Here is a 57,671-nt window from a genome sequence, read left to right on the forward strand (position 1 = left end):
TCGCTTTTCTCTGCTGGCGTTCATCTCTGAACCCCGCTAACCCGGCGGCCTGTAAGCCGTTGTTCCGTGTCAGTGGAGGCGCATTATAGGGAGTTCTCAGACGTTGACAACCCCTCTTTTAAAAAAAACTTTCAACCGTCTCTTTTTTGCTCAAAACCGTGCTACAGCGCCAGTTTTTCGAGCGTTTCAAAGCCATAACGGCGTAAAACGGGTAAAAGTTGCTCAGTCTCTTTCGTGATGGCCATACAAAACGCGATATTCGCATCGGTAGATTTCGCATCGGGTGCTTCATGCTCCAGCAGCCAGGCCGTACGACGGGCGATAGCCGCACCGGAATCCACCAGGCGCGTCCCCTCCGGCAGCACCTCTAATAGCTCTTCCTGTAATAGAGGGAAATGGGTGCAGCCCAGCACAACGGTATCCGGGGGTTCGGGCATCCGCAGCCACGGGCGAAGAATACGACGCAGCTCGTCGAGTGATACCGCCTTTCCATGCAGCTTCGCTTCAGCCATCTCCACCAGCTCAGCCGAACCCAGCATCGCAATCTGGCATTCGTTGGCAAAACGGTCGATCAGCTCGCGGGTATAAGGACGCTTTACCGTACCTCGCGTTGCCAGCAAACCCACAATGCCGTTCGCCGTCAGACGCGCGGCAGGCTTTATTGCAGGAACGACGCCCACAACCGGGAACGGGAATTTTTCACGCAGGGCGGGAAGAGAAACGGTGCTCGCCGTATTACAGGCGATAACGGCCAGCGCAAGGGGATAGCGCTTTTGTACCGCGGTGACGATTTCAACCACACGCTCAACAATAAAATCTTCGCTCTTTTCCCCATACGGGAAAGCGACGTTATCGAAGGCGTAGATGTAATGGAGATCCGGCAGAAGATGCCGAATCTCATCATAGACCGAAAGCCCACCGACGCCGGAATCAAACACCAGCACGGTGGGACGCGGGTTAGAAGGTGTAGCTGCCAGACAAGGTGTATTCCCGTCCTGCAGTTTGGTAGCCATAAACTGTCTCGTAATCTTTATCGAACAGGTTGGCTATTTTACCACGAACTGTGAGATGTGAGGTGACAGGATACGAAACTGCGACATCCCACAGGCTGACACCGCCCATTTTCACGCGTTCTGACGAATAGGTGTCGGGATCAATCGCGACATCATAGCGTGTGCCCAGATAACGGTAGGCAAGGTTCCAGTCGAGATCCCATACCTGCCAGTCAAGCTGGTACTTAACCTGCTGCTTAGAGCGGCGGGCCAGTACTTCATTAGTTTTTGCATTACGCGGGTCGACATAATCATAGGAAATCTGATGTCCGACCGGGCCAGTATCGAACTGTGCCGTCGCTTCCACGCCTTTAATACGTGCTTCGTCAACGTTGTAGTAACGATACGTATGCGGATCGCTGCTAATAAGGTTATCGATGTCATTGCGATAACCGGTGATACGCCAGTTGACCGGTCCCGTCAGGCCTTCAAAGCCCCCTTCCCACTGCTTACTCTCTTCCGGTTTAAGATCCGGATTGCCGTAAGAAACGCTGTGGATCTGGCTCATGGTCGGTGCTTTAAAAGCGGTACCGTAGGAGGCAATCACGCGATAGCCATCCACAAACTCCCACGCGGCGCTAGTTTGCCATGTTCCATGGTTACCAAAGTTGGAGTTATCGTCATTTCGCGCCGCCGCCTCCAGCGTCACGCTGCTGAACTGCTGCATCGCCGAAACAAACACGCCGGTATTGCGTTGCTCGTAGCCTTTATCCAGGTAGCCCGTTCCGGCCTGCGTCTTCTGCTTTTGCCAGTCCAGGCCTGCACCGATGTTGCCGTGACCGACTTCCACAGTGTTGAGCCATTGGGTGGTGTACTGCTTCACATCATCCATGGTGGCGGAATCAGCGTAACGCCCTTTCTTCGGATCATAGTTCTGATCTTTACTGCGCCCGTAACCCGCCACCAGCTGTGACTGGAAAATTCCCTGGTTGTAACGCAGACCGGTATCCCAGTTCTGGCTGTAGAGCTGGCGAGTATCAGGTCGCCCATCCACCATAAAGTTGGCGTCGTAGTGATCGTAACCGTCATACGCGGTGCGGTTGTCATAACCAAAGCCACGGAAGAAGCCGCTCACGCTGTCGGTAATCTGCTGTTCCACGGAGCCGTACAGCGATTTACTCATAAAGCCATCGCGGTCAGGCTGGCGCGGCGCATCTTTTGCGGCGATGTCAAAACCACGGGTATAGGTGTAGTTGCCCGCCATGGTGATTTTGGTTTTATCCAGCACCTGCTGGAAAGCGCCGTCATAGGTCTGATAACCTTTAGAGCCAACGCCCGCTGAGATCTCTGCACCCGGCTTATCACGTCCGGTGATGATGTTAATCACGCCACCAATCGCGTCGGAGCCATACAGGGCCGAACGCGGACCACGGATATACTCAATACGCTGAATCAGCGAGGTCGGGATTTGGCTCAGATCGGGAACGTTGCTGATCCCGGCGTTATTCAAAGGAATACCGTCAATCAGCACCAGCACATGGCGAGATTCCGTTCCGCGAATAAACGTTGAAGAGTTCGAGCCCATTCCACCGCTTTGCGCGATATCCACGCCAGGCAGACGCGACATGATTTCCACCACGCTCTTTGCCTGCCAGCGTTCAATATCTTCACGCGTTACGACGGACGTCGGCGCCAGAACAGTTTTTGCCGGTTGTTCAAAACGATTTGCCGTCACCACCAACGAGTCGGCGCTATCCTGCGCCCAGCCCGAAAATGCCGTAACGGACAACGCCGTCAACAGCGATACTTTTTTAATCATTGTTAAAGCATCCACAATATAAGAAGGATGCCGCAGGCCTCATCGATAGCACGCGATGATGAAACCAAATGCGACGTGATCCCGGCAGGTCTTCGGGCTAGGTGGCTATATAAGGATGAAGACTTCCCATTTTCACAGTGTCTACAACGCTCATCCCGCCAGACTTTACCGCTGCGCGTCAGCTCCAGATTTACACTGGATTCCCTTTTCACTCTCAGGAGACCGGAAACAGAATGCTACAATTAGACACGTATAGATGTCCAGACAGCTATTGGCCATTAAATCTGGACATCCCCTGAACAATGCCTACAATCCCCGCGTAATTCTTTATCACTCAGGACGCATCATGACCCCAGAACACCTCCCGACAGAACAGTACGACGCGCAGCTGGCAGAGAAAGTCGTCCGCCTGCAAAGTATGATGACGCCTTTCAACGCGCCCGTTCCCGAGGTGTTCCGCTCTCCTGCCAGCCACTACCGCATGCGCGCCGAGTTCCGCATCTGGCACGACGGTGACGACCTGTACCACATCATTTTCGATCAGCAGACGAAGTCCCGTATCCGCGTGGACAGCTTTCCGGCAGCGAGCGAGCTCATTAACCAATTAATGACGCTGATAATGGACGGCGTGCGTAACAATCCGGTACTGCGTAACAAGCTGTTCCAGATTGACTACCTGACCACGCAAAGCAATCAGGCGATTGTCTCTCTGCTGTATCACAAAGCGCTTAACGACGAGTGGCGCGAGCAGGCGGAAGCGCTGCGCGATGCGCTGCGTGCGCAGAACATCAACGTTCACCTGATTGGCCGGGCGACCAAAACCAAAATCATGCTGGATCAGGACTACATCGACGAGCGCCTGCCGGTAGCGGGTAAAGAGATGGTGTATCGTCAGGTGGAAAACAGCTTCACCCAGCCGAACGCCGCGATGAACGTGCAGATGCTGGAGTGGGCGCTGAAGGCGACGGAAGGTTCAACGGGCGATCTGCTTGAGCTCTACTGCGGTAACGGCAACTTCTCGCTGGCGCTGGCGCGTAACTTCGATCGCGTGCTGGCAACGGAAATCGCCAAGCCGTCGGTGGCCGCCGCGCAGTACAACATTGCCGCCAACCATATCGACAACGTGCAGATCGTTCGTATGGCCGCAGAAGAGTTCACGCAGGCCATGAACGGCGTACGCCAGTTTAACCGCCTGGAAGGGATCGATCTGAAGAGCTACCAGTGTGAGACGATTTTTGTCGACCCGCCGCGCAGCGGCCTGGACAGCGAAACAGAGAAGATGGTGCAGGCGTACCCGCGCATTTTGTACATCTCCTGTAACCCGGAGACGCTGTGCAAGAACCTCGAAACATTAGGCCAGACGCACAAGGTAGAACGTCTGGCGCTGTTCGATCAGTTCCCGTATACGCACCATATGGAGTGCGGCGTACTGCTCACGGCGAAGTAATGTGGGCCTTGTAGGGCAGGTAAGCGAAGCGCCACCTGCCAAAAAAGCCGGATGGCGCTTCGCTTATCCGGCCTACAATGACGAAACCCTTTACTCTGGTAACTGGCTCTTACGGCTACGCATGCGCGAGCCAATCCAGAACACCAGCGCCACAGACAGTACCGCAGGGAAGAAGTTAGAGCCGATATCCGGATATTCCGCGCGAACCACGGTGCTGTACAGCAATACGCCCAGAATAAAGCAGGCAGCGGCCAGCCCCGGTAACCCCACCGGCATGGTGCGGTTCAGGTAACGTTGATGCAGGCAGTAAACCGTCAGCACCAGCGCAATAAGCGGGAAAATCGAAAACGGCACGATTGAGCTAAAAATAGCGGCAAACGTACCATTAATGGATAAGCCAGCGATCAATGCCAGCAACAGCGTCCCTTTATCCTGACCTGACTGTTTCATTACTCACCTTCACTCTTCGGTTTGATGTGCCAGTTTCTCTTGTTCACGGCGATACCAGTAATACGCGCCTTTGGAGATCATCCTGAGCTGCAATACCAGTCGCTCTTCGAGCTGCTTGCGTTGTTCAATGCTGACATCCAGCGCTTCGGCACCCGCGCTGAAAACAATCGTCACCATCGCCTCAGCCTGTGCTTCAGTAAACGCACGCGGCATATGGTTTTCGAGTTCAAGATAGTCGGCAAGTTCCGCGATGAAGTGCTGAATTTCACGCGCGACGGCGGCACGAAACGCCGCCGACGTGCCCGAACGCTCGCGCAGAAGAAGACGAAACGCGTTGGGGTTATTGCCGATAAATTCCATAAAGGTCGATACGGAGGTGCGGATCACGCTGCCCCCTTTAGCGATACGCTGACGCGCCTGGCGCATCAGCTGGCGCAGCATCAGGCCGCTCTCGTCGACCATGGTCAGGCCCAGTTCATCCACATCACGGAAATGACGATAGAAGGACGTTGGCGCAATCCCGGCCTCGCGTGCGACTTCGCGCAGGCTCAAACTGGCAAAACTCCGCTCAGCACTCAGTTGACTAAATGCGGCTTCCACCAGCGAACGCCGGGTTTTCTCTTTTTGTTGTGCTCTTACGCCCATCACGATAGTTGAATCCTTCCAAAGGCCTGATGGCACTATACCAGAGAATAAAATTAATCTGTTTGCCTGGCTTTGTGAATGATTGTTTACGTGCGGTTTGTGCTCCACTGCCGGAAAAAAGCACAACGATAATTGGGTTACTCTGGCAATGATGTTATGATTCTGTTGCTTTTATGTATAAGAACAGGTAAGCCTTACCATGCCACATTCCTACGATTACGACGCAATAGTTATTGGTTCCGGCCCCGGCGGCGAAGGTGCTGCTATGGGTCTGGTGAAACAGGGAGCCAGAGTAGCGGTCATCGAGCGCTACCATAATGTCGGCGGCGGCTGCACCCACTGGGGCACCATCCCTTCGAAAGCCCTCCGCCACGCCGTTAGCCGCATTATCGAATTTAACCAGAACCCTCTTTACAGCGACCACTCCCGACTTCTTCGTTCCTCTTTTGCTGACATCCTGAATCACGCGGATACCGTCATTAACCAGCAGACACGTATGCGTCAGGGATTTTATGAGCGTAACCACTGTGAAATTTTGCAGGGCAACGCGCATTTTGTGGATGAACACACCCTGGCACTCGAATGCCACGACGGTTCGGTTGAAACCATCACGGCTGAAAAATTTGTGATTGCCTGCGGTTCACGCCCTTACCATCCGGCCGACGTGGACTTCTCGCACCCGCGCGTCTACGACAGCGACTCGATTCTGAGCCTGCATCATGAACCCCGCCACGTCATTATCTATGGTGCAGGGGTCATTGGCTGCGAATATGCGTCGATCTTCCGGGGAATGGAGGTCAAAGTTGACCTGATCAACACCCGCGACCGCCTGCTGGCGTTCCTCGATCAGGAGATGTCGGACTCTCTCTCCTACCACTTCTGGAACAGCGGCGTGGTGATTCGCCACAACGAAGAGTACGAGAAAATCGAAGGCTGTGACGACGGGGTGATCATGCACCTGAAGTCCGGTAAGAAGCTGAAAGCAGACTGCCTGCTGTACGCCAACGGCCGTACCGGCAACACCGACTCACTGCAGTTGGAAAATATCGGGCTTGAAACCGACAGCCGCGGCCAGCTGAAGGTCAACAGCATGTATCAGACCGCCCTGCCGCACGTTTACGCGGTTGGCGACGTGATTGGTTACCCGAGCCTGGCATCAGCCGCCTACGATCAGGGACGCATTGCCGCACAGGCGCTGGTAAAAGGCGAAGCGACGGCGCACCTGATCGAAGATATTCCGACGGGTATCTATACCATCCCGGAAATCAGTTCAGTCGGCAAAACCGAGCAGCAGCTGACGTCAATGAAGGTGCCTTACGAGGTGGGTCGCGCGCAGTTTAAACATCTGGCGCGGGCGCAAATCGTGGGGATGAGCGTGGGTACGCTGAAGATCCTGTTCCATCGCGAGACGAAAGAGATCCTCGGGATTCACTGCTTTGGTGAACGCGCCGCGGAAATCATTCATATCGGCCAGGCGATAATGGAGCAGAAAGGTGGTGGTAACACCATTGAGTACTTCGTTAACACCACCTTTAACTACCCGACCATGGCGGAAGCCTACCGGGTAGCGGCACTAAACGGCCTGAACCGCCTGTTTTAACGCGCTGTCGAAATGGCCATCCATGGAACTACGGATGGCCTCTGCCAGCTGCTCATAGCGGCTGCGCAGCGGTGAACCCGGGCGATACACCAGGCCAATCGTACGACGCGGCTCCGGCTTAATGCACGGCAGATAGACCACGCCATCACGTTTACGCTCGCGCGGCACGGCCAGCGCAGGCAGCAGCGTGATGCCGCTTCCCGCCGCGACCATATTACGCAGCGTTTCCAGGCTGGTTGCGCGGAAATGGGTATCCTCATCCGCACCCGCTTCAAAGCAGAAGCCCATCGCCTGATCGCGCAGGCAGTGTCCGTCTTCCAGCATCAGCAGCTTTTCGCCGGCCAGATCGGCCATCGGCACGCGATCGCGGTTCGCCCACGGGTGATCTTCATAGATCGCCAGCATCATCGGCTCGTCGAACAGCGGCACTTCAATAAAGGCTTCACTCTCTTTCACCAGCGCCAGAATGGCGCAGTCGAGCTTGCCGCTGTCCAGCTGTGCCAGCAGCTGATGGGTTTGCGCTTCATGCAGGTACATTTCGAGTTTCGGGAACGTCTGGTGCAGCATCGGAATGATGTGCGGCAACAGGTACGGGCCAACGGTTGGGATCAGGCCAATATGCAGCGGGCCGGACATCGCTTCCCCCTGCTGGCTTGCCATTTCCTTGAGCACTTTGACCTCGCGCAGCACGGTACGCGCCTGATCCACCAGCAGAAGACCTGCCTGTGTGAACAGAACCTTACGACTGGTGCGCTCCAGCAGCATCACGCCCAGCTCGTCTTCCAGCTTGCGGATCTGACCGCTCAGCGTGGGCTGGCTAACGTGGCAGGAATCTGCCGCGCGGCGAAAGTGACGATGCTCGGCTAACGCTACCAGGTATTCAAGATCACGAATATTCATTATTCATCCTCCGTCGCCACGATAGTTCATGGCGATAGATAGCATAGCAACGAACGATTATCCCTATCAAGCATTCTGTTGAATAATACACCACATAGACGAGGCGGCACGTGTTTGACCCAAGACGACCCCGCACCGTCAGCGAGTTTCTCTCAAAACTCGAACAACTAAAGCCAACGTGAACTTTTGCGGACCCCGTGGTCCGCATTTTTTTTGCGTAAAAAAGCCCAGCGCTAAGCCAGGCTCCGTTTTGCTCCCTCTCCCCGTGGGAGAGGGCCGGGGTGAGGGCACCAGCCCGCACGGTTCAAACCAACCGGTTTTTCGCATCCGCAATCGCCTGCGCCACCTGCTTCGGCGACACGCCGCCTTTTGCAGCACGCTTATCCAGACAGGACTGCAGCGCCAGAATCGGATACACATCATCCCCGATAACCGCGCTGAACTTCTGCAGGTCGGCCAGCGCCAGATCTTCCAGCGGTTTACCCTGACGAATGGCTTCCACTACCGCTTCACCCACAATATGGTGCGCTTCACGGAACGGTACGCCTTTCGCCACCAGATAATCCGCCAGTTCGGTAGAGTTCGCATAGCCCTGCTGCGCCGCTTCCTGACAGCGCGGACGTTTCACCTGAATGCCGTCCAGCACCAGCGCGCCCATATGCAGACAGTCCAGCCAGGTGTCGAGCGCGTCGAACAGCCCTTCTTTGTCTTCCTGCATGTCTTTGTTGTACGCCAGCGGCAGCCCTTTCAGGGTCATCATCATGCCGGTCAGCGCACCCTGCACGCGGCCACATTTGCCGCGGATCAGCTCGAGCGCGTCCGGGTTTTTCTTCTGCGGCATCAGGGATGAGCCTGAGGTCACGCGGTCGGACAGCTCGACGAAGCCCGCTTCGCCAGAGTTAAAGAAGATCAGGTCTTCAGCAAAGCGCGACAGGTGCACCATCCCGATAGAGGCATTCGAGAGCAGCTCCAGCACGTGGTCGCGGTCAGAGACGCTGTCCAGGCTGTTACGGGTGGCGGAGGCAAAGCCCAGCCAGCCTGCCAGCTGTTCGCGGTCGATTTCATACGCCGTACCGGCCAGCGCGCCGCTGCCCAGCGGGCTGACGTCCAGACGTTTAAGGGTATCCTGCAGACGGCTTTCATCACGCGCCAGCATCTCAACGTAGGCCAGACACCAGTGCGCAAAGGTCACCGGCTGCGCGCGCTGCAGGTGGGTATAACCCGGCATCACCGCGTCCTGGTTGTTCTGCGCGGTTTCCACCAGCGCGCTCTGCAGCTGACGGTTGGCTGCCAGCAGTTCGCCGACGGTATCTTTACACCACAGCTTCAGGTCGGTGGCGACCTGGTCGTTACGGCTACGGCCGGTATGCAGCTTTTTACCCAGCTGACCGACCTTGTCGATAAGTTTGCCTTCCACCCAGCTGTGAATATCTTCAGCATCGCTTTCGAGGATCTGCTGCGGGTTAAGACGCACCTCTTCCAGCAGATTGTTCAGCGCTTCTTCCAGCTGTAATTGTTCGTCTGCGGTTAGTACGCCCACCGTCACCAGCGCTTTGGACCAGGCCACAGAGCCGACAATATCCTGTTCGGCCAGGCGGTAGTCGAAGCGCAAAGAGTCGTTGAACTGTTTGAACCGCTGATCCGCTGCCTGTGTAAAACGCCCACCCCAAAGTGCCATAACATGCTTCCTTAATATCTTTGAATTTCATTGCCCGGTGGCGCTGCGCTTACCGGGCCTACAAAACATTAAATCGATTACGCTAAAATACGCGTGCCAATCGGCGTGCCGTTAAACAGCGCCGGGAGCTGCTCCGCGTGACGCCAGGAGGCGATATCCACCGGACGGCCCAGCGTGCGTGCGGCATCCAGCGCGGCGTTCACTTTGACGATCATGCCGTCGGTAATAATGCCCTGAGCAATCAGCTGCTCGGCTTTCTCAGCCGTCATTTCCGCAATGCGCTGGCCTTTACCGTCCAGAATGCCGCTCACGTCGGAGAGCAGGATCAGATCCGCACCCAGCGTTGCCGCCAGTGCCGTCGCCGCCTGGTCAGCGTTGACGTTCATCAGCTCGCCCTCTTCGGTCACGCCGATAGAGCTCACTACCGGCAGGAAACCCCCTTCCAGCAGCGTGTTAATCAGCTTAGGCGAACCTGGCTGCGCCAGTCCAACGTGGCCGAGCTCTTCGTCGAGCTGGGTCACTTTTACGCTGTCGCCATCGCCCAGATAGAGGCCAACGGACGCGATATGGTGTTTCTTCGCCCACGCCAGCAGCGTTTTGTTCGCCGTACCCGCCAGCGCGCCGGTAATGATGTCAATCTGGTCAGCAGGCGTCACGCGCAGGCCGTTCTTCTTTTTCACCGGCAGGTTGAGCCCTTTCATCAGCTCATCCACCACGCAGCCGCCGCCGTGCACGATCACCAGCGGACGCTGGTGTGATTCGCGATAGTTCACCAGCGCGGTAAACAGACGCTCCAGCGCTTCTTCGCTGTCCAGCAGTACACCACCGAGTTTGATAATTAATGGGTTCATCATCACACCTTAAATAAGAGCCTGCGTTTCCGGGAAACCGAAACGAATATTTGCACACTGCATTGCCTGTGCGGCAGCGCCTTTGAGTAAGTTATCTTCCGCGGCGACAACGATGAGATGCTCGCCCTGTACGGCAAAGCCGATGTCGCAGAACGGCAGGCCGACTACGTTTTTCAGCGCCGGCACGCCTTTGTCATACAGGCGCACCAGCGGTTTATCCGCATACGCCTGGGTGAAGACCTCGTTCACCTGCTGTTTGGTCACGCCAGGCTTCAGGCGACAGGTAATAGTTTCGAGGATCCCACGCGGGAAGCTGCCCAGATGCGGGGTGAAAATCACCTCGGCGCCCAGATGCGTCGTGATTTCAGGGTGATGACGGTGGTTAAACACGCCATACGGCTGAAGGCTCACTTCGCAGAAGCTGTTAGAGATAGCGGCCTTCCGACCTGCTCCGCTCACGCCGCTGGTGGCGTTGATCACCGGCCACTGGCTCAGATCCAGCAGACCCGCGTCGATCAGCGGCTTCAGGGAAAGCTGCGCTGCCGTCGGGTAGCAGCCCGGCACGGCAATCAGGTCCGCTTCTTTCAGCTTGTCCGCGCTCCACTCCGCCAGGCCGTACACCGCTTTTTCAAGCAGATCCGGGTGCTGATGAGTGAAGCCATAATATTTTTCGTAAAACGCGCCGTCGTTAACGCGGAACGCGCCGGAGAGGTCGAAGACCACGCAGCCGGCAGCCAGGAACTGCGGCGCCAGGTCGTGGCTGACCTCGTGCGCGGTGGCTAAAAACACCACGTCGACGCCGTCGGTAAACTCGCTGATATCAGACATTGGCTGCAGCGGCAGATCGACAATGCCCTTAAGCCACGGATGCAAATCGGAAATTAACTTTCCTGCATCATTGCTTTGCGCTGACACGGTCAAAGCGGTTATGGTCATATGTGGATGGCGATTCACGTAGCTTACAAGCTCTGCGCCCGCATAACCGCTAGCGCCTACAATCAGCGTATTCAACATCGGGTTCCTTTATGCTCAACGTTAATGTATTTTTATTCACATTTATTGCATGAATATTGATACTATCACGACCTAAGGTGTGTCAACAATGAAAATGAACTTACCGCCATTTATCGAGATCTACCGCGCCCTGATTGCCACACCGTCCATCAGCGCAACGGAAGAAGCGCTGGATCAGAGCAATGAGTCTTTAATCAATCTGCTGGCTGGTTGGTTTAGCGATCTTGGGTTTAACGTTGAGGTTCAGCCCGTCCCCGGAACACGCCACAAATTTAACCTGCTCGCCAGCACCGGAACCGGTGCGGGCGGCCTGCTGCTGGCCGGTCATACCGACACCGTACCGTTTGACGATGGCCGCTGGACGCGCGATCCATTCACCCTGACCGAGCACGACAACAAGCTCTACGGGCTAGGCACCGCCGACATGAAAGGTTTCTTTGCCTTTATCCTCGACGCGCTGCGTGACGTGGACGTGACGAAGCTGAAAAAACCGCTCTACATTCTGGCAACCGCCGATGAAGAGACCAGCATGGCGGGGGCGCGCTACTTCTCTGAAAACACGTCCATTCGCCCGGACTGCGCGATCATCGGTGAGCCGACTTCTCTGCAGCCTATCCGCGCGCACAAAGGCCATATTTCTACCGCCGTGCGCGTGCTGGGCCAGTCCGGCCACTCCAGCGATCCGGCGCGCGGCGTGAACGCCATCGAGCTGATGCATGACGCCATCGGCCGCATCATGACCCTGCGCGACGATCTGAAAGAACGCTATCACTACGAGGCGTTCACCGTGCCGTATCCGACGCTGAACCTCGGCAGCCTGCACGGCGGCGATGCCTCGAACCGCATCTGCGCCTGCTGCGAACTGCATATGGACATCCGCCCGCTGCCGGGCATGACCCTGAGCGATCTCGACGGCCTGCTGAATGAGGCGCTGGCCCCGGTGAGCGAGCGCTGGCCGGGCCGCCTGACGGTCTCCGAACTGCATCCGCCGATCCCGGGTTATGAATGCCCGCCGGATCACCAGCTGGTCCAGGTGGTGGAAAAACTGCTCGGTGAGAAAACCGACGTGGTGAACTACTGCACCGAAGCGCCGTTTATTCAGACGCTTTGCCCAACGCTGGTCCTTGGCCCTGGCTCCATCAACCAGGCGCACCAGCCGGATGAATATCTGGAAACCCGCTTCATCAAGCCCACCCGCGAGCTGATTACCCAGGTTGTGCATCACTTCTGTTGGCATTAAAACCGCACCGAAGAGTCCCCTCTCCCACTGGGAGAGGGTTAGGGTGAGGGCAACAAATCGCATGATCTCCGTCACATTCCCATAAGCATCTCTTATCTGACGCAATGCGAATTAAATTTCGTAAATTGCCCGCATTTATTCGTTTGCTGAACCGTTTTCGCAGCAATTGACGACGGGGGTTTTACGTGGCTTTATAAAGGGAGATGACAAAATAATGTCCAGAAGATTTTCGCCTGGGCATAAACAAAAATGATGGGGTGACTGGGTTTTTATGAACGAACAATATTCCGCGTTGCGTAGTAATGTCAGTATGCTCGGCAAAGTGCTTGGAGATACCATCAAAGATGCGTTGGGGGAGAACATCCTCGACCGCGTTGAAACCATCCGCAAGCTGTCTAAATCTTCCCGTGCCGGTAACGAGGCCAGTCGTCAGGAGCTGCTCACCACCTTGCAGAACCTCTCTAACGATGAGCTGCTGCCCGTTGCACGCGCATTCAGCCAGTTCCTGAACCTGGCAAATACCGCTGAGCAATACCACAGCATTTCGCCAAACGGCGAAGCGGCCAGCAACCCGGAAGTCATTGCCCGCACCCTTCGTAAACTGAAAGACCAGCCAGACCTCAACGAAGCCACCATCAAAAAAGCGGTGGAGTCGCTTTCGCTGGAGCTGGTGCTGACCGCACACCCAACCGAAATTACCCGTCGCACCCTGATCCACAAAATGGTGGAAGTGAACAACTGTCTGAAGCAGTTGGATAACAAAGACATTGCCGACTACGAACGCAACCAGCTGATGCGCCGTCTGCGCCAGCTGATTGCCCAGTCCTGGCACACCGATGAAATTCGTAAGCATCGCCCAAGCCCGGTCGACGAAGCCAAATGGGGCTTTGCGGTGGTGGAAAACAGCCTGTGGGAAGGGGTACCTAACTACCTGCGCGAGCTGAACGAACAGCTGGAAGAGAACCTTGGCTACCGCCTGCCGGTCGACTTTGTTCCGGTGCGCTTCACCTCCTGGATGGGCGGCGACCGCGACGGTAACCCGAACGTGACCGCGGAAATCACCCGTCACGTCCTGCTGCTGAGCCGCTGGAAAGCGACCGACCTGTTCCTGAAAGACATTCAGGTGCTGATCTCCGAGCTGTCGATGGTTGAGGCAACGCCTGAACTGCGCGCGCTGGCCGGGGAAGAAGGTGCCAGCGAGCCGTACCGTTTCCTGATGAAAAAACTGCGTGGTCAGCTGATGGCCACTCAGGCCTGGCTGGAAGCGCGTCTGAAAGGTCAGCGCCTGCCGAAGCCTGAAGGGCTGCTCAGCCAGAACGAACAGCTCTGGGAACCGCTCTACGCCTGCTATAAATCACTGCAGGCCTGCGGGATGGGCATCATCGCTAACGGCGAACTGCTCGACACCCTGCGCCGCGTGAAGTGTTTCGGCGTGCCGCTGGTGCGTATCGACGTCCGTCAGGAAAGTACCCGTCATACCGAAGCGCTGGGCGAGCTGACCCGCTATCTCGGCATCGGCGATTATGAAAGCTGGTCTGAAGCCGACAAACAGGCCTTCCTGATCCGCGAGCTTAACTCGAAGCGCCCTCTGCTGCCGCGCAACTGGGAGCCAAGCAACGAAACCCGCGAAGTGCTCAACACCTGTAAAGCGATCGTTGATGCGCCGAAAGGATCGGTGGCCGCCTATGTGATCTCCATGGCGAAGACCCCGTCCGACGTGCTGGGCGTTCACCTGCTGCTGAAAGAGGCGGGAATCGACTACGCTCTGCCGGTCGCCCCGCTGTTTGAGACCCTCGACGACCTGAACAATGCCAACGACGTCATGAGCCAGCTGTTGAATATCGACTGGTACCGCGGCTTTATTCAGGGCAAACAGATGGTGATGATTGGCTATTCCGACTCCGCTAAAGACGCGGGCGTGATGGCGGCATCCTGGGCGCAGTATCAGGCGCAGGACGCACTGATCAAAACCTGCGAGAAAGCCGGTATTGAACTGACCCTGTTCCACGGACGCGGCGGTTCAATTGGCCGTGGCGGCGCACCGGCGCACGCAGCGCTGCTGTCGCAGCCGCCGGGAAGCCTGAAAGGCGGCCTGCGCGTCACCGAGCAGGGCGAGATGATCCGCTTCAAATACGGCCTGCCGGAAGTGACCATCAGCAGCCTGTCGCTCTATACCAGCGCGATCCTGGAAGCAAACCTGCTGCCGCCGCCGGAGCCAAAAGCATCCTGGTGCCATATCATGGACGAACTGTCCGATATCTCCTGCGATCTTTACCGCGGCTACGTGCGTGAAAACAAAGATTTCGTCCCTTACTTCCGTTCGGCCACCCCTGAGCAGGAGCTGGGTAAACTGCCGCTGGGCTCACGTCCTGCGAAGCGTCGCCCAACCGGTGGCGTAGAGTCTCTGCGCGCGATCCCGTGGATCTTTGCCTGGACGCAGAACCGCCTGATGCTGCCCGCCTGGCTGGGTGCCGGCGCCGCGCTGCAAAAGGTGGTAGAAGACGGCAAACAGAACGAACTGGAATCCATGTGCCGCGACTGGCCGTTCTTCTCTACCCGCCTGGGGATGCTGGAGATGGTCTTCTCGAAAGCTGACCTGTGGCTGGCGGAATACTACGACCAGCGTCTGGTGAAACCTGAGCTGTGGGCGCTGGGTAAAGAGCTGCGCGAACTGCTGGAAGGCGACATCAAGGTGGTGCTGGACATCGCCAACGACTCACATCTGATGGCGGACCTGCCGTGGATCGCCGAGTCTATCCAGCTGCGTAACATTTACACCGACCCGCTGAACGTCCTGCAGGCAGAGCTGCTGCACCGTTCGCGTCTGGCGGAAGAGGAAGGTAAAGAGCCGGATCCGCGCGTTGAACAGGCGCTGATGGTGACGATTGCGGGCGTTGCGGCGGGTATGCGTAACACCGGCTAATGCTTTACGCCCGGCGGCGCTGCGCTTGCACGGGCCTACGTTAAGTAGGCCGGGTAAGCGTTAGCGCCACCCGGCAATACCCTGGTATCCACCATGCACCACGACATTGCCCACATCCTGACTGACCTGATCAACGGCACAACGCCGCTGCGTCAGGTGCATTTTGCAAACCCTGCGACCTCCGCCCCCGAACTTGCCTTGCAGGTCGATTTTCCGCGTCTGGAGATGGTGATCGAAGGTTCGATGAAAGACCTGACTGACTGCGTTTTACAGCGGGGTGATGTTTTATACGTCCCGGCTGGCGGCTGGAATAATCCACAATGGCAAGCCCCCGCAACCACGCTGAGCATCCTGTTTGGCAAACAGCAGCTTGGGTTTAGCCTTTTGCACTGGGATGGTGTAGACGTTCGTAACCTGGCGAAGCAGCACGTCGCCCGCCGCGGTCCGCGCATTGGATCGCTACTCTTACAGACGCTCCATGAAATGCAGATGCAACCGCACGAGCAGCAAACCGCGCGGCTGATTATCGCCAGCCTGCTTAGCCACTGCGTTGACCTGCTGGGGAGTCAGATCCAAACCGCCTCCCGCAGTCAGGCTTTGTTTGAAGCGATTCGGGTCTATATTGACGAACACTACGCCACTCCGCTTACCCGGGAATCCGTCGCGCAGGCGTTTTATATCTCCCCAAACTACCTGTCACATCTGTTCCAGAAAACGGGCGCAGTGGGTTTCAATGAATACCTGACGCATACCCGGCTGGAACACGCGCGCCAGCTATTGAAGGGGTATGATTTAAAAGTGAAAGAGGTGGCGCATGCCTGCGGATTTGTCGACAGCAACTATTTCTGCCGGTTATTTCGCAAGAACACGGAGCGTTCGCCGTCAGAATACCGTCGCCAGTATCACAGCCAGCTCACCGGGAAGGCCGCTAGTCCAGAATGACCTGAGTATGCTGCGGAGCGGATAGCATTTTTCGCACCGCGCCCATCACCTTTTGTGGGTCACGTAAAAAGGCGTTAATACCGCACTTCACGTAGCGCGTATGCTCGAAACGTTCACTGCCCGCCAGTTCGATATCAGTAATGAGCAATACGACATCGGCACGCTGAATGTCCTCTTCCGTAAGCTCGCTCTCAACGCCCAGCGCTCCCTGCGTCTCGATGTTAACGCTCCACTTCTCCTGCTGGCAGAGCTTTTCCAGCCGTTCGGCAGCCATATAGGTATGTGCAACGCCACTGACGCACGCGGTCACCGCCACCAGATGACGTCCCGTTATCACTGTCATGTTCAGCCTCCCAGGGTAACATTGAAACCTTCGCGCTCGGCCAGTAGACGCATCGCTGACACCTCATCTTCTGTCGGCGGGCTCGCTTGCCGCATTCCCCACTCCTGTCCCAGCAGACGGTATTTTGGCTCCCCATACTGATGGAAGGGCAATAAATGCAGCTGCCGCATTCCTGAAGGTAGCAGGAAAGCCAGCACGCGCGCCATGTTCGTTTCGTTAAGCGTATAGCCAGGAATAAGCGGGACGCGGGGAATCACGTTTATCCCGTCAGCCACCAGCTGGCGGAAATTATCCAGCACTCTGGGAAGATTCATCGCCACAATTGATTGAGCCAGATCCGCGTCCATGATCTTCAAATCAAACAGCACTTCATCACACTGACGCGCCAAAGGCAGTAAGCGAGACAAAGGCGAATCCCCTGCCGTTTCGATGGCCGTATGCACGCCGAAACGACGCAGCCTCTGTAGAAGCTGTGTCGCGAAAGGCGCCTGTAGCAACACTTCCCCGCCCGAAAGCGTCACCCCGCCTCCCGAGGAACGAAAGAAGACATCGTCTTTCATTACCTCGTTTTCCAGCTCATCCAGGGTTACATCGCGCCCGATGTGCTCGAACGCGCCGGAGGGACACTCCTCAGCGTCCCGCAGGCAGGGAGCACAGTGCAGGCATTTGCTCTCCCGGCGCACCGTCTCGATTTTCGGGGAGATCGACTCCGGATTCGCGCACCACGGACAGCGGTGAGGGCAGCCTTTAAAAAAAACCACCGTACGGATGCCGCGTCCGTCGTTCAATGAGTAGCGCTGGATGTTGAAAATACGCGCCACGTCGGCCCGCGTTTCAACCAGGTCACAGCTGATGCGCTGTGCGGCGGATAATGTCATCCTGGATCTCCTTCGATAACTCAACAAAGAAGGCGCTGTATCCGGCAACGCGTACCACCAGCCCGGCAAAATCCTGCGGACGCTGTTGCGCTTCACGCAATGTGTCCGCATTCACCACGTTGAACTGGATATGCTGCAATTTAAGCTGGGTGAACGCACGAAGGAAATCCGCCAGCTTTTGCAGCCCGGCATCGCCTTCCAGCGTCGCTGGTGTGAATTTGACGTTTAGCAGCGTACCGTTAGATAACAGATAGTTATCCAGCTTACTTACCGATTTCAGTACCGCCGTCGGGCCCTGCATATCTTGCCCCAGCATCGGCGAGAGCCCACCGTCTGCCAGTTGCTCCCCGGCAAAACGGCCATCGGGCGTTGCCCCCACCACCGCCCCCAGCGGTACGTGTGCCGATACGGTATAAGAACCCGGCGTGAACTGCCCGCCGCGCGGGTTCCGGTATTTTTCGACCTCTTTACAGTAGTGGCGCAGCAGTTCAGCGCTGATGTTGTCGACATCATCAATATCATTGCCGTATTTTTCGAAGCGATTGATCAACCGGGCGCGGATTTTTTTGCCCTCAGGCGTGGCAAAGTTAGCGTTTAACACGGCTAACAGCTCGTCAAAACTTAAGCGCTGCTGTTCAAAGACCAGCCCTTTCAGTGCGTGCAGCGAGTCGCTCAAATTCGCTATCCCGATCCCCTGCACGCCGGAAAAGTTATAGCGTGCGCCACCGTCGGTAATGTCTTTTCCCGCAGCCAGACAATCGCTGATAAAAGAAGAGAGCAACGGCACCGGAGCCCAGTCACGATGACCGATATCGCAGATATTGCTCCCCTCGACCATCAGCGCAATGTAGTGATTAATTTTGGCGCGAATATGCTCCAGCAACCCTTCATAACTCAGCCCTGCGTTGCCTTCGTTCTCCTGCATCGCGATTTCCATCACCTTCAGCAGGTTAAACATCGCGATATCGTGCAGACCGTAGGTTTTACCCGGAATCGACAGTTCTACACAGCCAACCACCGCGTAGTCGCGCGCATCTTCCAGCGACACACCCCGATTGAGGAAGGCAGGTACCACCACTTCATCGTTAAAGATCTGCGGGATGCCGGTGCCCAGACGGATCGTCTCCGCTGTTTTCAGCAGGAAAGGCCGGTCGATAAGTTCGTTAACCCGCACGCCGAGGTTCGGTTGAGGAAGCTGAACGCTCTGGTAAGCATCCAGACACAGGAAGGAAAGCACGTTCACCGCGCTACGCCCGCTCTCCGTCAGGCCGCCCAATAGTGCGGTATACCCGGTCGGGAACCCGGCAAAATAGCGGGCGCTGCTGGTCGAGCGTAAAAGCACCACGTCATTGCACTTCACCCACAGCGATTCCAGAATCTCTTTCAGGAACGCGGGGTCTTCGCCCTGTGAGAGCGAGGCCTGATAAAAGGGCAGCATGTACTGGTCAAAGCGCCCAATGGAGAGCGAACTGGCGTTAGATTCATACTGCAAAATGACGTTCATGTACCAGAAGAGCTGACACGCCTGCCAGAACGTTTGCGGCTTATGCTGCGCGTTGTGGCGCGAGATTTCTGCCATCTTCCGTAATTCTTCACGCCGTGCTGCGTCGCTGCTTGCAGCCAACTCTTCAGCCAGTGATGCATAGCGCAGGATATGACGCTGGGACGCTTCAAGCAGAATCAGCGCGGCGGCATAGAACGTGTTCTGCGCATCGCGGGCGCAGCGTTCGCGCAATTCCTCCACCAGCACACCCAGGCCGTTATTGAGCAGGCGCGGATAATCAATAATGATATGCCCCTGCCCTTTGTCCGTTTGGTTGACGCTGAAAATTTGCGTCCCCACAGCGGCTTTCACCTCATCCGTCATCTGGCTGTTGATGAAATCCTTCATTGACCGTTTTTCCCAGTAGGGGTACAGCACGTCACGGTAGATCTGCTTATCCTCTTCGCCGATCTCGAAGCGGTCCTGCGGACGTGTGGAAAACTGGTCCAGCTCCTTAAGCAGCCAGTACGGATCCATCTCAGGCGACATAATGCCCGCACGCGGTTTAACGGTCCGGTTTCCGGCAATCAGTTCCTCATCACGAATCGCGAAGTTCACATGGTCAAGAATGTACGCCGTGGCTTTTGCACGCCTGAGGATAACCGGCTCACCTTCCGTCTGCTGATGGCTGGCGGTATAGAGCAAAGCACGCTCAAGCGAGATTTCACGTGGGCTGGCAAAAAGTGCGTCTTTCAAACGCTGGGTACGATTCGTCATGAGGGAACTCCTGTAACGGAAAACAAGCCCGCCCCGAAGGGCGGGAGAACGTCAGGCGGTTTGCGCCAGGTGGGCATCAATTTTGTTCATGATGGCGTCGGCGCGTTTAACCGCGTCGCTGATGTTGACGCGCACGATGGTTTTCCCGGCAAAACGCTCTTCGAACTTAATGCCGATATCTTTGGTCAGGATCACCATATCCGCTGCGGCGATATCCTCAGCATTCAGCTCGTTCTCAAGACCAATCGACCCCTGCGTTTCAACCTTCACTTCCCAGCCTTTGGCTTTAGCGGCGCTTTCCAGCGCTTCGGCCGCCATGTAGGTATGGGCAACGCCTGACGGGCATGCTGTTACTGCGATAATTCGGGCCATGTTCTCTTCCTCACTCAGTTAATTTCGAAATCCAGATCCAGGTCGTCCTCTTTTTCATCGACCTGTTTTGCATTTTTGCGGGCAATACTCTTCAGCACGTTGACGCTAAGGGCCGTCACCACAGCCCCTACGGCGACCGCCGCGATGTAGCCCAGTTTGCCTTCCACCACAGGGAGAACGATAAGCCCGCCCCATCCGGCATAACATTGCGCGCCCATCACGGCAGCCGTCACTGCGCCACACGCGGATCCCAGCATGATGGAGGGAATTACGCGCAGAGGGTCAGCAGCGGCGAACGGAATGGCCCCTTCGGTGACCCCTACGCAGCCCATCACTAATGCAGCCTTTCCCGCTTCACGCTCTTCACCGGTAAAATTCTTGCGATTAATCAGCGTCGCCAGGCCTAATCCCAGCGGTGGAACGCAGATGCCTACCGCCGCAATCGCCACCACGGTGTAGACGCCCTGAGCAACGCAGATCAGCATGAAGGCATAGGCGACTTTATTAATCGGGCCGCCCATGTCGAAGGCCAGCATCAAACCCATGATGATGGCCAACACGACGATGCTGCCCTGCTGCATCCCTTGCAGCCACTGGGTTAAGCCCGTCGTCAACGCACCAACAGGTTCACCCAGACCCCACATCATGATGCCCGCGGTAACAAAGGTGCCGATGATAGGGATGATGAAGATAGGCATGACGGAGCGCAGGACTTTCGGGACCGGCAGTTTTTTCAGATACCAGACCACAATCCCGCCGAGGATCCCGGCAATAATGGCGCCGAAGAAACCCGCACCGAAGCTGTTACCGACCCACGCGGCAATAGCGCAGGGAGCAAGCGCGGCGCGCTCGGCAATGGAGTAGCCAATATAAGCGGCCAGGAAAGGCACCATCAGCGTTAACCCCGCCACGCCGATATCGAATAGCTTTTTGAGGTTGGGATCGGTTGCGGCATCCGGTACCGCGCCCTTGCCGTACAGCATGACCGAAACCGCCAGCAAAATACCGCCCGCGACCACGAACGGGATCATGTGCGACACCCCGGTCATCAGATGCTGCCGCGTGTTCTTGAGAATATGCACCAACTCTTTCATATGTCGCTCCTGGCCTAAAACCATAAAGATGTTGTGGCAAACAATAGGCAATCAGGAAGACGGCGGACAGGAGACAAAAAGGCCATTTACTGGATTTTTGTAATGTCGAAATAAAAATGCGATCCGCCTCGACATTTCGGATAGACGGTACGCATAAGACAAACAACCACAACCTGTGAGTCAAATCTCACTTTTCACGTGATATTACATTTGTCCAGCTTTTGGCAGATTTGTCACATGGCGTGCGCCATCAACACACTCGTATGCTGTTCCCCAATGAATGATGATTGGTTTCAGGAGTGTGTATGGCTCTGGTAGTGGAATTTACCTGTGAATTGCCCAACGGGGTTCACGCGCGTCCGGCAAGTCATGTGGAGACGCTGTGCAATACCTTTATCTCGCAGATCGAGTGGCATAACCTGCGCACTGACCGCAAAGGGAATGCCAAGAGCGCGCTGGCACTTATTGGCACCGACACGCTGGCAGGCGACGCCTGTCGTCTGGTGATCCACGGTGAAGATGAGCAGAACGCCCATCAACAGCTAGAACAATGGCTCCGGGAAGAATTTCCACACTGTGATGCGCCGCTCGCAGAAGCCATCCATATTGAACGCGATCCGCTGCCAGAATCCCTCGCGCGCCTTAATCCAACGCTTTTCCGGGCCCTGCCCGTTTGCAGCGGTAGCGCCCGGGGCGTGTTAACCTTGCTGACCTCGCTGGATCTCAATGCACTGACGGATTTGCCCGATGCAAAAAGCCCAGAAGAGGAGCAGTCCGCGCTGGATAACGGCCTCATCCTGCTGGTGAAAAACATTGAGCTTCGCGCGCTGGACAGCGACAGCACCGCCGGCGCCATTCTTGAGGCACATCGATCGCTGGCGACGGATACCTCTTTACGCCAGCATCTGCTTGCGGGCGTGAGCCAGGGGCTAAGCTGCGCGCAAGCGACAATCGCCACAGCCAACCATTTCTGCGATACGTTCTCTCGTTCCAGCAGCAGCTATCTGCAGGAACGCGTGCTGGATGTGCGCGATGTTTGCTATCAACTTTTACAACAGATTTATGGTGAACAACGCTTCCCCGCGCCGGGCCAACTGACGCAGCCGACCGTTTGTCTTGCAGATGATCTTACGCCCGGCCAGTTCCTGGAACTCGATAAAACCTTGCTTAAGGGGCTGCTGTTAAAAAGCGGCGGAACAACCTCGCACACCGTCATTCTTGCACGTTCCTTTAATATTCCGACGCTGGTGGGCGTCGACAGTGAAAGCCTGCTGCCGTGGCGCAATAAACCCGTATTTATTGATGGCAATGCCGGTGCGGTCGTGGTCAACGCCAGCGATGCGGTGGCACGCTACTACCGCCAGGAAGCACGAGTACAACAGGCACTACGCGAGCAGCAGCGCATCTGGCTCGCTCGGGAAGCCAGAACCGCCGATGGCCTGCGCATTGAGATTGCTGCGAACATCGCCCACGCGGTGGAAGCGCAGGCAGCATTCGGGAACGGCGCCGAGGGCGTTGGCCTGTTTCGCACCGAAATGCTGTATATGGACCGTACCAGCGCGCCCGGTGAAAACGAGCTGTACAACATTTTCTGTCAGGTGCTGGAAAGTGCAAACGGGCGCAGCATCATCGTGCGCACCATGGATATCGGCGGCGATAAACCGGTGGCGTACCTGAATATCCCGGCGGAAAACAACCCGTTCCTCGGCTACCGCGCCGTACGTATTTATGAAGAGTATGCAGCGCTTTTCACCACCCAGCTTCGGGCTATCCTGCGCGCCTCTGCTCACGGCAGCCTGAAGATCATGATCCCGATGATCTCCTCTATGGAAGAGATCCTGTGGGTGAAAGAGAAACTTGCCGAAGCGAAACAGCAGCTTCGCGCTGAACATATTCCGTTCGATGAAAAAATCCCGCTCGGCATCATGCTGGAAGTGCCATCGGTGATGTTCATCATCGATCAGTGCTGTGAAGAGATTGATTTCTTTAGCATCGGCAGCAATGACCTGACGCAGTATCTGCTGGCCGTCGACCGCGACAACGCCAAAGTCACACGCCACTACAACAGCCTGAACCCGGCCTTCCTGAGGGCGCTGGATTATGCGGTACAGGCCGTCCATCGTCAGGGAAAATGGATTGGCCTGTGCGGAGAGCTGGGCGCAAAAGGTTCAGTGCTGCCGCTGCTGGTGGGTCTGGGACTGGACGAGCTAAGCATGGGGTCGCCCGCCATTCCGGCAACCAAAGCGCGCCTGGCACAGCTTGATAGCCGCGCCTGCCGCCAGCTGCTGAACCAGGCCATGGCGTGTCGCACCTCGCTTGAAGTGGAACATCTGCTGGCACAGTTCCGCATGAACCAGCAGGACACGCCGCTGGTGACGCCACGCTGTATTTCGCTGGACAATGACTGGAACAGCAAAGAAGAGGTCATGAAAGGGATGACCGATAACCTGCTGCTCACCGGACGTTGCCGCTACCCCCGCAAGCTGGAGGCCGATCTGTGGGCGCGCGAAGCCGTCTTCTCTACCGGTCTGGGCTTCAGCTTCGCCATTCCGCACAGCAAGTCTGAGCATATTGAGCAATCCACCATCAGCGTTGCGCGCCTGAAAGCTCCCGTCATGTGGGGAGATGAAGAAGCACAATTCATCATCATGCTGACGCTGAACAAACACGCCGCGGGCGATCAGCATATGCGTATTTTCTCCCGTCTGGCCCGCCGCATCATGCATGACGATTTCCGCAGCGCGCTGGTCAACGCCAGCTCAGAAGAGGCCATCGCCTCCCTGCTGCAACACGAATTAGAACTCTGAAACGAGGAAGAGTAATGGAACTGTATCTGGATACCGCCAACGTGGCGGAAGTTGAACGTCTGGCCCGCATCTTCCCTATTGCGGGTGTTACCACCAACCCAAGCATTGTCGCTGCTAGCCGCGAATCCATCTGGGACGTGCTCCCGCGCCTGCAAAAAGCCATTGGACCAGAAGGCACGCTGTTTGCTCAAACCATGAGCCGCGACGCAGAAGGCATGGTGGCGGAGGCAAAACGCCTGAGTAACGCCATCCCGGACATCGTGGTGAAAATCCCTGTTACGGCTGAGGGGCTTACCGCGATCAAGGCGCTGAAAAAAGAGGGGATAACCACGCTGGGGACCGCCGTTTATAGCGCGGCACAGGGTTTGCTTGCCGCGCTGGCCGGGGCGAAATATGTCGCCCCCTATGTAAACCGCGTTGACGCTCAGGGCGGTGATGGCATTCGCACGGTCCAGGAACTGCAATCCCTGCTGGAACTGCACGCGCCGGAAAGCAAAGTGCTGGCCGCCAGTTTCAAAACGCCGCGTCAGGCGCTGGACTGCCTGCTCGCCGGATGTGAAGCAATCACGCTTCCTTTAGACGTAGCGCAACAAATGCTCGGTACGCCAGCGGTAGAGTCAGCCATAGAGAAGTTCGAGCAGGACTGGAAAAACGCGTTTGGTAACCTCAACCTCTAAGGGAGAACTGTTATGGACCGTATCATTCAATCGCCGGGGAAATATATCCAGGGCGCTGATGTGCTTACCCGTCTCGGCGACTATCTGAAACCCCTGGCCAATCGGTGGCTGGTTGTCGGCGATAAATTTGTGCTGGGTTTTGCAGAAGAGACCCTACGTCAGAGTTTTAAAAAAGCCGAACTGCATGCCGAAATCGCGCCGTTTGGTGGCGAATGTTCACAAAATGAAATCGACAGACTGAAAAAGCTGGCCGACAGCGCCGACTGCATGGCGGTGCTGGGCATTGGCGGTGGTAAAACGCTGGATACCGCCAAAGCGCTGGCCCATTTTATGGACGTACCCGTGGCTATAGCCCCAACCATTGCTTCCACCGATGCGCCGTGCAGCGCCCTTTCCGTGATTTATACCGACAGCGGTGAGTTCGATCGCTACCTGATGCTGCCGCACAACCCGAACATGGTCATTGTCGACACCAAAGTGGTGGCGGGTGCGCCAGCACGTCTGCTTGCCGCCGGGATTGGCGATGCGCTGGCGACGTGGTTTGAAGCGCGCGCCTGCTCGCGCAGCGGCGCGACCACCATGGCGGGCGGCAAATGTACGCAGGCAGCACTCGCGCTGGCCGAGCTGTGCTACAACACGCTGGTTGAAGAGGGTGAAAAAGCCATGCTGGCCGCGGAACAGCATGTGGTTACACCGGCGCTGGAACGCATTATCGAAGCCAACACCTATCTCAGTGGCGTAGGTTTTGAAAGCGGTGGTCTGGCGGCGGCACACGCTATTCATAACGGTATGACAGCGGTACCGGACGCGCATCACTTCTATCACGGCGAAAAAGTAGCGTTTGGTACGCTGACGCAGCTGGTACTGGAAAACGCGCCGGTAGAAGAAATAGAGACCGTCGCCGCGCTTTGTCACAGCGTTGGGCTGCCGATCACCCTGGCACAGCTGAACATCAAAGAGGATATTCCGGCCAAAATGCGTCTGATCGCGGAAGCCTCCTGTGCCGAAGGGGAAACGATCCACAACATGCCCGGCGGCGTAACGCCGGATCAGGTATATGCGGCACTGCTGGTGGCCGACCAGTATGGGCAGCGGTTCCTGCAGGAGTGTGAGTAAATAGCGTAAATAAAAATCCCCGCATCAGCGGGGATTTTTTTGCCCGTAGGCCGGGTAAGCGTTAGCGCCACCCGGCACAAGGGTTACTGCAGGTCAAACCGGTCCAGATCCATCACCTTCGCCCATGCGGCAACGAAGTCACGGACAAACTTCTCATGCGCATCATCACTGGCATAAACCTCTGCCAGCGCGCGCAGGACGGCGTTCGAACCAAAGACCAGATCGGCGCGGGTGGCGGTGTATTTCACTTCACCGCTGGCGCGATCGCTTCCGGCAAACAGTTCGTTAGATTCGTCGGTCGCCTTCCACTGGGTGTTCATGTCCAGCAGGTTCACGAAGAAATCGTTGCTCAGCACGCCCTCGCGGTCGGTGAACACGCCGTTCTTACCGCCATCAAAGTTTGCACCCAGCACGCGCAGGCCACCGATCAGCACCGTCAGCTCAGGCGCGGTCAGCGTCAGCTGCTGGGCTTTGTCGATCAGCAGTGACTCAGTGGTGGACACATCCACCTGCGCACGGTAGTTGCGGAAGCCGTCGGCAATCGGTTCGAGCAGGTTAAACATCTCGATATCCGTCTGATCCTGACGCGCATCCACGCGTCCTGGGGTGAACGGCACGTTGACGTAAACGCCTGCGGCTTTTGCAGCCTGCTCAACGCCCACGACGCCCGCCAGCACGATGATATCGGCCAGTGAGGCTTTGTTGGTGGTGCGCTGGATAGCTTCCAGAGCCGGCAACGCACGAACCGCCGCGGCGTTAACATCCCAGTCGCGCTGAGGAGCCAGCGCCAGACGCGCGCCGTTGGCGCCGCCGCGCTTATCGCCACCGCGGAAGGTTGAAGCTGACGCCCAGGCAACCGAAACCAGTTCGCTCACGGACAGACCGGATGCCACAATCTCCGCCTTCAGGCTTTCAATGTCTTCTTTCGACGGATTGAACACCGCCTGCGGCAGCGGGTCCTGCCAAATCAGATCTTCTTTCGGCACTTCAGGGCCGATGTAACGCGCTTTTGGCCCCATATCACGGTGGGTCAGCTTGAACCAGGCACGGGCGAAGGCTTCGTTGAAAGCCTGCGGATCGTTCAGGAAGCGGCGGGAAATTTTCTCGAATTCCGGGTCAAAACGCAGCGTCAGGTCGGTGACCAGCATGGTAGGTTTGCGTTTTTTCGACGGGTCGAACGGATCGGGCATGATTTCCGGTGCATCCACGGCTTCAAACTGAATCGCACCCGCCGGGCTGCGGGTCTGCACCCATTCGTATTTGAACAGGTTCTCGAAGAAGTAGTTGCTCCACTGGGTCGGGGTTTGCGACCAGATAACTTCCAGACCGGAGGTAATGGCATCTGCGCCAACGCCCGTGCCGTGCGTGCTGGCCCAGCCCAGGCCCTGCGCTTCAATCGGCGAGGCTTCCGGGTCGGTGCCCACGTGCGTGGCTTCACCCGCGCCGTGGGTTTTGCCGAGAGTGTGGCCGCCCGCGATCAGCGCAACGGTCTCTTCGTCGTTCATCCCCATGTTGCCGAAGGTCGCGCGAATGGCCGCCGCAGCAGACAGGGGTTCACCGCTGGCGTTTGGCCCTTCCGGGTTAACGTAGATCAGGCCCATTTCGGTGGCGGCCAGAGGGCGCTTCGCCAGCGCTTCCGGGTCGCGGTGGGTCAGCCAGGCTTTTTCATCACCCCAGTTCACGTCCAGATCCGGTTCCCAGACGTCTTCACGCCCGGCACCAAAACCAAAGGTGCGGAAGCCGGAGTTCTCCAGCGCCACGTTACCCGCGAGGATAAACAGGTCAGCCCAGGAAATTTTTTGTCCGTATTTTTGCTTGATGGGCCACAGCAGACGGCGCGCCTTATCCAGGCTCACGTTATCCGGCCAGGAGTTCAGCGGCGCAAAGCGCTGTTGACCGCGTCCTGCGCCACCGCGCCCGTCAACGGAGCGATAGGTACCCGCGCCGTGCCAGGCCATACGGATAAACAGGCCCGCATAGCTGCCCCAGTCGGCAGGCCACCACGGTTGGGAGTCGGTTAAAAGTGCTTTGAGGTCGCCTTTAAGGGCGGAGTAATCCAGCTTGCTAAATTCTTTGCGGTAGTCAAAGTCTTCACCCAGTGGGTTCGAACGATTGGAATGTTGGTTAAGAAGATCGATGCGGAGTTGTTTTGGCCACCAGTCGCGGCTGCCTGTACCTGCGCCCGCGCTGTGATCGACGCCGCCCTGATGGAACGGGCATTTGCCGACTGATGCCGCTTTATTGGTCTCGTCTGACGTGCTCATCGCTATGCTCCCTTTTACAGTGTTACCGTTACGATATACGCCCTTGTTGATAAGGTATAGTTGAGATAACCCACAGATTCGATAGTTAAATCCGTTTAATTTCCCATGGAAAATACATGAGTTTTGTACGTCAAAGGCAGCATTGCTGATATGGCAGGAAAATAAAACCCTTATAAATCAAAAAACCCTCCGAAGAGGGCTCTTTTTTTGTTACACGCCTGGTCTAACGCCGAGCGTATGGCATATGGCGTAACTCATCTCTGCACGGTTCAGCGTGTAGAAGTGGAAATCCTTCACCCCTTCACGACTTAAGATCTTCACCATGTCCATCGCGATATTTGCGCCCACCAGCTTGCGTGTTTCCGGGTCATCGTCCAGCCCCTCGTACATTTTAGACATCCACAGCGGAATGCGCACATTGGTCATATCAGCAAATTTCTTCGCCTGTTTGAAGTTAGAGACCGGCAGAATACCCGGGATAATTTCAACGTCGATGCCCGCGGAGACGCAGCGGTCGCGAAAGCGCAGGTAGCTTTCCACATCAAAGAAGAACTGTGTAATAGCGCGGTTCGCACCGGCGTCCACTTTACGCTTGAGGTTAAGCAGATCGGCCTGGGCGCTTTTCGCTTCCGGATGCACTTCAGGATAAGCGGCAACGGAGATATCAAAGTCAGCCACGTCTTTCAGCAGCGCGACCAGATCGGCGGCATACATGTCCGGCTTACCACTACCCGGCGGCAGGTCACCGCGCAGCGCGACAATATGACGAATGCCGTTATTCCAGTAATCCTGGGCGATGGCCCGCAGCTCGTCGCGGGTGGCGTCGATGCAGGTGAGGTGCGGCGCCGCTTCCAGACCGGTACGATCTTTAATGCCTTTAATGATGCTGTGCGTACGGTCACGCTCGCCGGAGTTCGCACCGTAAGTCACGGAGACAAACTTCGGTTTCAGGCTGCTGAGACGATCGATAGAGCTCCACAGGGTTTGCTCCATTTCACTGGTGCGCGGCGGGAAAAATTCAAAAGAGACGTTAATCTGGCCGTTTACTTCAGCCAGGCTCTGATTCAGTGCTTCCCGCTGGTTGGCGTGAAAAAAGCTCATACCTTACCTCTATCAATCGCATGTCGTTGTCTGTTGTGTTGTGAACTTCTATACGTTTAGACGTCCAGATGTAAAAATGACGGAAAAGCGGAGGGACGTCAACATAAATAATCAACAATAACGGTGAGGTTTGCTCAGGGAATATGAGAGAAATTCAGGATGAGGGTGAGTGCGGTCTGGTGCCCTCACCCTAACCCTCTCCCACAGGGAGAGGGGAAAAAGTGAAATTACAGCAGCTTAGCCAGACGATTGATGTCGGACTGGATCGCCCCGGCGGTGACATCGCGCCCCGCGCCAGGACCGCGGATCACCAGCGGGTTATCGCGGTACCAGCGGCTTTCGATGGCGAAGACGTTATCGCACGGCAGCAGCGCCGCCAGCGGATGTTCAGGACGCACCGCCTCGACGCCGACTCGCGCTTTTCCGTTGGCCTCGAAACGCGCCACGTAGCGCAGTACCAGCCCCATCTCGTTCGCGGCTTCCAGACGCTGCACCATCTGCTCGTTAAGCTCTTCACCATTTTCAAAGAAATGGTCCACAGAGCCTTCTTCACAGCCGGCAGGCACCAGCGATTCGACGCGTACGGCATCCGGTTCGATATCGTAACCGGCTTCACGCGCCAGGATCACCAGCTTACGCATCACGTCTTTGCCGGAAAGGTCAACGCGCGGATCGGGTTCCGTTAAACCCTGCTGCCACGCCTGATCCACCAGGTCGGTGAACGGTACGGTACCGTCGAACTGAAGGAACAGCCAGGAGAGCGTGCCGGAGAAGATACCGCTCAGCGCCAGAATGCTGTCACCGCTTTCAATCAGGTCACGCACGGTGTGGTTAACCGGCAGCCCCGCGCCAACGGTGGCGTTGTAGAGCCAGTGACGACCGGTTTTTTCAAACGCGTCGTGGATCTGACGGTATTTATCGGTGCTGCTCGCCCCCGCCAGCTTGTTCGCACTGATGACGTGGAAGCCGTGGCTGGCGAAATCAAGGTACTGATCGGCAAGCTGTTCGCTGGCGGTAACGTCCAGCACCACCAGATCGTCATACGGGTGCGCGCGCATCCACAGGAACAGCGACTCTTCATCCTGCTCTACGGCTTCATCATTAAAGAAGGCAAGCGCGCGGCTGGCGTCCAGCCCTTCGTAGTTCAGCAGGCTACGGCGGCTGTCCACCACGCCCGCGAGAATGAATTCAAATCCGGTACGCGCCGAGAGCGTGACCTGCTCGCGGGCGAACAGCTCCAGCCAGCGGGAACCGATGTTGCCTTTACCAAACAGCACCAGACCGATGCGCTTTTCCGCGCGGAACAGGGAGGTGTGCAGGCCCTGAATCAGGCTCTCGGTTGGCCCTTTACGCAGGACGGCGACCAGGCTGATGCCCTCTTCCGACTGCCAGGTGAACTCCACCGGCTGGCCTTTCAGCTGCTGCCAGAAGCGGTGGCAGTGCAGCGGGTTACGGGTGACGCCTGCGCCCACCATCGCCACCAGCGCCAGCCCCTGTCGCAGGCGAAGCTCGCCCGGCAGGCCCGCTTCATCCAGAATTTTCAGCGCGCTGTCAGCCACTTCAGCGGTATAGCAGAACTGCAGTAGCTGGCGATCATTGTGAACGCCAACGGCCAGCGGGCGTACCTGCGCGCGCTTTAACACCAGGTCGATATCTTTATGCGCCAGTTTGAAGTCCTGGCCCGCAGGCACCTGGAACTCAATCAGGCAGATGTCGTCGTGGCTGGTGACAATACGCGCGCCCGTACCGGAGGCCAGTACGCGTTCAATACGGGTAGAGCCTTGATCCGGGGTATAGCTGCAGCGCAGCTGGAGGTCGATATCGCTGCCGGAAACCGGCTGCAGCGTGCGCGCGTGCAGTACCGGTGCGGCCAGACGCGCCAGCTCGCTGGCTTCGTCGAGACGCAGCAGCGGCAGCAGACAGGCATCTTTTACTTTACGCGGGTCCGCGCTGTAAACACCGGCCACGTCGCTCCAGATGGTGACGCGGGACACGCCCGCCAGCGCACCAATCTGCGTTGCCGAGTAGTCCGAACCGTTACGACCCAGCAGCACGGTTTCGCCCGCGTTGCTGCGGCTGATAAAGCCGGTGACGACAATACGTTTGCCCGGATGCTGCACCAGCAGCTGTTGCAGCAGCGGGTAGGACAACCCTTCATCCACCTGCGGCTGCGCGGCGCGTTCGGCGCGCAGGAAATCACGCGCGTCGAGCCAGGCCGCTTCCACCCCCAGGTGCTGCAGCACGGCGGCCATCAGGCGCGCGGACCACACTTCACCGTGGCCCACCACTTCGGCATACACCGCGTCGGTAATCCCGCTGTCCAGCAGGGCGGCCAGTCGCTCAAGGTCATGCGTGAAGGCGCCGATCAGCCCGTCCGCCACGTCCGCAGGCAGCAGGCCGGCAATCAGCTCGCTCTGGTAACGGCGTAAGGACTGTTGCACCTGATGCGCAGAAAGGCGATCGGTCTGGCTCAGTTTCAGCCAGCTAATCAACTGGTTGGTGGTGCTGCCCGCCGCCGAGACAACCATCATGTCACCCGGCTGTGAATATTCCGTCATGATCCCTGCGACACGCAGGTAACATTTCACATCAGCAAGACTACTACCACCAAACTTATGCAGTTGACGACCCTTCGCCCCTGCCTGCGCTATCACACTCATGATTACCCCTTGGCTGCGATCCGGAAGGCATTTTCCAGATCGGCAATTAAATCTTCAGAATCTTCAATACCGGTTGAGATCCGCAGCAGCGTCTCAGAAATCCCGGCGGCGGCACGTGCTTCGGGTGCCATACCTGCGTGCGTCATGGTCGCGGCGTGGGAGATCAAGCTTTCAACCCCACCTAATGATTCCGCCAGCGTAAACAATGACAGCCCGCTCAGGAAGCGACGCAGCGTTTGCTCGTCACCGTCCAGTTCAAAACTTAACATCGCGCCAAATCCCTTCTGCTGGCGCGTGGCAATCTCGTGCCCCTGGTTTTCCGGCAGCGACGGGTGATAGAGCTTCTTCACCAGCGGCTGGGTTTTCAGGAAATCGACAATCGCCTGGGCATTGCGCTGCGCCACTTCCATGCGCGGCGACAGCGTGCGGATGCCGCGCAACAGCAGATAGCTGTCGAAGGCACCCGCGGTGACGCCAATATTATTGGCCCACCATGCCAGTTCGGTGACAACGTCGGGATCTTTGGCAATCACCACGCCCGCTACCACATCAGAATGGCCGTTCAGATATTTAGTGCATGAATGCAATACCAGATCGGCACCCAGTGCGAGTGGGTTCTGAAGGGCCGGACTGAGGAACGTATTATCCACTACACTTATCGCTCCCGCATCCCTTGCGAGCTGACAAATTTTCGCAATATCGACAACGCGCAACAATGGATTGCTTGGACTTTCCACCAGGACCAGCTTTGGTTTCTCTGCCAGCGCCTGTTTCAGCGCCTGTTCGTCGTTTTGATCGACAAACAGCACGCGATAGCAGCCGCGTTTCGCCAGGCTATCAAACAGGCGATAGCTGCCGCCGTAGCAATCGTGCGGCGCGACCAGCAGGTCACCTGGTTTCAGGAACACCGTGGTCACCAGGTGAATGGCGGACATCCCCGTATTGGTTAATACTGCACCTGCGCCACCTTCCAGCTCGGCCAGCGTACGCTGGGTCACATCACGCGTAGGGTTGCCACGACGCGAATAATCATGCGCGCGGGGTTCATTAAATCCGGTGAAATTGTAGGTACTGGAAAGATGAATCGGCGGGACAACGCAGCCGTACTGCTCGTCATCATTTAATCCGCTACGCACTGCAATAGTGGCCTGTTTACGCGTCATGGTGAGGGCTTCCTGGCGAATGAGGTGAAAAGTCAGGCACCAGAGTAAACATTGAAAGTATGGACGTCAATACATCTGGACATCTAAACTTCTTTGCGTATAGATTGAGCAATGCGCAAATAGCCGTTAAAATTATATGCTTTAGTGCACGCTGCAGCGGCAATATCCGTGCCACGGTATCGTCTCTACGGTAAACTAGGCAAGATTGCGGTTCAAAACGGGTGGTTACAGGTTTTGCACCTTTAGATAAATGACTGAGAGGATTAAAGGTATCTCATGGCTGAATGGAGCGGCGAATATATCAGCCCATACGCTGAGCACGGTAAGAAGAGTGAACAAGTAAAGAAAATTACGGTTTCTATTCCTCTGAAGGTGTTGAAGATCCTCACCGATGAACGTACGCGTCGTCAGGTGAACAACCTGCGCCACGCGACCAACAGCGAACTGCTGTGCGAAGCGTTCCTGCACGCGTTTACCGGTCAACCGTTGCCGAACGATGAAGATCTGCGCAAAGAGCGTAGTGATGAAATCCCGGAAGAGGCGAAAGTCATCATGCGTGAACTGGGCATTGACCCGGAGACGTGGGAATACTAACTGCGGTGCGATCCCGCTGAGGTTACTCAGCGGGATGGTTTCTTAGAAGTTGTAGCCTAAACCCACGCGCAGACGCGTCTGGCGGTCGTCGCTGGTGGCGGTGTTATAGCCGGAAGAGACGTTGCCCACTTCCACAAATGGGATCCACGAGTCGATGTTATACGCCACGCGGAAGTTATATTCGTAATCTTCTTTTTTATTGTTATACAGGTCTTCATTGTCGGCGAATTTATATATGCCGTTTAGCTCGAACATCCAGCCATCAATATTATAACCCAGCCACATTTCCGGACGATAAACCATACGGTCATCTTTTCCGTCCGCATTGCGGCGAGTGTATTCCGTACGATAACGAAACGCCGTCCACCAGCTGTCATTAATATTATACTGCACGCGCAGATAAGGCTTATAGATGGCCATGTCATCACCCATTTCAACGGCGACGCCCGGCTGCCAGATAAAACCTTGCCAGGTAAATTGATAGCTTGCGGTATATTCGTTGCTGTTACTTTCCATATTATTAAGCGCGTCGTTAGACTGCTTGTTATCGGAGCGCGATACCGCCTCAACCGCTACGCCAAAGCCGGTGCCAAAGCGGTGTGACATGTACACACGGTCGTAGTTACGCCCATCGTCGTAATACTCGTGTCGGTAATCCACATATCCCGCCTGCGCCGCGCACGATATTAACGGAAGCACAAATAAGAGTTGCTTCAATTTCATAACATTTCCCTCGAAGTAAACGCACCCTGAAAGCCACTGTGTCGTCATGGCAAATAAGAATGTATGACGGGCGCAGTGTAAGTTTACGAAACGAGAGAAACCTTTTAATTTTTGACACCCCCGTCAAAAGGATGGCAAAGAATTAAAGAAATGAGAGGTACAGTTCACTATCCGTTAAAGAATAAATCAGACAAATATATTTAATACAATGATACGTAATTAATTATTTTAGATATAAATATTAAGATGTGATTTATTCAGAAGGGATATAACAGGCACAAAAAAACCGCCCGAAGGCGGTTTTTCCTGGATGCTTATTTAGCGCCCGGGATGCTGAAACGCTTGTTGAAGCGGTCAACACGGCCACCGGTTGCAACATCACGCTGCTTACCAGTGTAGAACGGGTGGCATTTGCCGCACACGTCCAGGTTCAGATCGTGGCCCACGGTGGAGCGGATCTGGATAGAGTTACCGCAAGAACAGTTTGCAGTAATCATTTCGTATTTCGGGTGAATATCTTTTTTCATGGGAGAACCTCAGTTAAGGCCGCGTCGCTCTTCCAGCCCTAACGCCAGACACCACGCGATGTTGAATGTAATTTCTCTGGCGTAATATACACCAAAGGCGGCGAATCATACAGAATTTGACCAACGTATGCAAACTGATCCGCACGCCGCTTTCACTAATGTGTATACTAACGCGCCACTTTTCAAGTCAGGAAGATTCGATGCCCGTCGCTCACGTTGCCCTGCCCGTTCCGCTTCCCCGCACCTTTGACTACCTGCTGCCCGACAGCATGAGCGCCAAAGCGGGCTGTCGCGTGACCGTGCCGTTTGGCAAACAGCAGCGCGTGGGGATTGTTGTCTCCGTCAGCGATCAAAGCGAACTGCCGCTCAATGAACTGAAGTCGGTCATTGAGGTGCTGGACGGCGAGCCCGTTTACTCCACCAGTACCTGGCGACTGCTGCAGTGGGCGGCGGATTATTATCATCACCCCATTGGTGACGTCCTGTTCCACGCTCTGCCCATCATGCTGCGCCAGGGCAAAAGTGCCAGCCATGCGCCGATGTGGTACTGGTTTGCTACCGAGCAGGGTCAGGCGGTCGATATTAACAGCCTCAAGCGCTCGCAGAAACAGCAGCAGGCCCTGGCGGCGCTGCGTCAGGGGAAAATCTGGCGGCATCAGGTCGACGAGCTTGAGGTCAGCGAAACGGCGCTACAGGCATTAAGAAAGAAAGGGCTTAGCGAACTGGCAAGCGAAGCACCTGCCCTTTACGACTGGCGCGAGAGTTTCTCCGTTTCAGGGGATCGCCTGCGTCTGAATACCGAGCAGGCCACCGCCGTGGGCGCGATTCATAGCGCTTCCGATCATTTCTCTGCCTGGCTGCTGGCAGGGGTGACGGGTTCCGGTAAAACGGAGGTCTACCTGAGCGTGCTGGAAAACGTGCTCGCGCAGGGCAAACAGGCGCTGGTGATGGTGCCGGAAATTGGCCTGACGCCGCAAACCATCGCCCGATTCCGCGAACGCTTTAACGCGCCGGTTGAGGTGCTGCACTCCGGCCTGAACGACAGCGAACGCCTCAGCGCCTGGCTGAAAGCGAAAAACGGCGAAGCGGCGATTGTGATCGGCACCCGCTCGTCGCTGTTTACACCGTTTAAAAATCTTGGCGTTATCGTGATCGACGAAGAACACGACAGCTCCTATAAACAGCAGGAAGGCTGGCGCTATCACGCCCGCGATCTGGCTGTTTATCGCGCGCACAGTGAGCAGATCCCTATTATTCTCGGCTCCGCCACGCCTGCGCTCGAAACGCTGCACAACGTGCGCCAGCGCAAATACCACATGCTGCGCCTGACGCGCCGCGCGGGGAATGCCCGTCCGGCCATTCAGCACGTGCTGGATCTGAAAGGTCAGCAGGTTCAGGCCGGGCTTGCGCCTGCCTTAATTACCCGAATGCGCCAGCACCTGCAGGCGGGGAATCAGGTGATCCTGTTCCTTAACCGACGCGGATTCGCGCCCGCGCTGCTGTGCCACGACTGCGGCTGGATTGCCGAGTGCCCGCGCTGCGACCATTACTACACCTTCCACCAGGCCCAGCGGCATTTGCGCTGCCACCACTGCGACAGCCAGCGTCCGGTTCCTCGCCAGTGCCCGTCATGTGGTTCCACGCATATCGTGCCGGTGGGGCTGGGAACGGAACAGCTGGAACAGGCGCTTGGCCCTTTTTTCCCGGACGTGCCTATTTCGCGTATCGACAGGGACACCACCAGCCGTAAAGGGGCGCTGGAACAGCAGCTGGCGGAAATGCATCGCGGCGGCGCGCGCATCCTGATTGGCACCCAGATGCTGGCGAAAGGCCACCACTTCCCGGACGTGACGCTGGTCGCCCTGCTGGACGTGGACGGCGCGCTGTTCTCGGCAGATTTCCGCTCAGCCGAGCGCTTCGCCCAGCTTTATACCCAGGTGGCAGGGCGTGCCGGTCGCGCCGGTAAACAGGGCGAAGTGGTGCTGCAAACACACCATCCTGAACACCCGCTGCTGCAAACCCTCCTGCATAAAGGCTATGACGCCTTTGCCGAGAAGGCGCTGGCCGAACGCCAGACCATGCAGCTGCCGCCGTGGACCAGCCACGTCATCATCCGCGCGGAAGACCATAACAACCAGCAGGCGCCGCTTTTCCTGCAGCAGCTGAGAAACCTCCTGCAGGCCAGCCCGCTGGTGGATAATCAGCTGTGGATTTTGGGCCCGGTGCCGGCACTCGCCCCAAAACGCGGCGGACGTTTTCGCTGGCAAATTTTGCTCCAGCACCCCTCGCGGGTTCGTCTTCAGCACATCGTCAGCGGCGCGCTGGTGCTGATTAATACCCTGCCGGAAGCGCGAAAAGTGAAGTGGGTACTGGACGTCGATCCCATCGAAGGTTGAAGACGGATCGAAAAATTTAACGCTCCTCACACTTTTTATGAAAATTCTGTAACCGATTCCATTAACTATCTGTAAAAATGGTGATGTCAGAAGTTCGGTGTTCAGGCGAGGAGAAGACGTTGAAGTCCAGGAAAGAGGTTGCACCGGCGACCATGAAAGACGTTGCCCAGAAAGCACAAGTCTCTACGGCAACGGTATCCCGCGCATTAATGAACCCGGATAAAGTCTCCCAGGCGACCCGTAACCGGGTAGAGCAGGCTGCGCTTGAAGTGGGCTATTTCCCACAGGCGATGGGGCGTAACGTTAAACGCAATGAGTCGCGCACCATTCTGGTGATTGTGCCGGACATCTGTGACCCCTTCTTCAGCGAGATTATCCGCGGTATTGAAGTCACCGCAGCGGAACAGGGTTACCTGGTGCTGATTGGCGACTGTGCTCACCAGAACCAGCAGGAAAAAACCTTCATCGATCTCATTATCACCAAGCAGATCGACGGCATGCTGCTGCTTGGCTCGCGCCTGCCGTTTGATGCCAGCATTGAAGAACAGCGTAATTTACCGCCGATGGTGATGGCCAACGAGTTTGCGCCAGAGCTGGAGCTGCCGACGGTCCACATTGATAACCTCACCGCCGCGTTCAACGCCGTAAACTATCTCCAGGAGCTGGGGCATAAGCGCATTGGCTGTATTGCCGGGCCGGAAGAGATGCCGCTTTGTCACTATCGCTTGCAGGGCTACGTTCAGGCGCTGCGCCGTACCGGCGTCACCGTCGATCCGCACTACATTGCGCGCGGTGACTTTACCTTCGCCGCGGGTGGACAAGCGCTGGAGAAACTTCTGGATCTGCCTGAACCGCCAACCGCCGTATTTTGTCACAGCGACGTGATGGCGCTGGGCGCATTATCGTACGCTAAACGCCGCGGTCTGCGGATACCGAAAGATTTATCGATCGTCGGATTCGATAATATTTCGCTTTCAGAATTTTGCGATCCGCCGCTCTCAACGGTCGCTCAGCCGCGCTATCAAATCGGCCGCGAAGCGATGCTGCTTCTGCTGGATCAGCTTCACGGTCAAACAGTTAGCAGCGGCTCGCGGTTGCTGGACTGCGAACTGATTGTTCGCGGCACTACCCAGGCATTGACTTAAAGTAAACGTCTTTCGGATACCCTTATCTGGTCAAAGCCCCGCCGCTTAAGTAACATGGCGGACTGACGAACGAATAAATACAGCGAAACGATAGTGGCACAACGAGATTATGTACGTCGCGGCCAGCCGGCACCTTCGCGACGCAAAAAGAGTAGCTCAAGGAAAAAGCAACGTAACCTGCCTGCTGTATCGCCAGCAATGGTCGCTATTGCTGCGGCTGTAGTCGTCGCCTTTATTGGTGGCCTGTACTTTATCACGCACCATAAAAAAGAAGAGTCTGAGGCGCTTCAGGCCAGTAAAGTTGCCGGAAATGGCCTTCCTCCGAAGCCTGAAGAGCGCTGGCGCTATATCAAAGAGCTGGAAAGCCGTCAGCCTGGGGTGCGTGCGCCAACCGAACCTTCTGCGGGGGGTGAAGTGCAGAATGCGAATCAGCTGACGGATGAACAGCGTCAGCTGCTCGCACAAATGCAGGCCGATATGCGCCAGCAGCCTACGCAGCTGAACGAAGTGCCGTGGAATGAGCAGACCCCGGCGCAGCGCCAGCAAACGCTGCAGCGACGTCAGGCGCAACAGCAGATTCAGCAACAGCAACAACAGCAGCAGCAATGGGCGCAAACCCAGCCGGTGCAGCAGCCGAAAGCCCAGCCGCGGGTAACGGAACAGCCATACCAGCAGCAGACGCGTACGGTGCAGTCTCAGCCAGCCCAACAGCCGCCGAAAACGCAGCCGCAGAAACAGGCGGCTCAGCCGTATCAGGATCTGCTCCAGACGCCAGCGCATACTACCGCGCAGCAGCCGAAAACGCAGCAGGCCGCGCCGGTCACCAAAGAGACCGAAGCGCCGAAGCAGACGGCGGAGAAAAAAGATGAGCGCCGCTGGATGGTACAGTGCGGTTCGTTCAAAGGTGCCGAGCAGGCGGAAACGGTACGTGCTCAGCTGGCCTTTGAAGGGTTTGATTCGCGTATTACCACCAACAACGGCTGGAATCGCGTGGTGATTGGTCCGGTTAAAGGCAAAGAAAACGCCGATGGCACCATTTCGCGTTTGAAAGTGGCCGGCCACACAAACTGCATTCGACTCGCCTCCGGGGGTTGAAACCCCCAAAATCCCCCCCATCTATCATTTAATTCAGCCCTGAGCACAGGCTCAGGGCTTCTGTTTCCCGATTCTGTAACCAGGGGGTCTGCTCGTGACAACAATAGTAAGTGTACGCCGTAACGGCCATGTGGTAATCGCCGGTGATGGCCAGGCCACGCTGGGTAATACCGTCATGAAAGGCAACGTGAAGAAAGTGCGCCGCCTCTACAACGACAAAGTGATTGCCGGTTTTGCAGGCGGCACGGCGGACGCCTTTACGCTGTTTGAACTGTTTGAACGTAAACTGGAAATGCACCAGGGTCATCTGGTGAAAGCTGCCGTTGAGCTGGCGAAAGACTGGCGTACCGACCGCATGCTGCGCAAGCTTGAAGCGCTGCTGGCGGTAGCCGATGAGACCGCCTCGCTGATCATCACCGGTAACGGTGACGTGATTCAGCCAGAAAATGACCTGATTGCCATCGGCTCTGGCGGCCCTTATGCCCAGGCTGCAGCCCGCGCGCTGTTGGAAAATACCGACATGAACGCGCGTGATATCGCGGTGAAGGCGTTGGATATTGCAGGCGATATCTGCATTTATACCAACCACAACCACACCATCGAAGAATTGACCTCCAAAGCGTAAGGATCTCCCATGTCTGAAATGACCCCACGCGAAATTGTCAGCGAACTGAACAAACACATTATCGGCCAGGATAACGCGAAGCGTTCCGTGGCTATCGCTCTGCGTAACCGCTGGCGTCGTATGCAGCTTGACGAAGAGCTGCGCCACGAAGTGACGCCGAAAAACATTCTGATGATCGGCCCGACCGGCGTTGGTAAAACCGAAATCGCTCGTCGTCTGGCGAAGCTGGCTAACGCACCGTTCATCAAAGTTGAAGCCACCAAGTTCACCGAAGTGGGCTATGTAGGTAAAGAAGTGGACTCCATCATCCGCGATCTGACCGACTCGGCGATCAAGATGGTGCGCGTCCAGGCAATCGAGAAAAACCGCTACCGTGCAGAAGAGATGGCCGAAGAGCGCATTCTCGACGTGCTGATCCCACCGGCAAAAAACAACTGGGGCCAGGCAGAACAGCAGGCGGAACCGTCCGCTGCGCGCCAGGCATTCCGCAAGAAGCTGCGTGAAGGCCAGCTGGACGACAAAGAGATTGAGATCGATCTCGCTGCCGCGCCAATGGGTGTGGAAATCATGGCGCCTCCGGGCATGGAAGAGATGACCAGCCAGCTGCAGTCCATGTTCCAGAACCTGGGCGGCCAGAAGCAGAAAGCGCGTAAGCTGAAAATTAAAGACGCGATGAAGCTGCTGATTGAAGAAGAAGCGGCGAAGCTGGTAAACCCGGAAGAGCTGAAGCAGGATGCTATCGACGCGGTTGAGCAGCACGGCATCGTGTTTATCGACGAAATCGACAAAATTTGTAAGCGCGGCGGCAACAGCTCCGGCCCGGACGTGTCCCGTGAAGGCGTTCAGCGCGACCTGCTGCCGCTGGTTGAAGGCTGCACCGTCTCCACCAAGCACGGCATGGTGAAAACGGACCACATCCTGTTTATCGCTTCAGGCGCGTTCCAGGTTGCCAGCCCGTCGGATCTGATCCCGGAACTGCAGGGCCGTCTGCCAATCCGCGTTGAGCTGCAGGCGCTGACCACCGAAGATTTCGAACGTATCCTGACCGAGCCAAACGCCTCTGCTACCGTACAGTACAAAGCGCTGATGGCGACCGAAGGCGTGAACCTCGAGTTCACCGAAGACGGTATCAAACGTATTGCCCAGGCCGCATGGCAGGTCAACGAAACCACCGAGAACATCGGTGCGCGTCGCCTGCATACCGTGCTGGAACGCCTGGTAGAAGATATCTCTTACGACGCGAGCGACCTTAACGGTCAAACCGTTACCATTGACGCAGAATATGTGAGTAAACATCTGGATGCGTTAGTGGCAGATGAAGATCTGAGTCGTTTTATCCTATAATCGCGGTTACTGGATTCTCATCACGTTTAATGGGGGCTAATGCCCCCATTTTTATTGGCTAAATACTTATGACTGACATCAGCCGTACTCAGGCGTGGCTCGAAAGTCTGCGCCCTAAAACACTTCCTCTGGCCTTTGCCGCGATTATCGTCGGCACCGCCCTTGCCTGGTGGCAGGGTTATTTTGATCCGCTGGTCGCCGCGCTGGCGTTGATTACCGCTGGCCTGCTGCAAATCCTCTCCAATCTCGCTAACGACTACGGCGACGCGGTAAAGGGCAGCGACAAGCCGGACCGCATAGGGCCACTGCGCGGAATGCAGAAAGGGGTGATTACCCAGGCGCAGATGAAACGCGCGCTGATTATCACCGTGGTGCTGATCTGCGTATCCGGCCTGGCGCTGGTGACGGTGGCGTCTAAGACCACCAGCGATTTTATTGGCTTCCTGGTGCTGGGTTTATTGGCCATTATCGCGGCCATCACCTATACCGTCGGCACGCGTCCTTACGGTTATATTGGGCTCGGTGATATCTCCGTACTGGTGTTCTTCGGCTGGCTGAGCGTGATGGGAAGCTGGTATTTACAGGCGCATACGGTGATCCCTGCCCTGTTCCTGCCCGCGACCGCCTGTGGTCTGCTGGCGACGGCGGTGCTCAACATCAACAACCTGCGCGACATCGACAGCGATCGCGAGAACGGCAAAAATACCCTGGCGGTGCGTCTGGGGCCGGTCAATGCGCGCCGCTATCATGCCTGCCTGCTCATTGGCGCGCTGGTTTGCCTGGCGCTGTTTAACCTGATTTCCTTGCAGAGCCTGTGGGGCTGGCTGTTTGTGCTTGCCGCGCCGCTGCTGATTAAGCAGGCCCGCTTTGTGATGCGTGAACTCAGCCCGTCCGCCATGCCGCCAATGCTGGAGCGTACGGTAAAAGGCGCGCTGCTGACTAACCTGTTGTTCGTCATCGGGATTGTGTTAAGCCAGACGCTGCGTTAGCTGACAAATATCAATTAACAATTGATGATTTTGCCAACAACGCATTTCGCACGATATACTGAACACATTCGCAGCAACTGAGCGTTAAACCTATGAAATACGATACCTCCGAGCTTTGTGACATCTACCAGGAAGATGTCAACGTCGTTGAACCGCTGTTCTCCAACTTTGGTGGGCGGTCGTCGTTTGGCGGACAGATCGTCACGGTGAAATGTTTCGAGGACAACGGGTTGCTGTACGATCTGCTCGAACAGAATGGCCGTGGCCGCGTTCTTGTGGTCGACGGCGGCGGTTCCGTGCGCCGCGCGTTAATTGATGCTGAACTGGCCGGCATTGCCGTCCAGAATGAGTGGGAAGGCCTTGTGGTGTACGGTTCCGTACGTCAGGTGGACGATCTGGAAGACCTGGATATCGGGATTCAGGCCATCGCGGCCATACCGGTAGGGGCGGCGGGTGACGGCATCGGCGAAAGCGACGTGCGCGTCAATTTCGGCGGCGTGACCTTCTTCTCCGGGGACCATCTCTACGCCGATAACACCGGTATTATCCTGTCCGAGGATGCGCTGGATATCGAGTAGTAAAACCGTTAGCGTGAACCATAAAAAAACCGCCAACAGCAATGTGGCGGTTTTTTTGTCCCTCGGGATTCGCGGTCCGTTGGGAAGTTTTGCAGACTAACACCAAGGAGCTTCATCATACTCTCGTCCAAACCTTGGGCAACCCTTCAGAACCTTTATAAAATCCTAATTGTCTATGAATACCTTAACTCCACGGTTGATGCTCATTATGATGAAGCGTCCCTTTCCGCCATCTCGCAAATGGGCATCGGTCCAGGGAAAGGTGTATTCACTACCGTAAAGCAGGCTAACACCAGGGCTTGTGTCCACCGACTTATCACCGGTGGTGAACGGTGGAGCGGTTAGCTGCAGGGACCGCATAATGAAACGCTATTTATGTATCGCGTTCATTGTCGCCAGCGTACTCGTTGTAAAGAGTGATGAACCGAATGTGTTGATTGCTCTTACTATGACAGCGCAGGACAAGTAGCGTTAAGGCCGCCTCTGGCGGCCTTTTTTATTACTGGCATAAAAAAAGCCGGGTGGCGGCTTCGCCTTACCCGGCCTACTCATTAATCCCAATGGGAATTAAACCTCTTCCATACGTCCCAGCAGCGCCTGCAGGCGATCCTGCCAGCCGTTCTGCTGTTCGCGCAGCTGGTTGTTTTCGCGCTCCAGTTCTTCGCGGCCGTGCTGAGCGTTCTGAACTTCCTGCGCCAGGCTGTTGTTCTTCTCTTTCAGCTCTTCAATTTCCATCTGCAGCAGGGTGATGGTGTCAATCGCCTGCTGTACTTTCGATTCCAGTTTCTCAAACACTTCTAAAGACATGATGCTACCTCTCCTGAATTGCAAGGCGACGCTTTAACATAAACGCGCACGACATATACCGTCGATTGTATGGAGCGCGGCGCTCTGTGTCCAGCGACACACCGCGCAGATCGCGGTTTGCAACACTTTTAGGTCTGGTCCTGGTGCGTTCGCGTCATATACCCCTAAATTGTTAACTGATTCGTTAATGAAATGATTCAGCTCACATTCCTGTACTGATGCAAAAATGTGCTTTATGGCGCGAAAACGCTCATTTTATTGACGCAGACCACACATTTTGATTTCGATATTTCTCGTTTTTGCTCGTTAACGATAAATTAACACTATGTCTACAGGGCATCGTGGCTGTCACGGGCGGCCATGCTAACAATAAACATCAATTTCTTCAGGATTCCGATTATGAGTCAGACATCAACCTTAAAAGGCCAGTGCATTGCCGAGTTCCTTGGTACCGGGTTGTTGATATTCTTCGGAGTGGGCTGTGTCGCTGCACTGAAAGTGGCGGGTGCCAGTTTTGGTCAGTGGGAAATCAGTATCATCTGGGGTCTGGGCGTGGCGATGGCCATCTACCTGACCGCAGGGGTTTCTGGTGCACATCTTAACCCGGCGGTGACAATCGCACTGTGGCTGTTCGCGTGCTTCGACGGACGCAAAGTTGTACCTTTCATTCTTTCTCAGTTTGCCGGCGCGTTTTGCGCAGCGGCGTTAGTTTACGGGCTTTATTACAATCTTTTCATCGACTTCGAACAGACGCATCATATGGTGCGCGGCAGCGTCGAAAGTCTGGATCTGGCAGGCATCTTCTCAACCTACCCTAACCCGCATATCAATTTTGTGCAGGCGTTCGCAGTTGAAATGGTGATTACCGCTATTCTGATGGGCGTTATCCTGGCGCTGACCGACGACGGAAACGGCATTCCGCGCGGCCCGCTGGCACCCCTGCTGATTGGTTTGCTGATTGCGGTGATTGGCGCATCCATGGGCCCGCTGACCGGATTCGCGATGAACCCGGCACGTGATATCGGACCAAAAGCGTTCGCCTTTATCGCAGGCTGGGGCGACGTCGCCTTCACCGGCGGCAAAGATATTCCTTACTTCCTGGTACCGCTGTTTGCGCCGGTTGTCGGGGCTGCGCTGGGTGCGTTTAGCTACCGCAAATTAATTGGTCGCCACTTACCGTGCGACACCTGCGTGGAAGAGGAGAAGGAAACGACTTCTACCGCACAACAAAAAGCTTCGCTGTAATCTGACTACGGGACACATACCATGACCGAAAAAAAATATATCGTTGCGCTCGACCAGGGCACTACCAGCTCCCGCGCTGTCGTAATGGATCATGACGCGAACATCGTCAGCGTGTCACAGCGCGAATTTGAGCAAATTTATCCTCGTCCAGGCTGGGTAGAACACGACCCGATGGAGATTTGGGCATCACAAAGCTCCACGCTGGTCGAAGTGCTGGCGAAAGCCGATATCAGTTCCGACGAGATTGCCGCGATTGGTATCACCAACCAGCGTGAAACTACCGTGGTCTGGGAACGCGAAACCGGTAAGCCTATTTACAACGCCATCGTCTGGCAGTGCCGCCGCACCGCAGAAATTTGCGAAAAACTGAAGCGCGAGGGCATGGAAGATTACATCCGTAGCGCAACAGGCCTGGTGATTGACCCGTATTTCTCCGGCACCAAAGTGAAATGGATCCTCGACCACGTGGAAGGTTCACGCGAGCGTGCTAAACGCGGCGAGCTGCTGTTCGGTACCGTCGATACCTGGCTTATCTGGAAAATGACCCAGGGACGCGTTCACGTCACCGATTACACCAACGCCTCGCGTACCATGCTGTTCAACATCAACACTCTGGAGTGGGATGACAAGATGCTGGACGCGCTGGACATTCCGCGCGCCATGCTGCCTGAAGTGCGTAAGTCTTCCGAAGTGTACGGTCAGACCAACATCGGCGGTAAAGGCGGCACCCGTATTCCTATCGCCGGTATCGCCGGTGACCAGCAGGCGGCCCTGTTCGGCCAGCTGTGCGTCAAGGAAGGGATGGCGAAGAACACCTATGGCACCGGCTGCTTTATGCTGATGAACACCGGCGAGAAAGCGGTGAAATCAGAAAACGGTCTGCTGACCACCATCGCCTGCGGCCCGCGCGGCGAAGTGAACTATGCGCTGGAAGGTGCGGTGTTCATGGCCGGTGCGTCTATCCAGTGGCTGCGCGACGAGATGAAGCTGATTAGCGATGCGTTCGATTCCGAGTACTTCGCGACCAAAGTGAAAGACACCAACGGCGTGTACGTGGTGCCTGCGTTCACCGGTCTGGGCGCACCGTACTGGGACCCGTATGCACGCGGGGCGATTTTCGGTCTGACGCGCGGTGTGAACTCTAACCACATTATTCGCGCCACCCTGGAATCCATCGCCTACCAGACGCGCGACGTGCTGGAAGCGATGCAGGCTGACTCCGGCATTCGTCTGCACGCCCTGCGCGTGGACGGCGGTGCGGTAGCGAATAACTTCCTGATGCAGTTCCAGTCCGACATTCTGGGCACCCGCGTTGAGCGCCCTGAAGTGCGTGAAGTGACGGCGCTGGGCGCGGCGTACCTTGCCGGCCTGGCGGTAGGCTTCTGGCAGAACCTGGACGAGCTGCAGGAAAAAGCGGTTATCGAACGCGAATTCCGCCCAGGCATCGAAACCACCGAGCGTAACTTCCGCTACAGCGGCTGGAAGAAAGCGGTGAAACGTGCCCTGGCCTGGGAAGAGCACGAAGAGTAATTGTCCTTAATTCCCTCACCCCTGGGGAGAGGGTGTTTTAAGTCCCCTCGCCCCTTTGGGGAGAGGGTTAAGGTGAGGGGAGTACAGACCGCACCTTACCCACTCTGTGATAAACTTCGTGCAATTCCTTTTGATTGCACGAGTACCTCATGAAACGTGAACTTGCTATCGAGTTTTCCCGCGTCACCGAAGCAGCCGCCCTTGCAGGCTATAAATGGCTGGGTCGTGGCGACAAAAATACCGCAGACGGCGCAGCCGTCCATGCCATGCGCATTGTGCTTAACCAGGTCAACATCGACGGCACCATCGTGATCGGCGAAGGCGAGATCGACGAAGCGCCGATGCTCTACATCGGTGAAAAAGTCGGTACCGGCAAAGGCGATGCCGTGGATATCGCGGTTGACCCGATCGAAGGCACCCGCATGACGGCGATGGGTCAGGCCAATGCCTTAGCGGTGATGGCCGTGGGCGATAAGGGCTGCTTCCTCAACGCGCCGGATATGTACATGGAAAAGCTGATTGTCGGTCCTGGCGCGAAAGGCGCAATCGACCTTAGCCTGCCGCTGGAAGAGAACCTGCACAACATCGCCAAAGCCCTGGGCAAACCCCTTAGCGAACTTACCGTGACTATTCTGGCAAAACCGCGCCACGACGCCACCATCGCGCAGATGCAAAAGCTCGGCGTGCGCGTGTTTGCCATTCCGGACGGTGACGTTGCCGCCTCGATCCTGACCTGCATGCCGGACAGCGAAGTCGACGTGCTGTACGGCATCGGCGGCGCGCCGGAAGGTGTGGTCTCTGCGGCGGTGATCCGCGCGCTGGATGGCGATATGCAGGCCCGTCTGCTGCCCCGCCATGAGGTGAAAGGCGACAGCGAAGAGAACCGCCGTATCGGGGAAAACGAGCTGGCACGCTGCGAAGCGATGGGCATCGAGGCCAATAAAGTGCTGGCTCTGGACGAGATGGCGCGTAGCGATAACGTTGTCTTCTCGGCGACCGGCATCACCAAAGGCGATCTGCTGGACGGCATCACCCGCAAAGGTAATATGGCCACTACTGAAACCCTGCTGATCCGCGGTAAATCACGCACCATTCGCCGCATCCAGTCTATCCACTATCTCGACCGCAAAGACCCTGACGTGCAGACGCACATTCTGTAAAACCGTTTGATCGATAGAGCTTTCCGGCCCTGACGGGCTGGAAATTGTCACCACAAGTACGGAAGATAGAACCGAGAAACAGCACAGGAGAAGATCATGGCGGACTGGGTAACAGGTAAAGTCACAAAGGTACAGTTCTGGACCGATGCGCTATTTAGTCTCACCGTACATGCTCCCGTTAACCCGTTTAAAGCCGGGCAATTTGCGAAGCTGGGGCTGGACGTCGACGGCGAGCGCGTGCAGCGCGCCTACTCTTACGTTAACGCGCCTGATAACCCGGATCTCGAGTTCTATCTGGTCACCGTTCCTGACGGTAAGCTCAGCCCGCGCCTTGCCGCCCTAAAGCCCGGCGACGAGGTGCAAATTGTGAGTGAAGCGGCAGGCTTCTTTGTGCTTGAAGAGATCCCTGACTGCGACACGCTCTGGATGCTGGCAACCGGTACGGCCATCGGCCCTTATCTCTCTATATTGCAGTACGGCAAAGATCTGGAACGCTTTAAAAACATCGTGCTGGTTCACGCTGCGCGTTACGCTGCAGACCTGAGCTATTTGCCGCAGATGCAGGCGCTTGAACAGCAGTACGGCGGGAAGTTAAAGATTCAGACGGTGGTCAGCCGTGAAACCGTAGCAGGAACGCTTACCGGTCGCGTGCCGGCGTTAATTGAGAGTGGAGCCCTGGAAGACGCGGTGGGCTTGCCGCTTAATGCTGAAACCAGCCACGTCATGCTGTGTGGCAACCCGCAGATGGTACGTGACACGCAGCAGCTTCTGAAGGATACCCGGCAGATGACGAAACATCTTCGCCGCCGACCGGGCCATATGACCGCCGAACACTACTGGTGATCAGCGGTATTTCACCTCAACGGTGTCTTTACCGTATTTGTTTTCGCTCTGGGTGCCAATAAACGCGCCCAGATCGACAATCATCATCACGAAGATGACCGACGGCAGCAGCCTGCCCACGACCCACGGCAGGATGGACGGAAGCATCGCCCAGTTTCCTGCCACCAGCATCCACGCCAGAATAATCAGAAATGCCCACGCGCCGGAACGTCCGCGATCGTGCAGACGCTTTACGACAACCGCCGCCGTTGGCCATAGCAGGCAGACCAGCGCGAAGGCCGCCGTTTGCGTGCTCAGCCATGCATTGTAAGCAACGAAAAACAGAAGCAGCATGGCGACAATCCACGTCACCATCCAGATCCAGAAATCACGGCGTCCAATACGCCCTTTGAACGAAAACAGCCACTGCTGTATGGTCATGTAAGGTTCCTTATTATCGTATAGCGCGCATTTTACCCTGGAGTTGTGACCTTTTGACAAGCCGACCAGATATCGTTTTAATCATGAGCACTTACGGCCAGGGGCAATGTTGATGAAAAGTTCGGCACGTTCTCTCTTCCTGTGTTTAGCGCTGCTCAGCGTGGGTTATCCCCTGCACGCCGCCGAAACTACTGCCCCGACCACAGCACCGTATCTGCTGGCGGGCGCGCCGTCGTTCGATCAGTCCATCAGCCAGTTTCGTGAAGCCTTCAATCAGGCCAACCCCACGCTCCCGCTGGATGAGTTTCGCGCCATTGATGGCCCCCGCGACGCGCCTACCCTGACCCGTGCGGCAAGCAAGATTAACGAGAATTTGTATGCCTCCACGGCGCTGGAGCGCGGTACGTTAAAAATTAAAAGCATGCAAATCACCTGGCTGCCGATACAGGGGCCAGAGCAGAAAGCCGCTAAGGCGAAAGCGCTGGAGTACATGAGCGCGGTATTGCAGGCCTTTACCCCTGCGCTGACGAAAAAGCAAAGTCAGCAAAAGCTGCAAAAACTCCTTACCGCCGGGAAAAACAAGCGTTACTACGCCGATACCGAAGGCGCGATCCGCTATGTTGTGGCGGACAACGGCGAAAAAGGACTGACCTTCGCTGTTGAACCGATTAAGCTGGCACTATTTGACACTCTCGGCGGGGCGAATTAATGACAAAAAGCAAAGCCTTTCGAGGGAAAATCTCTATACTGATTCACAGACCATGCTGCCCGACAGGGTGGCCATATTCCTTAATTCGCTTATTTAGCGTGGAGAATTGAAATGCGACATCCTTTAGTGATGGGTAACTGGAAACTGAACGGCAGCCGCCACATGGTAAACGAGCTGGTTGCGAACCTGCGTAAAGAGCTGGCTGGCGTGACGGGCTGCGCGGTTGCTATCGCTCCGCCGGATATGTACCTGGATCTGGCTAAACACGCCGCTGACGGCAGCCACATCATTCTGGGCGCGCAGAACGTTGACGTTAACCTGTCTGGCGCGTTCACCGGTGAAACCTCCGCTGAAATGCTGAAAGATATCGGCGCGAAATACATCATCATCGGCCACTCCGAGCGTCGCACCTATCACAAAGAATCCGATGAGTTCATCGCGAAGAAATTCGCCGTGCTGAAAGAGCAGGGTCTGATCCCGGTTCTGTGCATCGGTGAAACCGAAGCGGAAAACGAAGCGGGCAAAACCGAAGAAGTGTGCGCACGTCAGATCGACGCAGTGCTGAAAACCCAGGGCGCGGCAGCGTTCGAAGGCGCGGTAATCGCATACGAGCCAGTCTGGGCGATCGGTACCGGCAAATCTGCAACCCCTGCGCAGGCTCAGGCGGTTCACAAATTCATCCGTGACCACATTGCTAAAGCCGACGCGAAGGTCGCTGAGCAAGTGATTATTCAGTACGGCGGTTCCGTAAACGCAGCCAACGCTGCTGAGCTGTTCACCCAGCCAGACATCGATGGCGCGCTGGTTGGCGGTGCATCCCTGAAAGCTGACGCTTTCGCGGTGATCGTTAAAGCGGCAGAAGCGGCTAAACAGGCGTAATTGCCTTTGTGGCGGGTGGCGCTTGCGCTTACCCGCCCTACAAAAACCCTACAACTTACCTAACACGCTATACCACAGATAATCCAGCGGCAGCAGCACCAGATAAGTTGCCACCGCCAGCGCGAGACAAAGCACCATCCCCGCCCTTGCAGGCACCTTCCCGAGCCCCATTGCCACCACAATCGGCGACGCCTGATACGGCAGCAGCGGCGTGGAATAGCCCAGCACCTGAATCATGATCACCGACAGCAGCGGGAAACCGGTCGCGTCCGAAAAACTCTGCGCCAGCGTGGTGTACAGCGCCGGCACGCCGTTGGCGGTCATAATGAAGTTGAGTGCGGTGGTAATACCGGTCAGCGCCAGGAAACTGGTGAACGGTCTGTCTGCATCCAGCGGCATAATGCGAAGCAGTGCCTCGCCCACGGCCGTTCCGATACCGGTTTGCGTCACCACGATTGCCAGACCGAGAATACCCGCGACGTAAATGCAGGTACGCATGTTCACGCCCGCTGAAAATTCTTCCCCGGTGATAAAGCCGATGCGCGGCAGCATGACGACGATCGACGCCGCAAGCCCCGTCCACGCGGGCCCCACGCCGTGCCAGCTCTCCGTCACCCACATCCCCAGCACCACCGCCAGCAGCCAGGCGAGACGCTTTTCGTCCCGCCCCATAGGCTCAGACGGCGCCAGTTCCTTCGGCGGTTTCGGGCTACCGGGAAATAGCCAGCAGATCAGGCCAATCAGGATCAGGCCTTTGAGAATGCCCAGCACCGGCGTGTGCAGCAGCAGATACGGGACATAGTTCAGATGGATGCCGTACGAGCCTTCCGCCGCACCGCTCATTACCAGATTAGGGACGTTAGCAGGCAGGATAGTCGCCGAAAGCTGGAAAGTCCCGAACCCCACGGCCAGCGCCAGCCCATACCAGGCGCGGGAGCCGTCGGCGATACCGGCGCGTTTTGCCATCGCCGCGACAATCGGCATCAGCAGCGCAATACGCCCCATGTTCGACGGCATCACAAACGCCAGCGCATAGCTCAGCAGCACCACGCTCGCCACCATCAACACCCAGGAGTCGGTGAGCTTTGACGACAGCGCCCGGGCGGCTCTGTCCGCCAGTCCGGTTTTACGGATTGCCACGCCGAGCACAAAACCGCTGAATACCAGCCAGAAAGCCGACGAGGCAAAACCGCCGAAGATGACCTCCGGCGGGGCGATTCTGGCGGTCATCGCCGCGGTGAAGAACAGCAGCGCGGTGATAAATTCCGGCAATAGCGACGTCGCCCACAGCACGATGGTGACGCCAACGATCAGTGAGGGCAGCAGCAGAGGATGCGTTAACCAGAGCGACATACCTGTCTCCTGTAGAATTTTTCAGCAAGTCTACGGTGACAGGCAGCCCGAGTAAACGCGATTTATGGTGGGGTTACTTCAGGATAGCGCATTGATGATCCTGCAATTCCTCTGCCGACGCGCGGTTGAGCATCAGCAGATTGCGCTCGGTCGCCAGCAAAACAAACGAACCGTCCGACTGCTGCGCCATCGCCAGGGCAAAGCGCCCCATATGGTCGCGCGCTTCCGGCAGCTCTTCTGCCAGCATCATAAACGGGCTGCGCTGGACCAGTTCATTCTCCGTCACCCGGCGAGCAAGATACTCATGACCTTCCAGCCCCCCAGGAAGAGGCAGCCACTGGGTGCTGATTTCGCCCTGTGCCGCGTTGAGCTTCTCGCGCACGTCCGGGCGCAGGCAGGAGATATGAATATGGAAATGGTTCTGCGTGCGCCCTGTCGGGGAGTTAATCGTCAGCGAAATGGCGCTGTCAGGCACCTCGGATCCACGCTTCAGGGTCATAAAGCTGCGCGACTGCCACGCCAGCCAGAAAAAGTTCGGCGTATGAGCTTCGGTCAACAGCGGGCTCTCGGTACCGTTGATGCGATATGTCGGCATCAGCAGGTACTGCAGCGGCCCGTTGCGATCTTTAAATACCACATAGCCTGCATCCATTTTCACCTGCGCACACGGTGCCGGGTTACGGTTCTGGATCTGATTCGGCACACACTGGTCGAGAACGATATGTCGCAACGCATTCGGATTACCCGCCTTCATCCAGTACCAGCCGCCTGCGGCAAGGGCGATGACAATGAGGATCAATAAGATAATTTTTTTCACAACGCGTTCCCTGTTTTCAATAGAGGCAGAAGAGTAACGCAAAATGATGACCAAATAAAAAACCCGGCGGATTTCTCACGCCGGGTTACCGTGTCATTGGCTAATGGTTAGCGCTGGCTGATCTGGTCGAAAGTGCCGCCGTTAGAGAAGTGCTCTTTCTGCGCTTTCGTCCAGCCGCCGAACTCGTCATCAATGGTGAAGAGCTTCAGTTTAGGGAATACGCTGTCGTATTTCTTCGCAACGGCCGGATCGCGCGGGCGATAGAAGTTTTTCGCCGCAATTTCCTGGCCTTCCGGTGAGTAGAGATACTTCAGGTACGCTTCCGCCACCGCTTTGGTGTCTTTCTTCTCGACCACTTTATCGACCACGGAGACGGTCGGTTCAGCCAGAATCGATTCGCTTGGGGTCACGATCTCGAATTTGTCTTTACCCAGCTCGTGGGTCGCCAGCAGGGCTTCGTTTTCCCATGCGATCAGCACGTCGCCAATCCCGCGCTCGACGAAGGTGTTGGTGGCGCCACGCGCGCCGGAGTCCAGCACCTCAACGTTTTTATACAGCGCTTTCACGAATTCCTGCGCTTTGGCCTGGTCGCCATTGTTGTGGTGCAGCGCGTAGCCCCACGCGCCCAGGTAGTTCCAGCGAGCGCCGCCAGAGCTTTTCGGGTTCGGGGTAATCACAGAAACGCCCGGTTTGATCAGGTCGTTCCAGTCTTTAATTTGTTTCGGGTTTCCTTTACGCACCAGGAAGACGATGGTCGAGGTGTATGGCGCGGAGTTATCCGGCAGGCGTTTGATCCAGTTTTTGTCGATGCGGCCACGCTCGGCGATAGCGTCGACGTCGTAGGCCAGCGCCAGGGTCACCACGTCAGCTTCAATACCGTTGATGACGGAGGTCGCCTGCTTGCCAGAACCACCGTGAGACTGGCGAACCACGACATTGTCACCGGTTTCCTGCTTCCAGTGTGCTGCAAACGCTTTGTTGTATTGCTCGTACAGTTCACGCGTCGGGTCGTATGACACGTTCAGTAACTGGATGTCCTTAGCCAGAACGCTGGTCGATGCCAGCAATAATGTTAAACCCACGCCCCATTTATTCATCGCCCAGCTCTCTTATGTAGTGTTTTGATGAATGCAGCGTGCCAGAAAGCGATTCGAGGATTAAAGAATAAAAAAAGATTGGCTATAACGTAGTGGAATAAAAAAGGTGAATGAGCGGCCTGATGCCCTCACCCCAACCCTCTCCCACGGGAGAGGGTGCAACCATAAAAAAACGGTAACCCAAGGGTTACCGTTTTGCATTTACCTTGCCGCCACCGGGCAACAGAGCCGATCAGTACAGTTTTTTCGCGCAGTCCAGCCAGTCACCTTTAAACGGACGCTTCATGCTTTCAATCGCGTCGATGATGTCATGGTGAACCAGTTTTTCGTTCTGAATACCGACGCAGCGGCCGCCGTGACCCTGCAGCAGCAGATCGATAGCGTACGCGCCCATACGGGACGCCAGAATACGGTCGTAAGGGCCTGGGGAACCGCCACGCTGGATGTGACCCAGTACGGTCGCGCGGGTTTCGCGTTTGGTTTCGGCTTCGATGTACTTCGCCAGCTCGTCAACGTCACAGATGTGCTCGGTGATAGCCACGATCGCGTGTTTTTTACCTTTCGCGATGCCCGCTTTGATTTCAGCCACCAGATCTTCACGGCTAAATTCGACTTCTGGCACGACGATAAATTCGCAACCGCCCGCAATGGCTGCCGCCAGCGTCAGGTCGCCGCAGTAACGGCCCATCACTTCAACGATAGAGATACGCTGGTGAGAAGACGAGGTGTCACGCAGACGGTCAATCGCTTCAACAACGGTACCCAGTGCAGTAAAGAAGCCGATAGTGTAGTCAGTGCCTTTGATGTCGTTGTCGATGGTGCCCGGCAGACCGATGCACGGGAAACCCATTTCGGTCAGACGTTTTGCACCCATGTAGGAGCCGTCACCACCGATAACCACCAGGGCGTCCAGGCCGCGTTTCTTCATGTTTTCGATAGCCACTTCACGAACGTGTTCATCACGGAATTCCGGGAAGCGTGCAGAACCGAGGAAAGTACCGCCGCGGTTGATCATGTCAGACACGCTGTAACGGTCGAGCTGAACCATACGATCTTCATACAGGCCCAGATAACCGTCATAAACGCCAAAAACTTCCAGGCCTTCCGTCAGCGCTGCACGGACAACACCACGAATTGCCGCGTTCATGCCCGGCGCATCACCGCCGCTTGTCAACACACCGATTTTCTTAATCATGACTACCTCTGAACTTAGGAATGCAAAATTGAAATCTGTTGCCGGAAGAAACTTATCGACCAACGAATACTGCAAATAGTATATCAATCCCTTCCAGCTGAATTGATTCAGGTCAGACCAAATGGCGGTAATTTATACACAAAATGCTGGCCTGGCTCACTTTTTTACAACGAATTACGAAAGCCCAACATGACCGGGTACAACCGAGCAGGGATCCTGGTGAATGATGACGTCTGAACCAGGAAAACGCTGCAAAATCGCCTGCTCGACCTGCTCAGCAATAACGTGAGCCTGTACCAGTGGCAGGTTGTCTTCCATTTCAATGTGAATCTGAATAAAGCGGGTCGGCCCTGACTGCCGCGTTCGAAGATCGTGTGCACCGCTGACGCCGGGCCAGGAGGTCACGATGGAAAAAATTTCATTACGTTCTGAGTCCGGGAGGGCGCGGTCAAGCAGTGATTGCACCGCTTCATACCCCATCCGCAGGGCGCTATATAAAATATAGATACCAATCCCTAACGCAAACAACGCATCGGCCCGATGCCAGCCATACCAGGCCAGACCGAGCGCAATAAGAATAGCCCCATTCATCATAACATCAGATTGATAATGAAGCATATCCGCCCGTACAGCCTGACTTTGCGTTTTGCGAACAACCCAGCGCTGGAACGTTACCAGAACAAGTGTGCATATAAGCGCAACGATCGTCACAATCACGCCCACGCCGGGATCCTTCATCGGTGTCGGCGAGACGAGATGCTGAATGCCGGTCAGAAACAGGAAAAGCGCAGAACCGGAAATGAACATACTTTGCGCCAGCGCGGCCAGCGACTCCGCTTTGCCATGCCCAAACGTATGCTCTTCATCCGCTGGCTGCAGCGAGTAACGCACCACCAGCAGGTTAGTCAGCGAGGCGGCAATATCCACCAGCGAGTCCACCAGCGCCGCCAGAATACTGACCGAACCGGTATACCACCACGCGAAAACCTTGATGACCAGCAAACACGACGCCATTACCGTCGCGGCCATTGCGGCCCGGCTTACCAGTCTTCCATAGGATTGATTCATAAACGCTCCTGTCATGTCATGCCGCTATTATAACGGAAGCATGGGGAGTCGAAGGATGAATAAACGGTTAACAAAAGAGAATGACAGGCAAAAAAAACCCCCACATCATGTGGGGGAAGACAGGGATGGTGTCTATGGCAAGGAAAACAGGGTTTACTGGTTACTACGGGTACTGCTATTGCTACTGAAAAACGTCGTTTCTGAGCTTCGCTGCATCCGTGCAACCTCACGCAGCTGGTCCATTCGCTGCTGATGTCTGGTGTTCAAAACCGCTTGCTGCTCGGGCGTTAGCAGGTGGAACATCTGGTTGCGGACCTTCGCCATCTCTACCTGGCGGGCAACCTGTTCCTGTGCCATTTTTTCGGCCTGAGCGCGTACAGCGCTTTCGTCAAAATTTTCTGCGGTGACAAGGCGATGCATTGTCTCCATTTCGCTAACATTAACAGGGGGCTGGTCGTGTCGTGCCCTCTGCATCAGATCTCGCATCTGTTGACGCTGATGTTCGGTTAAACTTATGCCGTCAAACATATGGCTTTGGCTGCTGTTCTGCGTTGCACCCTCTTGTAAGGGACTGTTATCGCTGATGATAGCTACAGCAGCCTGGCTAAACGCACTGAACGCCAGCGTTGAGGCCATGACGGCAGCGGTAACTTTGCGCATCACTTGCTCCCAAAATCTTTCGTGTCGCGATTCAACGAGAGACAGTCTACGATTCAGGCTGCAAACATGCGTCAGGGGGTGTAAAACAACGTAAAGTCATGGATTAGACGGCCTTGATGTCGTAATTTCTGCCTCGGAGGTATTTAAACAATGAATAAAATCCTGTTAGTTGATGATGACCGAGAGCTCACATCCCTTTTAAAGGAGTTGCTCGACATGGAAGGTTTCAACGTCCTGGTTGCCCATGATGGCGAGCAGGCGCTGAGTCTCCTTGACGACAGCATCGATTTACTTTTGCTCGACGTGATGATGCCGAAGAAAAACGGCATTGATACGTTGAAAGAGCTTCGCCAGACACACCAGACCCCCGTTATCATGCTGACCGCACGCGGCAGCGAACTTGACCGCGTACTCGGCCTTGAGCTGGGCGCGGATGACTATTTACCGAAGCCGTTTAACGACCGTGAACTGGTTGCCCGTATTCGCGCTATCCTGCGTCGTTCCCACTGGAGCGAGCAGCAGCAAAATACCGACAACAGCTCACCTACCCTTGAAGTCGACTCCCTGAGCCTGAACCCGGGCCGTCAGGAAGCGAGCTTTGATGGCCAGACGCTGGAACTGACCGGCACGGAGTTC

General features: G+C 56.3%; 50 protein-coding genes and 1 riboswitch (1 of these 51 running past the window's edge). Of the genes, 23 read left to right on the forward strand and 27 right to left on the reverse strand.

Features of this window, described 5'->3' with window-relative positions; genetic code table 11:
- Positions 1-161: 161 nt before the first annotated feature.
- Positions 162-1,013 (reverse strand): glutamate racemase, encoded by an 852-nt coding sequence (murI, locus tag KIF87_RS17050; protein WP_121423302.1) that lies wholly within the window; start codon positions 1,011-1,013, stop codon positions 162-164.
- Complete coding sequence (gene btuB, locus KIF87_RS17055; RefSeq protein WP_213329751.1) at positions 958-2,811, reverse strand: TonB-dependent vitamin B12 receptor BtuB; 1,854 nt, start codon at positions 2,809-2,811, stop codon at positions 958-960. Before btuB ends, murI begins: the two co-directional genes overlap by 56 nt.
- Positions 2,812-2,877: 66 nt before the next feature.
- A riboswitch (cobalamin riboswitch) is annotated at positions 2,878-3,053 on the reverse strand.
- Between the two features lie 104 nt (positions 3,054-3,157).
- On the opposite strand from btuB, the gene trmA reads away from it, so the two are divergent.
- Positions 3,158-4,258, forward strand: a complete 1,101-nt coding sequence (gene trmA, locus KIF87_RS17060; RefSeq protein WP_213329753.1) for a tRNA (uridine(54)-C5)-methyltransferase TrmA — start codon at positions 3,158-3,160, stop codon at positions 4,256-4,258.
- A gap of 90 nt (positions 4,259-4,348) precedes the next feature.
- On the opposite strand, the gene KIF87_RS17065 is transcribed toward trmA, so the two are convergent.
- Both KIF87_RS17065 and fabR read right to left on the reverse strand, forming a co-directional pair.
- Positions 4,349-4,708, reverse strand: coding sequence for a YijD family membrane protein (locus KIF87_RS17065; RefSeq protein ID WP_008501783.1), 360 nt, complete (start codon positions 4,706-4,708; stop codon positions 4,349-4,351).
- Positions 4,709-4,717: 9 nt separating this feature from the next.
- Positions 4,718-5,356: an HTH-type transcriptional repressor FabR gene (fabR, locus tag KIF87_RS17070; protein WP_008501784.1), complete on the reverse strand. Its 639-nt coding sequence runs from the start codon at positions 5,354-5,356 to the stop codon at positions 4,718-4,720.
- Positions 5,357-5,552: 196 nt separating this feature from the next.
- Here fabR and sthA point away from each other — a divergent pair, with 196 nt between their 5' ends.
- Positions 5,553-6,953, forward strand: coding sequence for a Si-specific NAD(P)(+) transhydrogenase (gene sthA / locus KIF87_RS17075; protein ID WP_213329755.1), 1,401 nt, complete (start codon positions 5,553-5,555; stop codon positions 6,951-6,953).
- On the opposite strand, the gene oxyR is transcribed toward sthA, so the two are convergent.
- The 4 genes from oxyR to argC form a co-directional block, all read right to left on the reverse strand.
- Positions 6,927-7,853, reverse strand: coding sequence for a DNA-binding transcriptional regulator OxyR (oxyR, locus tag KIF87_RS17080; protein WP_213329757.1), 927 nt, complete (start codon positions 7,851-7,853; stop codon positions 6,927-6,929). The genes sthA and oxyR overlap by 27 nt on opposite strands.
- Before the next feature lie 304 nt (positions 7,854-8,157).
- Positions 8,158-9,531: an argininosuccinate lyase gene (gene argH / locus KIF87_RS17085; protein WP_039264229.1), complete on the reverse strand. Its 1,374-nt coding sequence runs from the start codon at positions 9,529-9,531 to the stop codon at positions 8,158-8,160.
- Positions 9,532-9,608: 77 nt separating this feature from the next.
- On the reverse strand, positions 9,609-10,385 hold the full coding sequence (gene argB, locus KIF87_RS17090) for an acetylglutamate kinase (protein ID WP_090420882.1): 777 nt from the start codon (positions 10,383-10,385) through the stop codon (positions 9,609-9,611).
- A gap of 6 nt (positions 10,386-10,391) precedes the next feature.
- Entirely contained in the window at positions 10,392-11,396 is a 1,005-nt protein-coding gene (gene argC / locus KIF87_RS17095) for an N-acetyl-gamma-glutamyl-phosphate reductase (protein ID WP_213329759.1), read from the reverse strand.
- An 88-nt stretch (positions 11,397-11,484) separates the two neighbouring features.
- Here argC and argE point away from each other — a divergent pair, with 88 nt between their 5' ends.
- The 3 genes from argE to KIF87_RS17110 all read left to right on the forward strand — a co-directional run bounded on the left by argE (position 11,485) and on the right by KIF87_RS17110 (position 16,501).
- Positions 11,485-12,636 carry an acetylornithine deacetylase gene (argE, locus tag KIF87_RS17100; protein ID WP_028014830.1) on the forward strand — a complete coding sequence of 384 codons (1,152 nt, stop codon included), beginning with the start codon at positions 11,485-11,487 and terminating at the stop codon, positions 12,634-12,636.
- A 271-nt stretch (positions 12,637-12,907) separates the two neighbouring features.
- Positions 12,908-15,559 (forward strand): phosphoenolpyruvate carboxylase, encoded by a 2,652-nt coding sequence (gene ppc, locus KIF87_RS17105; RefSeq protein WP_121423296.1) that lies wholly within the window; start codon positions 12,908-12,910, stop codon positions 15,557-15,559.
- Between the two features lie 93 nt (positions 15,560-15,652).
- Positions 15,653-16,501, forward strand: coding sequence for a helix-turn-helix transcriptional regulator (locus KIF87_RS17110; protein WP_213329761.1), 849 nt, complete (start codon positions 15,653-15,655; stop codon positions 16,499-16,501).
- Here KIF87_RS17110 and KIF87_RS17115 read toward each other — a convergent pair.
- From KIF87_RS17115 to KIF87_RS17135, 5 genes are read right to left on the reverse strand one after another with little or no spacing between them, the layout of a single operon-like run.
- Positions 16,488-16,844, reverse strand: a complete 357-nt coding sequence (locus KIF87_RS17115) for a PTS fructose-like transporter subunit IIB (protein WP_121423294.1) — start codon at positions 16,842-16,844, stop codon at positions 16,488-16,490. The two genes, KIF87_RS17110 and KIF87_RS17115, sit on opposite strands and share 14 nt — an antisense overlap.
- Positions 16,845-16,846: 2 nt before the next feature.
- Positions 16,847-17,722 (reverse strand): [formate-C-acetyltransferase]-activating enzyme, encoded by an 876-nt coding sequence (locus KIF87_RS17120; protein ID WP_213329762.1) that lies wholly within the window; start codon positions 17,720-17,722, stop codon positions 16,847-16,849.
- Entirely contained in the window at positions 17,688-19,982 is a 2,295-nt protein-coding gene (locus KIF87_RS17125; RefSeq protein WP_213329764.1) for a formate C-acetyltransferase, read from the reverse strand. Before KIF87_RS17125 ends, KIF87_RS17120 begins: the two co-directional genes overlap by 35 nt.
- A gap of 51 nt (positions 19,983-20,033) precedes the next feature.
- Positions 20,034-20,354, reverse strand: a complete 321-nt coding sequence (locus tag KIF87_RS17130; protein WP_023309670.1) for a PTS fructose-like transporter subunit IIB — start codon at positions 20,352-20,354, stop codon at positions 20,034-20,036.
- Between the two features lie 14 nt (positions 20,355-20,368).
- Positions 20,369-21,448, reverse strand: a complete 1,080-nt coding sequence (locus tag KIF87_RS17135) for a PTS fructose transporter subunit EIIC (RefSeq protein ID WP_213329766.1) — start codon at positions 21,446-21,448, stop codon at positions 20,369-20,371.
- A 305-nt stretch (positions 21,449-21,753) separates the two neighbouring features.
- Here KIF87_RS17135 and ptsP point away from each other — a divergent pair, with 305 nt between their 5' ends.
- The 3 genes from ptsP to gldA are packed head-to-tail and all read left to right on the forward strand — an operon-like array spanning position 21,754 to position 26,048.
- Positions 21,754-24,255: a phosphoenolpyruvate--protein phosphotransferase gene (gene ptsP, locus KIF87_RS17140; protein WP_213329768.1), complete on the forward strand. Its 2,502-nt coding sequence runs from the start codon at positions 21,754-21,756 to the stop codon at positions 24,253-24,255.
- A gap of 14 nt (positions 24,256-24,269) precedes the next feature.
- The gene (fsa, locus tag KIF87_RS17145; RefSeq protein WP_213329770.1) at positions 24,270-24,932 is read left to right on the forward strand and encodes a fructose-6-phosphate aldolase; all 663 of its coding nucleotides are present in this window, start codon (positions 24,270-24,272) and stop codon (positions 24,930-24,932) included.
- Positions 24,933-24,944: 12 nt separating this feature from the next.
- A complete protein-coding gene (gldA, locus tag KIF87_RS17150; RefSeq protein ID WP_213329772.1) occupies positions 24,945-26,048 on the forward strand; it encodes a bifunctional L-1,2-propanediol dehydrogenase/glycerol dehydrogenase in 1,104 nt (367 codons plus the stop codon).
- Positions 26,049-26,131: 83 nt separating this feature from the next.
- Here gldA and katG read toward each other — a convergent pair whose 3' ends face one another.
- The 4 genes from katG to metB all read right to left on the reverse strand — a co-directional run bounded on the left by katG (position 26,132) and on the right by metB (position 33,236).
- Positions 26,132-28,312, reverse strand: coding sequence for a catalase/peroxidase HPI (katG, locus tag KIF87_RS17155; RefSeq protein ID WP_121423287.1), 2,181 nt, complete (start codon positions 28,310-28,312; stop codon positions 26,132-26,134).
- A gap of 210 nt (positions 28,313-28,522) precedes the next feature.
- A complete protein-coding gene (metF, locus tag KIF87_RS17160) occupies positions 28,523-29,413 on the reverse strand; it encodes a methylenetetrahydrofolate reductase (protein WP_010436968.1) in 891 nt (296 codons plus the stop codon).
- A gap of 227 nt (positions 29,414-29,640) precedes the next feature.
- On the reverse strand, positions 29,641-32,073 hold the full coding sequence (locus tag KIF87_RS17165; protein WP_213329774.1) for a bifunctional aspartate kinase/homoserine dehydrogenase II: 2,433 nt from the start codon (positions 32,071-32,073) through the stop codon (positions 29,641-29,643).
- 2 nt (positions 32,074-32,075) lie between these two features.
- Positions 32,076-33,236 carry a cystathionine gamma-synthase gene (metB, locus tag KIF87_RS17170; protein WP_213329776.1) on the reverse strand — a complete coding sequence of 387 codons (1,161 nt, stop codon included), beginning with the start codon at positions 33,234-33,236 and terminating at the stop codon, positions 32,076-32,078.
- A 276-nt stretch (positions 33,237-33,512) separates the two neighbouring features.
- Here metB and metJ point away from each other — a divergent pair, with 276 nt between their 5' ends.
- Positions 33,513-33,830 (forward strand): met regulon transcriptional regulator MetJ, encoded by a 318-nt coding sequence (metJ, locus tag KIF87_RS17175; RefSeq protein WP_015966498.1) that lies wholly within the window; start codon positions 33,513-33,515, stop codon positions 33,828-33,830.
- 42 nt (positions 33,831-33,872) lie between these two features.
- Here metJ and KIF87_RS17180 read toward each other — a convergent pair whose 3' ends face one another.
- Complete coding sequence (locus tag KIF87_RS17180; protein ID WP_063144388.1) at positions 33,873-34,553, reverse strand: oligogalacturonate-specific porin KdgM family protein; 681 nt, start codon at positions 34,551-34,553, stop codon at positions 33,873-33,875.
- Between the two features lie 314 nt (positions 34,554-34,867).
- Positions 34,868-35,080: a 50S ribosomal protein L31 gene (rpmE, locus tag KIF87_RS17185; protein ID WP_003862040.1), complete on the reverse strand. Its 213-nt coding sequence runs from the start codon at positions 35,078-35,080 to the stop codon at positions 34,868-34,870.
- A 200-nt stretch (positions 35,081-35,280) separates the two neighbouring features.
- Here rpmE and priA point away from each other — a divergent pair, with 200 nt between their 5' ends.
- The 7 genes from priA (at position 35,281) to rraA (ending at position 43,252) form a co-directional block, all read left to right on the forward strand.
- Complete coding sequence (priA, locus tag KIF87_RS17190; protein ID WP_213329778.1) at positions 35,281-37,476, forward strand: primosomal protein N'; 2,196 nt, start codon at positions 35,281-35,283, stop codon at positions 37,474-37,476.
- Between the two features lie 119 nt (positions 37,477-37,595).
- On the forward strand, positions 37,596-38,621 hold the full coding sequence (gene cytR / locus KIF87_RS17195) for a DNA-binding transcriptional regulator CytR (protein ID WP_063144386.1): 1,026 nt from the start codon (positions 37,596-37,598) through the stop codon (positions 38,619-38,621).
- Positions 38,622-38,714: 93 nt separating this feature from the next.
- Positions 38,715-39,716 (forward strand): cell division protein FtsN, encoded by a 1,002-nt coding sequence (gene ftsN / locus KIF87_RS17200; protein ID WP_213329780.1) that lies wholly within the window; start codon positions 38,715-38,717, stop codon positions 39,714-39,716.
- 94 nt (positions 39,717-39,810) lie between these two features.
- Complete coding sequence (gene hslV / locus KIF87_RS17205) at positions 39,811-40,341, forward strand: ATP-dependent protease subunit HslV (RefSeq protein ID WP_008501802.1); 531 nt, start codon at positions 39,811-39,813, stop codon at positions 40,339-40,341.
- A gap of 9 nt (positions 40,342-40,350) precedes the next feature.
- Positions 40,351-41,685 carry an ATP-dependent protease ATPase subunit HslU gene (gene hslU, locus KIF87_RS17210; RefSeq protein WP_023309685.1) on the forward strand — a complete coding sequence of 445 codons (1,335 nt, stop codon included), beginning with the start codon at positions 40,351-40,353 and terminating at the stop codon, positions 41,683-41,685.
- Between the two features lie 68 nt (positions 41,686-41,753).
- Positions 41,754-42,674 (forward strand): 1,4-dihydroxy-2-naphthoate polyprenyltransferase, encoded by a 921-nt coding sequence (menA, locus tag KIF87_RS17215; protein WP_033146936.1) that lies wholly within the window; start codon positions 41,754-41,756, stop codon positions 42,672-42,674.
- A 92-nt stretch (positions 42,675-42,766) separates the two neighbouring features.
- Positions 42,767-43,252 (forward strand): ribonuclease E activity regulator RraA, encoded by a 486-nt coding sequence (rraA, locus tag KIF87_RS17220; RefSeq protein ID WP_032662736.1) that lies wholly within the window; start codon positions 42,767-42,769, stop codon positions 43,250-43,252.
- A 567-nt stretch (positions 43,253-43,819) separates the two neighbouring features.
- Here rraA and zapB read toward each other — a convergent pair.
- Positions 43,820-44,059: a septal ring assembly protein ZapB gene (gene zapB, locus KIF87_RS17225; RefSeq protein WP_010436935.1), complete on the reverse strand. Its 240-nt coding sequence runs from the start codon at positions 44,057-44,059 to the stop codon at positions 43,820-43,822.
- Positions 44,060-44,458: 399 nt separating this feature from the next.
- Between zapB and KIF87_RS17230 the strand changes: the two genes are divergently transcribed.
- The 4 genes from KIF87_RS17230 to fpr all read left to right on the forward strand — a co-directional run bounded on the left by KIF87_RS17230 (position 44,459) and on the right by fpr (position 48,837).
- Entirely contained in the window at positions 44,459-45,304 is an 846-nt protein-coding gene (locus KIF87_RS17230; protein ID WP_014885705.1) for an MIP/aquaporin family protein, read from the forward strand.
- Positions 45,305-45,325: 21 nt separating this feature from the next.
- Positions 45,326-46,834: a glycerol kinase GlpK gene (glpK, locus tag KIF87_RS17235; RefSeq protein ID WP_063144383.1), complete on the forward strand. Its 1,509-nt coding sequence runs from the start codon at positions 45,326-45,328 to the stop codon at positions 46,832-46,834.
- Positions 46,835-46,983: 149 nt separating this feature from the next.
- Positions 46,984-47,994, forward strand: coding sequence for a class II fructose-bisphosphatase (gene glpX, locus KIF87_RS17240; RefSeq protein WP_054829771.1), 1,011 nt, complete (start codon positions 46,984-46,986; stop codon positions 47,992-47,994).
- Between the two features lie 96 nt (positions 47,995-48,090).
- On the forward strand, positions 48,091-48,837 hold the full coding sequence (gene fpr, locus KIF87_RS17245; RefSeq protein WP_213329782.1) for a ferredoxin--NADP(+) reductase: 747 nt from the start codon (positions 48,091-48,093) through the stop codon (positions 48,835-48,837).
- Here fpr and KIF87_RS17250 read toward each other — a convergent pair whose 3' ends face one another.
- Positions 48,838-49,257 (reverse strand): DUF805 domain-containing protein, encoded by a 420-nt coding sequence (locus tag KIF87_RS17250; RefSeq protein ID WP_023333860.1) that lies wholly within the window; start codon positions 49,255-49,257, stop codon positions 48,838-48,840.
- Positions 49,258-49,369: 112 nt separating this feature from the next.
- Between KIF87_RS17250 and KIF87_RS17255 the strand changes: the two genes are divergently transcribed.
- Both KIF87_RS17255 and tpiA read left to right on the forward strand, forming a co-directional pair.
- Positions 49,370-49,966, forward strand: a complete 597-nt coding sequence (locus KIF87_RS17255; RefSeq protein ID WP_213329784.1) for a DUF1454 family protein — start codon at positions 49,370-49,372, stop codon at positions 49,964-49,966.
- Positions 49,967-50,077: 111 nt separating this feature from the next.
- Positions 50,078-50,845 (forward strand): triose-phosphate isomerase, encoded by a 768-nt coding sequence (tpiA, locus tag KIF87_RS17260; protein ID WP_213329785.1) that lies wholly within the window; start codon positions 50,078-50,080, stop codon positions 50,843-50,845.
- A 48-nt stretch (positions 50,846-50,893) separates the two neighbouring features.
- Here tpiA and KIF87_RS17265 read toward each other — a convergent pair whose 3' ends face one another.
- The 6 genes from KIF87_RS17265 to cpxP all read right to left on the reverse strand — a co-directional run bounded on the left by KIF87_RS17265 (position 50,894) and on the right by cpxP (position 57,035).
- Positions 50,894-52,198 carry an SLC13 family permease gene (locus KIF87_RS17265; protein WP_213329787.1) on the reverse strand — a complete coding sequence of 435 codons (1,305 nt, stop codon included), beginning with the start codon at positions 52,196-52,198 and terminating at the stop codon, positions 50,894-50,896.
- Positions 52,199-52,271: 73 nt separating this feature from the next.
- Positions 52,272-53,015: a CDP-diacylglycerol diphosphatase gene (locus tag KIF87_RS17270; RefSeq protein ID WP_213329789.1), complete on the reverse strand. Its 744-nt coding sequence runs from the start codon at positions 53,013-53,015 to the stop codon at positions 52,272-52,274.
- A gap of 107 nt (positions 53,016-53,122) precedes the next feature.
- On the reverse strand, positions 53,123-54,112 hold the full coding sequence (locus KIF87_RS17275) for a sulfate ABC transporter substrate-binding protein (RefSeq protein WP_032662717.1): 990 nt from the start codon (positions 54,110-54,112) through the stop codon (positions 53,123-53,125).
- A 232-nt stretch (positions 54,113-54,344) separates the two neighbouring features.
- On the reverse strand, positions 54,345-55,307 hold the full coding sequence (gene pfkA / locus KIF87_RS17280) for a 6-phosphofructokinase (RefSeq protein ID WP_134347562.1): 963 nt from the start codon (positions 55,305-55,307) through the stop codon (positions 54,345-54,347).
- A gap of 174 nt (positions 55,308-55,481) precedes the next feature.
- Positions 55,482-56,375 carry a CDF family cation-efflux transporter FieF gene (gene fieF / locus KIF87_RS17285; protein WP_213329791.1) on the reverse strand — a complete coding sequence of 298 codons (894 nt, stop codon included), beginning with the start codon at positions 56,373-56,375 and terminating at the stop codon, positions 55,482-55,484.
- Positions 56,376-56,528: 153 nt separating this feature from the next.
- Positions 56,529-57,035: a cell-envelope stress modulator CpxP gene (cpxP, locus tag KIF87_RS17290; RefSeq protein WP_063144343.1), complete on the reverse strand. Its 507-nt coding sequence runs from the start codon at positions 57,033-57,035 to the stop codon at positions 56,529-56,531.
- A 150-nt stretch (positions 57,036-57,185) separates the two neighbouring features.
- Between cpxP and cpxR the strand changes: the two genes are divergently transcribed.
- Positions 57,186-57,671, forward strand: the 5' portion of a protein-coding gene (gene cpxR, locus KIF87_RS17295) for an envelope stress response regulator transcription factor CpxR (protein ID WP_006179159.1). It continues 213 nt past the right edge of the window; 486 of the gene's 699 nt are visible here — the first part of the coding sequence; it begins with the start codon at positions 57,186-57,188; its stop codon lies beyond the right edge, outside the window.

Origin of the sequence: Enterobacter sp. 120016 (assembly GCF_018383635.1) — a bacterium.
Lineage (GTDB): Bacteria > Pseudomonadota > Gammaproteobacteria > Enterobacterales > Enterobacteriaceae > Enterobacter > Enterobacter asburiae_D.

Coding starts and splice junctions, on each gene's coding strand:
- tpiA (WP_213329785.1), top strand. CDS start 50,078: ATGCGACATCCTTTAGTGATGGGTAACTGGAAACTGAACGGCAGCCGC.
- trmA (WP_213329753.1), top strand. CDS start 3,158: ATGACCCCAGAACACCTCCCGACAGAACAGTACGACGCGCAGCTGGCA.
- KIF87_RS17130 (WP_023309670.1), bottom strand. CDS start 20,354: ATGGCCCGAATTATCGCAGTAACAGCATGCCCGTCAGGCGTTGCCCAT.
- argH (WP_039264229.1), bottom strand. CDS start 9,531: ATGGCACTTTGGGGTGGGCGTTTTACACAGGCAGCGGATCAGCGGTTC.
- KIF87_RS17180 (WP_063144388.1), bottom strand. CDS start 34,553: ATGAAATTGAAGCAACTCTTATTTGTGCTTCCGTTAATATCGTGCGCG.
- KIF87_RS17115 (WP_121423294.1), bottom strand. CDS start 16,844: ATGACAGTGATAACGGGACGTCATCTGGTGGCGGTGACCGCGTGCGTC.
- murI (WP_121423302.1), bottom strand. CDS start 1,013: ATGGCTACCAAACTGCAGGACGGGAATACACCTTGTCTGGCAGCTACA.
- metF (WP_010436968.1), bottom strand. CDS start 29,413: ATGAGCTTTTTTCACGCCAACCAGCGGGAAGCACTGAATCAGAGCCTG.
- glpK (WP_063144383.1), top strand. CDS start 45,326: ATGACCGAAAAAAAATATATCGTTGCGCTCGACCAGGGCACTACCAGC.
- argE (WP_028014830.1), top strand. CDS start 11,485: ATGAAAATGAACTTACCGCCATTTATCGAGATCTACCGCGCCCTGATT.
- KIF87_RS17135 (WP_213329766.1), bottom strand. CDS start 21,448: ATGAAAGAGTTGGTGCATATTCTCAAGAACACGCGGCAGCATCTGATG.
- KIF87_RS17165 (WP_213329774.1), bottom strand. CDS start 32,073: ATGAGTGTGATAGCGCAGGCAGGGGCGAAGGGTCGTCAACTGCATAAG.
- menA (WP_033146936.1), top strand. CDS start 41,754: ATGACTGACATCAGCCGTACTCAGGCGTGGCTCGAAAGTCTGCGCCCT.
- KIF87_RS17275 (WP_032662717.1), bottom strand. CDS start 54,112: ATGAATAAATGGGGCGTGGGTTTAACATTATTGCTGGCATCGACCAGC.
- oxyR (WP_213329757.1), bottom strand. CDS start 7,853: ATGAATATTCGTGATCTTGAATACCTGGTAGCGTTAGCCGAGCATCGT.
- btuB (WP_213329751.1), bottom strand. CDS start 2,811: ATGATTAAAAAAGTATCGCTGTTGACGGCGTTGTCCGTTACGGCATTT.
- katG (WP_121423287.1), bottom strand. CDS start 28,312: ATGAGCACGTCAGACGAGACCAATAAAGCGGCATCAGTCGGCAAATGC.
- ptsP (WP_213329768.1), top strand. CDS start 21,754: ATGGCTCTGGTAGTGGAATTTACCTGTGAATTGCCCAACGGGGTTCAC.
- zapB (WP_010436935.1), bottom strand. CDS start 44,059: ATGTCTTTAGAAGTGTTTGAGAAACTGGAATCGAAAGTACAGCAGGCG.
- KIF87_RS17230 (WP_014885705.1), top strand. CDS start 44,459: ATGAGTCAGACATCAACCTTAAAAGGCCAGTGCATTGCCGAGTTCCTT.
- cpxP (WP_063144343.1), bottom strand. CDS start 57,035: ATGCGCAAAGTTACCGCTGCCGTCATGGCCTCAACGCTGGCGTTCAGT.
- fsa (WP_213329770.1), top strand. CDS start 24,270: ATGGAACTGTATCTGGATACCGCCAACGTGGCGGAAGTTGAACGTCTG.
- fieF (WP_213329791.1), bottom strand. CDS start 56,375: ATGAATCAATCCTATGGAAGACTGGTAAGCCGGGCCGCAATGGCCGCG.
- sthA (WP_213329755.1), top strand. CDS start 5,553: ATGCCACATTCCTACGATTACGACGCAATAGTTATTGGTTCCGGCCCC.
- KIF87_RS17265 (WP_213329787.1), bottom strand. CDS start 52,198: ATGTCGCTCTGGTTAACGCATCCTCTGCTGCTGCCCTCACTGATCGTT.
- priA (WP_213329778.1), top strand. CDS start 35,281: ATGCCCGTCGCTCACGTTGCCCTGCCCGTTCCGCTTCCCCGCACCTTT.
- rpmE (WP_003862040.1), bottom strand. CDS start 35,080: ATGAAAAAAGATATTCACCCGAAATACGAAATGATTACTGCAAACTGT.
- fpr (WP_213329782.1), top strand. CDS start 48,091: ATGGCGGACTGGGTAACAGGTAAAGTCACAAAGGTACAGTTCTGGACC.
- metB (WP_213329776.1), bottom strand. CDS start 33,236: ATGACGCGTAAACAGGCCACTATTGCAGTGCGTAGCGGATTAAATGAT.
- argC (WP_213329759.1), bottom strand. CDS start 11,396: ATGTTGAATACGCTGATTGTAGGCGCTAGCGGTTATGCGGGCGCAGAG.
- metJ (WP_015966498.1), top strand. CDS start 33,513: ATGGCTGAATGGAGCGGCGAATATATCAGCCCATACGCTGAGCACGGT.
- pfkA (WP_134347562.1), bottom strand. CDS start 55,307: ATGATTAAGAAAATCGGTGTGTTGACAAGCGGCGGTGATGCGCCGGGC.
- glpX (WP_054829771.1), top strand. CDS start 46,984: ATGAAACGTGAACTTGCTATCGAGTTTTCCCGCGTCACCGAAGCAGCC.
- hslU (WP_023309685.1), top strand. CDS start 40,351: ATGTCTGAAATGACCCCACGCGAAATTGTCAGCGAACTGAACAAACAC.
- KIF87_RS17120 (WP_213329762.1), bottom strand. CDS start 17,722: ATGACATTATCCGCCGCACAGCGCATCAGCTGTGACCTGGTTGAAACG.
- gldA (WP_213329772.1), top strand. CDS start 24,945: ATGGACCGTATCATTCAATCGCCGGGGAAATATATCCAGGGCGCTGAT.
- KIF87_RS17125 (WP_213329764.1), bottom strand. CDS start 19,982: ATGACGAATCGTACCCAGCGTTTGAAAGACGCACTTTTTGCCAGCCCA.
- rraA (WP_032662736.1), top strand. CDS start 42,767: ATGAAATACGATACCTCCGAGCTTTGTGACATCTACCAGGAAGATGTC.
- KIF87_RS17255 (WP_213329784.1), top strand. CDS start 49,370: ATGAAAAGTTCGGCACGTTCTCTCTTCCTGTGTTTAGCGCTGCTCAGC.
- KIF87_RS17065 (WP_008501783.1), bottom strand. CDS start 4,708: ATGAAACAGTCAGGTCAGGATAAAGGGACGCTGTTGCTGGCATTGATC.
- KIF87_RS17110 (WP_213329761.1), top strand. CDS start 15,653: ATGCACCACGACATTGCCCACATCCTGACTGACCTGATCAACGGCACA.
- ppc (WP_121423296.1), top strand. CDS start 12,908: ATGAACGAACAATATTCCGCGTTGCGTAGTAATGTCAGTATGCTCGGC.
- argB (WP_090420882.1), bottom strand. CDS start 10,385: ATGATGAACCCATTAATTATCAAACTCGGTGGTGTACTGCTGGACAGC.
- KIF87_RS17250 (WP_023333860.1), bottom strand. CDS start 49,257: ATGACCATACAGCAGTGGCTGTTTTCGTTCAAAGGGCGTATTGGACGC.